The organism is Micromonospora sp. NPDC049301 (genome assembly GCF_040678715.1).
Lineage (GTDB): Bacteria > Actinomycetota > Actinomycetes > Mycobacteriales > Micromonosporaceae > Micromonospora.
On record NZ_JBFAQO010000005.1, the window covers coordinates 249,558 to 307,228 of the forward strand.

The following is a 57,671-nucleotide window of genomic DNA, read 5'->3' on the forward strand; positions in this document are numbered from 1 at the left end:
CAGTGAGCCGGGGTTGCGAGCCCCGCAGTCGCGAACAAGGGCGGAGCCGTGAGCGCGAGGAGTGAGCCGGGGTTGCGAGCCCCGCAGTCGCGAACAAGGGCGGAGCCGTGAGCGCGAGGAGTGAGCCGGGGTTGCGAGCCCCGCAGTCGCGAACAGAAGGCGGAGCCGTGAGCGCATCCCCGGTCTACCTGGACGCGGCGACCGCCGCGCCGATGCATCCGGTCGCCCGGCAGGCGCTGCTGGCCGCCCTCGACGACGGCTGGGCCGACCCGGGCAAGCTCTACACCCAGGCCCGCCGGGCCCGGCAACTGCTCGACGCCGCCCGCGAGGCCACCGCGCAGACGCTCGGCGTCCGCGCCGACGAACTGTCCTTCACCTCCAGCGGTACGACGGCCGCGCACGGCGCGGTGCTCGGTGGCCTGGCCGGGCGGCACCGGGTCGGGTCGACGCTGGTGCATTCGGCGATCGAGCACTCCGCGGTGCTGCACGCCGCGGGGCGGCATGTCGCGGCGGGTGGCGTCGCCGACCAGGTGCCGGTCGACCGGCTGGGCCGGCTGGACCTGACCGCCTGGTCCGACGCGGTCCGGGCCCCCGGGGTGGCGCTGGCCGCGTTGATCACCGCCAGCCATGAGGTGGGCACCGTGCAACCGGTCGCCGAGGCGGCCGCCGCCTGCGCCGACGCCGGAGTGCCGCTGTACGTCGACGCGGCGCAGTCGGTCGGGCGGGTGCCCCTGCCGGCGGGCTGGTCGGTGCTCACCGCCAGTGCGCACAAGTGGGGTGGCCCGCCCGGGGTGGGGCTGCTGGCGGTCCGCAAGGGCACCCGCTGGGAGTCACCCTGGCCGGCCGACGAGCGGGAGGGCAGACGTACCCCCGGCTCGGTGAACCTGCCGGCGGTGGTGGCGGCGGCGGCGAGCCTGCGCGCGGCGGCGGCCGACGCCGCGGCCGAGGAGACACGGCTGGCGCCGCTGGTGGACCGGATCCGGGCACGGGTCCCGGTGGAGGTGCCCGACGTGGAGGTGGTCGGTGACCCGGTGCTCCGGCTCCCCCACCTCGTCACCTTCTCCTGTCTGTACGTCGACGGCGAGGCGCTGCTGCACGCGCTGGACCGGCGCGGCTTCGCGGTGTCGTCCGGCTCGTCCTGCACCTCGTCCACGCTGCGCCCCTCGCACGTGTTGGAGGCGATGGGGGTGCTCTCACACGGCAACGTCCGTGTCAGCCTGCACCGGGAGACGACTGAGGCGGACGTCGAGCGGTTCCTCGCCGAGCTGCCCGGGATCGTCGCCGACCTGCGTGCCGAGGCCGGGGTGGTGGGGCTGTGACGATGCCCGACGAGGTGCTCGACTGCCGTGGTCAGCGGTGCCCGCTGCCGGTGATCGCGGCGGCCCGTCGGATGCCCCAGGTGCCGGTCGGCACGGTGGTCCGGGTGCTCGCCGACGACCCGGCCGCGGCGGTAGACATCCCCGCCTGGTGCCGGATGCGCGGCCAGGAGTTCGTCGGTGCCATCACCGGCCCCGACGGCCCCGCCTACGACGTCCGCCGCGCCCACTGACCCGGCGATCCCGCCATTTCTGCCCGGAACGGCGCGGGAAGCCACGAACCGGGGGACGATGGGCGAGATCGCCGAGGCGAGCGGGGTTACGGCAGGAGGTGCGGGCGGATCTCGTCGGCGGCGGTGTCGCCGTAGGACTCGGCGAGCCGCTTGACGAACAGGTCGCGGCGGACGTCGTACTCCTGGGTGCCGACGGTCTCCAGGACCAGCGTGGCCAGCAGCGAGCCGACCTGAGCGGCCCGCTCCAGGCCGAGGCCCCAGGACAGCGCGGTGAAGAAGCCGGCCCGGAAGCCGTCGCCCACCCCGGTCGGGTCGACCGCCCGGATCTCCCGCGCGATCGGCACGTGGATCGGGTCGATGCCGCGCCCGGCGATCTCCACACCGTGCTTGCCCAGCGTGGTCACGCGCACCTTGACCAGCTCCAGCAGCTGGTCGTCGCTCAGCCCCGCCTTGCTCTGCAGCAGCGACTTCTCGTAGTCGTTGGTCATCAGGTACTCGGCGCCCTCGATCAGCGCCACGACGTCCTCGCCCGGCATCCGGGCGAGCTGCTGGGAGGGGTCGGCGGCGAACGCGTACCCGCGGGTGCGGCACTCGGCGGAGTGGCGCAGCATGGCCTCGGGGTCGTTGGCGCTGACCAGCACCAGGTCCAGCCCGCCGAGCCGGTCGGCGACCGGGGCGAGCTCGATGTTGCGCGCCTCGCTCATCGCGCCGGCGTAGAACGACGCGATCTGGCACATGTCGGTGTCGGTGGTGCAGACGAAGCGGGCGGTGTGCGCCACCTCGCTGATGTGCACGGAGCCGCAGTCCACGCCGTGCCGCTCCAGCCACGACCGGTAGTCGGCGAAGTCGGCGCCGACCGCGCCCAGCAGCACCGGGCGCAGCCCGAGCTGGCCCATGCCGAAGGCGATGTTCGCCGCCACCCCGCCACGGCGGAGCACCAGGTCGTCCACCAGGAAGGAGAGCGAAACCTTGTGCAGCTGATCGGCGATGAGTTGGTCGGCGAAGCGACCAGGGAAGCTCATCAGGTGATCGGTGGCGATCGAGCCGGTCACGGCGATCTTCATGTCAACCCTCGGGGTCGGGAGCAGGGCGCGGTCAGACTACCGGCCCGGTAACCCGGTGGTGTCCGGTCGGTCGGACAACGGCAACCGGCCGGCAAACCGGCCGTTCAGGGCCGCCGCGGGCATGCACTCACACCGCACACCACGACGGGGCCGTCCCGAAGGACGGCCCCGTCGTGGTGGTGCGTGGTGCGACTCAGTTGAACGAGTCGCCGCAGGCGCAGGAGTTGCCCGCGTTGGGGTTGTCGATGGTGAAGCCCTGTGCGTCGATCCGGTCGGCGAAGTCGATCGTCGCGCCGGAAAGGTACGGGGCGCTCATCCGGTCGACGACGACCTCGACACCGCCGAAATCGGTGACAACGTCACCATCGAGCGAACGCTCGTCGAAGAACAGCTGGTACCGCAGGCCGGAGCAGCCGCCCGGCTGCACCGCGACACGGAGCCGCAGGTCGTCGCGGCCCTCCTGCTCGATCAGAGCCTTGACCTTCTGCGCCGCGACGTCGGTGAGGACGACGGAAGTAGGGGCCTTGGCCTCGGTCGACTCGGTCTGCGCTGGCGTGGTCACGTGGAAGTCTCCCTGCGCGGTATGGGTCCGGACGCACTGGCCAACGCCGCGCGCCGTCCAGTGATTCCCGGTGTGGTCCTTTTCCGATCGTACGCCGCCTCGGCCGGGCTCACCCGCGTGGCGTGACCCCCGCCGCAGGTCGAGCCGGTCGTGGTCGCGTACGACGACCCGGCCCGAGCGCTTCAGCGGCTCCACTGCCGGGCCAGCCGGGCACCCAGCTCGCGCAGCCCGTCCGCCGGGCGGCTCAACGCGGCGGCGAGCCCGCCGCCCGCCTCCCCACCGAAGTGCTCGACCAGGCTGTACGCGTCGGTCACCCCCGCCGACGCGGCCTCCCGCCGGCCGGTGCTCACCTGGCCGGCCACCACCACGCAGGGCACCCCGCGGTCCCGAGCGGCGCCGGCGACCCCGGCGACCACCTTGCCGCGCAGCGACTGGTGGTCGAAGGACCCCTCGCCGGTGATCACCAGGTCGACCGTGTCCAGCGCCGCGTCCAGCCCGGTGGCCCGGGTGACCAGGCCGATGCCCGACTCGCAGCCGCCGCCCAGGGCGAGGATGGCCGCGCCGATACCGCCGGCGGCCCCGCCGCCGGGCAGCGTGCCGAGCCCCGCCGGGCAGCCGGGCAGATCCCGCTCCAGCACCGCCGCGAAGCGCTCCAGTGCGGCGTCGAGCAGCAGCACGTCGGCCCGGTCGGCGCCCTTCTGCGGGCCGAACACGTTGCTCGCGCCGTGCAGACCGAGCAGCGGGTTGTCCACGTCGGTGGCCGCGACCAGCCGGACCCCGCGCAGCCGGGGAGCGCCGTCCAGCGCGACGGCCGCGGCCAGCGCCGCCCCGCCGTACGGCAGCGCGGCGCCGGCGGCGTCGAGCGGGGTCACGCCCAGCGCGGCCAGCATTCCTGCGCCGGCGTCGTTGGTGCCGGAGCCGCCCAGACCGATCACCACCGTCCGGGCCCCGCTCTCCACCGCGGCGGCGATCAGCAGCCCCAGGCCGTACGAGGTGGTGGCCTTCGGGTCACGCTCGGCGCTGGCGAGCAGGTGCAGCCCGCACGCCTGGGCGCTCTCCAGGTAGGCGGTCGCGCCGTCGGTGGTGAGCAGGATCTCACCGGCCACCGGCCGGCCGAGCGGGTCGACCGTCCGCACCGGCACCCGCCGGCCGCCGAGGGCCTCGGCGAGCACCTCCACGAAGCCCGGCCCGCCGTCGGCGAGTGGCCGGATCAGCAGGTCGTCACCCTCGGCGACGCCGCGCCAGCCGTCCGCGACCGCGGCGGCCACCTCGGGTGCGGTCAGGGTGCCGGCGAACTTGTCCGGGCAGAGCAGCACACGCATGCCGAGCAGTGTGGCAGCACACACCGACGGAAGCCGCTGCACGCCCGCGCTGTGGGACCATGGGTCACGTGACTTCGACCTGGGTGGAACCCTCCAACACGGCGACGGCTCTGCTGCTGCTCGGCCGGGGCAGCGACCCCGACACCGAGCGCGGCGTCGAGTGTCCGGGCGACCTTCCGGCGCCCAGCGATCCGGATCTGGTGGCCCGCGCCACGGCGGCGAAGGCGAAGCTGGGCAGCAAGGTCTTCGTGCTGGGGCACCACTACCAGCGCGACGAGGTGATCCAGTTCGCGGACGTGACCGGCGACTCGTTCAAGCTGGCCCGGGAGGCCGCGGCCCGCCCGGACGCCGAGTACATCCTGTTCTGCGGCGTGCACTTCATGGCCGAGAGCGCCGACATCCTCACCACCGACGCCCAGCGGGTGATCCTGCCCGACCTGGCGGCCGGGTGCTCGATGGCGGACATGGCCGTGCTGGGTCAGGTCGAGGCGGCCTGGGACACCCTCACCGAGCTGGGCATCGCCGGCGACACCGTGCCGGTGACGTACATGAACTCCTCGGCCGACATCAAGGGTTTCGTCGGCCGCAACGGCGGCGTGGTCTGCACCTCCTCCAACGCCAAGCGCGCCCTGGACTGGGCGTTCGAGCAGGGGTCGAAGGTGCTCTTCCTGCCCGACCAGCACCTGGGCCGCAACACGGCGGTGCTGGAGATGGGTCTCTCCCTCGACGACTGCGTGCTCTACGACCCGCACAAGCCGGGCGGCGGCCTCACCCCCGAGCAGCTGCGGGACGCCAAGATGATCCTCTGGCGCGGGCACTGTTCGGTGCACGGCCGGTTCACGCTGGACAGCGTCAACGACGTACGGGAGCGGGTGCCCGGGGTGAACGTCCTGGTCCACCCGGAGTGCCGGCACGAGGTGGTCACCGCCGCCGACCACGTCGGCTCGACCGAGTACATCATCAAGACCATCGAGGCGGCCCCGGCCGGCTCGGCGTGGGCGCTCGGCACCGAGTTGAACCTGGTCCGCCGGCTGGCGCTGGCGCACCCCGACAAGCAGGTCATGTTCCTGGACAAGGCGGTCTGCTACTGCTCGACGATGAACCGGATCGACCTGCCGCACCTGGTCTGGGCGCTGGAGGAACTGGTCGCCGGCCGGGTGGTCAACCAGATCACGGTGGACGCCGAGACCGCGCACCACGCCCGCGTGGCGCTGGACCAGATGCTCGCCCTGCCCGGCGCGGACACTCCGCCACCGGCCGCAGCCTGATCACGATCCGTAGCACCCTTGGTACGCAAAAGCACCGGATCACCGATTAATGCCACACACGCCGATGTGACCGAGTCCTTTTTCGTCACCGAGGGCTATGCTGCCGGAGCGACGACGCAAGCGGGCCGTTTCGATATGGCCGCATCCGGGGTAGCGAAGGAGTTCACGCTCCCCACCATCAACACGGCAGCACCGACGCGCTGGAGGTTGCGTTGACCGACGACGTCCTGGTCGTGCACGGAGGCACTCCGCTTGAAGGGCGGATCCGCGTGCGCGGCGCGAAGAACCTGGTTTCGAAGGCGATGGTCGCCGCGCTGCTCGGCGACAGCCCCAGCCGGCTGTTCGACGTGCCGAAGATCCGCGACGTCGAGGTGGTCCGGGGTCTGCTCGGTCTGCACGGCGTCAAGGTGACCGACGGCACCGAGGACGGCGAGCTCGTCTTCGACCCCGCCAACGTGGAGAGCGCCAGCACCGACCAGATCAACGTGCACGCCGGCTCCAGCCGGATCCCGATCCTGTTCTGCGGCCCGCTGCTGCACCGGCTCGGGCACGCGTTCATCCCGGACCTGGGCGGCTGCCACATCGGGCCGCGCCCGATCGACTTCCACCTTCAGGCGCTGCGGGAGTTCGGGGCCACGGTCGACAAGCGGCCCGAGGGTCTGCACCTGTCCGCGCCGAACGGCCTGCACGGCACCAAGTTCGCTCTGCCGTACCCGAGTGTCGGCGCCACCGAGCAGGTGCTGCTGACCGCGGTGATGGCCGAGGGCGTCACCGAGCTGCGCAACGCCGCGGTCGAGCCGGAGATCATCGACCTGATCTGCATCCTGCAGAAGATGGGCGCGATCATCAAGGTCCACACCGACCGGGTGATCGAGATCCAGGGCGTGCCGAAGCTGCACGGCTACACCCACCGGCCGATCCCGGACCGGATCGAGGCGGCGAGCTGGGCCGCCGCGGCGCTGGCCACCCGCGGTCACGTCGAGGTGCTCGGCGCGCAGCAGGCCGACATGATGACCTTCCTGAACATCTTCCGCTCCGTCGGCGGCGAGTACGAGGTCACCGACGCCCGGCCGCCGAAGCTGGGCGACCCGGGTCAGGAGGGTGGCATCCGGTTCTGGCACCCGGGCGGCGAGCTGAACGCCGTGGCGCTGGAGACCGACGTGCACCCGGGCTTCATGACCGACTGGCAGCAGCCGCTGGTCGTGGCGCTGACCCAGGCGCGCGGGCTGTCGATCGTCCACGAGACGGTCTACGAGCAGCGGCTGGGCTACACCGAGGCGCTGAACTCGATGGGCGCCAACATCCAGGTCTACCGGGACTGCCTCGGCGGCACCCCGTGCCGCTTCGGCCGGCGCAACTTCAAGCACTCGGCGGTGATCGCCGGGCCGAGCAAGCTGCACGCCGCCGACCTGGTCATCCCGGACCTGCGGGCCGGTTTCAGCCACCTGATCGCTGCGCTCGCGGCCGAGGGCACCTCCCGGGTGTACGGCGTCGACCTGATCAACCGGGGCTACGAGGACTTCGAGGCGAAACTCGCCGACCTGGGCGCGCACGCCGAGCGTCCGTAACCTCGACCACTCCCGTTCGCGCCCGGTGCACCGCGATGTGCACCGGGTGCGGACCGTTGGCTACCCTTGCCGCGTGCCGTCGCTCTTTCGCCGCAAGTCCACCGACCTCGTCGACGAGGCCGTCTCCTCGGTGACCCCCGAGGAGACCGCTGAGCGGTCCCGGGGCTACACCCCGGCCAAGGGTCGGGAGACGCCCAAGCGGCCGACCGCCGGCCGCCGCCCGACCGGCCCCACCCGCCCCCTCACCAAGGAGGAGGAGCGGGAACGGCGCCGCCAGCTGCGCGCCGAGGCGGCGTCGGAGTTCCGCCGTGAGGGCGGCCCCCGCGACCGCGGTCCGGAGCGACTGTTGGCGCGCAACGTGGTCGACTCCCGGCGCACCGTCGGCACCTGGTTCTTCGGTGGCGCGCTGATCGTGTTGATCGGGTCGAACGCGGCGATGCCGGCGTTGGTCCGACTGATCTCCAACGTGCTCTGGGGCGCGCTGGCACTGGGTGTGGTCGTCGACTCGGTGCTGATCTGCCGCAAGATCAGCAAGCTGGTCCGGGAGCGCTTCCCGAAGACCGACCAGCGGATGGGCTCGCTCTACCTGTACGCGATCATGCGCTCGATCACCTTCCGGCGGATGCGCGCTCCGGCCCCCCAGGTCAAGCTCGGCGACAAGGTCTGATCCCGCCTCACGGCAGGCCGAGCAGGCGCAGCACCGCGGTGGTGCCGGCCGCACCGACCACCACCAGCACGAACGGCACCCGCCGCCAGGCGAGCAGCACGCCGACCAGCACCCCGGCCGGACGGGCACAGCCGGCGAACCGGCCCGCCTCGGTCAGCGCCGCGGTGGCGGCAAGGGCGGCGAGCAGCGCGGCGGCGCACACCGGCAACAGCCGCTGGGACCACTCGGGCAGGTCCAACCGATCCCGCAGCAGCACACCGGCCAGCCGGAAGCCGTAGGTTCCGGCGGCCAGCGCCAGGATCACCGCGATCAGCACGTCCGCTCCCCCGCGCGCTCGGCGCCGACCGGTGTCGGCGGGGCGGGTCGGGCGCCGTCTCCCGGATTCGACCGGCGGTGCAGGGCGATGACGACCGGGCCGGCAAGCGCGAGCAGCACCGGCAGCCCGGCCGGCAGCACCGGGGTGGCGACGACCGCCAGCGCGGCCCCGGACAGCGCCGCGTGGCGGGTGTCCCGGTCCCGCAGGGACGGCAGCAGCAATGCGATCAACCCGGCCGGAAAGGCGGCGTCCAGGCCCAGCGCGGCCGGGTCGCCGACCGCGCCACCGGCGAGCACGCCGAGCAGGGTGCCCGCGTTCCAGGCCAGGAAGAGCAGCGTGCCAGCGAGCCAGAACGCCCGGCGTCGAGCGTCGCCGGCCGGTCGGGACAGGGTGAACGCGGTCGTCTCGTCGGTCAGCAGGTGACTGCCGAGCAGCCGGTGCCGGAGCCGGGGTCCGAGGCTGTCGCCGAGGGCGAGGCCGAACGGCAGGTGCCGGGCGTTGAGCAGCAGCCCGGCCAGCACGGCGGCCAGCGGGCTGCCGGCGGCCACCAGGCCGACCGCCATGAACTGCGCGCCGCCGGCGTAGAGGACCGCGGACATCATCAGGGCGGCCCAGACCGGCAGCCCGGCGGCGACCGCCACCGCTCCGAACGACGCACCCACCGCGATCATCGCCGCACCGAGGGCGAGCACGTCACGAAGCATCCGGGCGTCCGTTGTTCGTTGTACCGTACGCATGGTTCACCATGGTGAACACATCTGTGGTGTTCGTCAAACCGAACGTTGATCCAATGGAGCGAACGCATGCCTCCTGAACCGGCCGCCCCGCTCGCCACCATCGCCGCCGCCCTGCGCCGGGAACGGGAACGGGTCGGCATCTCGCTGACCGAACTCGCCCGCCGGGCCGGCATCGCCAAGTCCACCCTCTCCCAGCTGGAATCGGGGACCGGCAACCCGAGCGTGGAGACGCTGTGGGCCCTCGGTGTGGCGCTCGGCGTGCCGTTCAGCCGCCTGGTCGAGCCCGCCGACGACGGCGTACGGGTGATCCGGGCCGGGGAGGGGCCCCGGGTCCGGTCCGAGCGCGCCGACTTCACCGGGACGCTGCTCAGCGCCGGGGCGGCGCACCTGCGTCGGGACGTCTACCTGATCGAGTTGGAGCCGGGTGCGGTCCGGGCAGCAGACGCGCACACTCCCCGCAGCGTGGAGCACGTGGTGGTCGCCGCCGGCCGGCTGCGGGTAGGCCCCGAATCCGGCCCGGTCGACCTCGGCCCCGGCGACTACGCGACGTTTCCCGGCGACGCCCCGCACCGCTACGAGGCGCTGGTCCCCGGCACGTTCGCCGTCCTCATCATGGAGCACCCCTGACCGGCGACGGCGGTCCCGCGGCAACCCCCTCGCCGGCGGGTGGAGTATCGTCGAGGGCCAGATTCGGTTATCAGCCCAAATGTCCGAAACCATAGGATAACGTTTGAGCCCATGGCCGGTGCCACAGTGGCGGTGAGCGAGCCCACGCCGTTACCCTCCATCCGCAGCCACGCCCTGCCGAAACGGGCGACTTGACCGGCACGCGAGGCCCCAGCGCGACAATTTGCAACGAGGTGACAACGCCGTGAGCGAGCGGACGCGAGCCGGCCACCGGGGCGTGGCAGGCGGCGACCGGACGCCCCGCGGTCACCAGCGCGCGTACGCGGACTGCGCACCTCCGACCGGGATCGGCCAACTGGCCGGGTGTGGCGACGGGCTCGGCGGATGAACGGCCGCTACACCGACCGGTGGCGGGACCCGAACGAACCGTCCTGGGTGGTCGAACCGACCACCGAGTGGCATCCCCAGTTTCCCGGCCAGCGCTATCCCGGCGACATCGGCATGTCCCACCAGCCGCCCCCGCCGCCGCGCGGTCGGGCGACCGTCGTCGGCCGCACCGAGGTGCCACCGCTCGCACCCACCCGCCCGGACGGCACCTACCTCGGCCGGTCCTGGGCTGACGAGGAGCAGGCCGAGACGGCGCCCTACGGCCGGTCCTGGTCCGATGAGGAGCCGGCCGAGACGCACGGCAGGTCCCGGGGCGACGAGCGCCCGGTCGAGGCGTCCGGCTATGGCCGGCCGGACGGCGCCGACGCGCACCGTTACGACCATGAGCCGTACCGCCGGCCGCTGCCCGAGCCGCCCCGGCGCGACGAGCGTCGCTCCCCCGAGTCGGACCGGCGGACCGCCTGGTCCGACCGGCGCCCCAGCGAGGAGCGGGCACCGGCCCGCGAGGCAGCCTGGCACCGGGAGCAGCCCGCCGAGAGGTACGACAGCCGCCGACCCCGGCACGATCCGGCCGATCGGGAGCGGGGGTATCCGAGCGGGTCACCGGTATCCCCCGCACCACGGGTCGAACCCGGCTGGGTGCCGGAGCCGGACGAGACGCCGCGTCGGCGTGGCACCGCGGAACGCCCGGCGGCCGGATACGACCGGCACCCCGGCGACGGGTACGCCGCCCGGCCCAGCCGCGGGCACGAGGACCGCCCGGCCGAGGGGTGGGCCGCGGGCGGAGCCGGCCAGTGGGCACCGGTGGACGGCCGCTCGCGGTACCGCGCCGACGGGTACCCCGACCGGGTGGCCGACGACGCACGCCACCCGGACCGGGTGGCCGACGACGCACGCCGCCCGGACCGGGTGGCCGACGACGCACGCCGCCCGGACCGGGTGGCCGACGCACGGCGCCCGGAGCGGGTCGCCGACGACATCCGCCACCCGGAGCGGTTCGCCGACGATGCGCGGCCGGCGGCGCGGGCCCGGCCGGACGCGGGCGTCGGTGCGCCACCGGAGCGGCGGTACCGTCCGGACGAGACGGTCGTCGCACCCGACGGTGGACGACGGCACCGGCCCGATCCGGAGATGCCCGGACAGCCACGCCGGGATGACGAGCGGCGACGGCCCGCCGACCCGCATCGGCAGCAGCCCCGGGAGGCGGCGGCCCGCGCCGAGGTGTACCCGGACCGGCGCCCCCGCGAGGAGGCCCGGCCGGAGGCATACCGCGAGGAGGCGTACCGCGAGCCACGGCCGCAGCCCGGCAACCGCCCGGACGGCAGCCTGCCCTGGCCGCCGCCGGGTCCAGTGCGTCCGGACCGGACGCGGGAGCCGGGCCACCAGGGCGACCAACACCGCACCGCCGACCCGCACCGCGTTCCCACCGAGCCGGGCGTCCCGTCGCGGCCGGCCACCCGGCCCGAGAGGCCGCCGGCCGCGCCGTCGCGGTACGACGACGGATCGGTGCGTCCCGCCGCGGCGGCCCCGGCCACCTCCGGCCGGGCCACCCCGGTCCCGCCGGCACCCGTCTCCCCGGCCACACCGGGCACCGGCCGCGCGGCCCCGGCCACACCGGGTGCCGGCCGGCCAACTCCGGTCCCGCCGGTCTCCCCGGACCGACCGGTCTCACCGGCACCCGTCTCCCCCGCCGCACCCGGCCAGGACCGGCCGGTCTCGGCCGCCCCGATGTCCCCGGCCCCGGCGGGCCACGAGCGCCGACCGGCCGAGCACGTCCCACCCGGCCGCCCGGACCGGAACCGGCCGGTGTCGGCGGCCCCGGTCTCCCCGGCGGCGGACGTACCCGTCTCGGGTCCGCCGGCCGCCCGGCTCCGGCTGGAGTTCCTGCCCGCGCCGGTGGACCCGCCGCTGCCCGACGAGCACCCGGTGGACGCGCGCCCGCCGGTCGCGCCGCCGCCCACCTGGCAGGCGTCCGACGCCCCGGCCGCCCGGCCGGTACCGACACCCACCGCCCCGACACCCGCGGCGGACGCCGAGGCGGCACTTCCCCTGGCACCCGGCATGCCGCGCCGCTACGTACCCCCGCCGCCGTCGGAACCGCCGGTGGCGCCCGCTGCGGAGCCGGTGGAGGCTCCGGTCACCCGAGGTCCGGCCGCCTGGTTCAGCCCCGCCCAGGAGGGTGAGTCCGACCAGGAGGAACCGGAGACGGACCGCCGGCCAGCCGACGCGACCGACGACCGGTCGGCCGCCGGTGGCCCGGCCGGCACCGCCGCGCCGACCAGAGCGGAGCCGGACCCGTCCGGGCCGGCCGCCGAGCCGGTCGACGGTGGCCGGGCGACCGACACGCACCCGGCGGTCGAGCCGGATGTCGTGGCGCCGCCGGCCGCGGCCCGGGCCAGGCCGGTCTCCGCACCGCCCGCGCAGCCGATCTCCGCGCCGCCGACGCGACCGATCTCGGGACCGCCGGCCGAAACGGTCTCCGGTGACCGCGACCCCTGGGCCGACGACGTCGTCACCGATCGGGCGCCCGCAGTCGCGTCGACGCCGATCGAGGCACTCGGACCGGTCTCCGCACCACCGGCCCACCCCGTCTCCGCGCCGCCGGCCCATCCGGTGTCCGCGCCGCCTGCGTTCCCCGTCTCCGCGCCGCCGGCCTATCCGACGTCCGCGCCTCCGGCGTACCCCGTCTCCGCGCCCCCCGCGTACCCCGTCTCCGCGCCCCCCGCGTACCCCGTCTCCGCGCCCCCCGCGTACCCCGTCTCCGCGCCCCCCGCGAGTCCGGTGTCCGGGCCGTCGGGGCGCCCGGTCTCCGGCGCGCCGATCGACCCCGCAGCGGAGCACCAGCGCACGGACCGGGCGCCCGCCGAGGTCGAGGCCTCCGGATCCCCTGACCAGCCGCCGTACGACGACGCCTGGACGACGGATCACCTCGCCGACCCCGAGCCGCTGGACCGGCCGACATCGGCGCCTCCGTTGTCGGCCGACGCCCACCAGCCGGCGCCGCTGGACCGACCGGTCTCCGCACCACCCGCAGGCGACACCGACGCGGTGGACGAGGTGCGCTCCGCGCCGGCCGACCACGCCCCGGAGGAGCCGGTCCCGGCGGAGCCCGCACGGCCGGTCTCCGCCCCGCCCACGGCGCCGGTGTCCGCCGCACCCGTCTCGCCGGCACCCGTCTCCGCACCGCCGGTCTCGGCGGCGCCCGTGTCCTCCCCGCCCGTGTCCTCCCCACCGGTCTCCGCACCGCCGGCGTCGGCGGCGCCGGTCTCCGGGCCACCGGCCGCGGCCGTTCCCGGGCCCCGGGCCGGATCACCCGCGGAGAGCGTGCCGGTGTCCGCGCCGCCCGTGTCCGCGCCGCCGGCGACCCGGTCGCTGGCCGAGCAGGGTGACCCGGAGCAGGTCCTCGCGGCGTACCGGTGGCGACTGGACCCGGTCACCCTGCGTGAGGAACTGACGGAGCCGGACGACATGCGGGCGATCCGGCGGCGGCTGACCGAGAAGTTGGGCTCGGCCATCGACAACCGGGCCCGGGCCCGGCTGCTCAGCCTGCGGGCGGTGGCCTCCCGGATCCTCGGTGAGCTGGACGACGCGCTGGCCGACGGGCGGCTCGCCCTCACCTACGCCGAGGCCACCGGTGAGCTGCGCCGGACCGCGCTGGCGCAGGCCCGGCTGGCCCACGTGCTGCGCTGGCGCGGTGACTTCGCCGAGGCCGACCAGCTCTTCGCCAAGGCCAACTCGATCGAGCTGCCCGACCGCCTGCGGGCGGCGCTGCACGAGCACGCCGGCCGGTCCTGCTACGACCAGGGCCGTTTGATGGAGGCCTGCCACCACTTCGAGCAGGCCCTGAACCTGCGCGGCGCCGGCGACGCCGAACTGCTGGACCGGATCCGGGTCGCCCTCGACGCGGTCGCCACCCGGGCAGGGGCGGACGGCTTCGGGCCGTACCCCCGGAGTCGCGACGAGGTGCTCGACCGTGACCGCCCCCCGATGCCGGGCCGGGACGGGCCGCTGTGGGGGTACACCGACCCGGACGGCGAGCTGGTCATCCCCGCCCGCTACGCCGAGGCGCAGCCCTTCCACGACGGGTTGGCCTGGGTCCGCCGGCCGGACACCGACCGGTGGTCGCTGATCAACCTGCTCGGTACGACGGTGATCCCGCCGTCCTACCGCGCGGCGCGCCCGTTCAGTGACGGCCTCGCCTGGGTCGTCACCGACGGCGGCTGGACGGCGATCGACGCGACCGGCGCGGTGCAGGTCCCGCCCAACTTCGCCGAGGTACGGCCGTTCCGCCGCGGGCTGGCCGCGGTCCGGCGGGAGGGGTGGGGGGCGGTCGACCGGACCGGCCGGATCGTGGTGCCCACCCGCTACCACGGCTTCGCCACCGAGCTGGCCGATGGCCAGCACGTCGACGGCTTCACCGACGAGGGCCTCGCCGTGGTCGACGTGGGCGGGCGGCGTGGCGTCGTGGACCGCAACGGCACGCCGCTGGTGCCGCCGGCACACCCGATGCTGGTCATCCACCCGGTGGCGTTCCTGGTCGGCAGCGGCAGCGGGCGCTGGGGTGCGCTGGACCGGCGCGGCGAGCCGCTGATCGATCCGGTGCACCACGATCGCGCCGCGGTGCTGGAGGAGATCGACCGGCTGCTCACCGACGCGAACCCGGTGCTCTGACCGCCGCTCGCCGCTCTGATCCACCGGGGCTAGGGTCGAGGTATGGAATTCCGACACCTGGGCCGTTCCGGCCTGATGGTCAGCGAGATCTCGTACGGCAACTGGATCACCCACGGTTCGCAGGTCGAGGAGGACGCGGCGTTCGCCTGCGTCCGGGCCGCCCTCGACGCGGGGATCACCACCTTCGACACGGCCGACGTGTACGCCGGCACCCGGGCCGAGGACGTGCTCGGGCGGGCGCTGCAGAACGAGCGCCGCGAGGGCCTGGAGATCTTCACCAAGGTCTACTGGCCGACCGGTCCCGGCCGCAACGACCGTGGCCTGTCCCGCAAGCACATCATGGAGTCGATCAACGGCTCGCTGCGCCGGCTGCGCACCGACTACGTGGACCTCTACCAGGCCCACCGGTACGACCACAGCACGCCGCTGGAAGAGACGATGGAGGCGTTCGCCGACGTCGTGCACGCCGGCAAGGCGCACTACATCGGCGTCTCCGAGTGGACCGCCGCCCAGCTGCGCGCCGCCCACCCGCTCGCCCGGGAGCTGCACATCCCGCTGGTCTCCAACCAGCCGCAGTACTCGATGCTCTGGCGGGTCATCGAGGCCGAGGTCGTCCCGGCCAGCGAGGAGCTGGGCATCGGCCAGATCGTCTGGTCGCCGATGGCGCAGGGCGTGCTCTCCGGCAAGTACCTGCCGGGGCAGCCGCCGCCGGCCGGTTCCCGCGCCACCGACGAGAAGTCCGGCGCGGGCTTCATCTCCCGGTTCATGAACGACGACGTGCTGACCCGGGTTCAGCGGCTCAAGCCGCTGGCCGAGCAGGCCGGGCTGAGCATGGCCCAGCTCGCGGTGGCCTGGGTGCTGCAGAACCCGAACGTCTCGTCGGCGATCATCGGCGCGTCCCGCCCCGAGCAGGTGCACGACAACGTCAAGGCGGCCGGGGTGAAGCTCGACGCCGAACTGCTCAAGGCGATCGACGAGATCGTCGAGCCGGTCACCGAGCGGAACCCGGCGAAGACCGAGTCTCCCGCGCAGCGTCCCTGACGCCGGCCCCGGTCCGGTCGGCGCGGGTTCGCGCCGGCCGGACCGGGTCAGCTCGGGCACCGGCCCCGGGGTCGGTCAGCCCTGCCAGAACCGGATCAGGTCCAGGCCGGCGGCGTAGAGCCAGCTGGGCAGGCCGAGAGCGTCGCCGACCGCGAAGACGGCGTCGAAGAACCAGCCGCCGATACGCGGGTTCCACAGCAGCGCGAAGAGCAGCAGGAAGCCGTACGGGGCGAACAGGTCGTACATCCGGCGCCACTGCGGGTTGAGCCACGGCTGGATCATGTTGCCGCCGTCCAGGCCGGGGACCGGCAGCAGGTTCAGCACGCTGGCGGTGAGCTGGAGGAACGCCAGCAGCGCCACCCCGGCCCAGAACTCCACCGGGCCGCCCGCCTGGGTGCCGAACCGCACGGCCGCCACCAGCACCAGCGTGAACAGCACGTTGGTCGCCGGGCCGGCGAGGCTGACCAGGGTGTGCCGCAACCGGCCCGGGATGGCGTGCCGGTCCACCCACACCGCGCCGCCGGGCAGGCCGATGCCGCCGAGCAGCACCACCACCACCGGCAGCACGATCGACAGCAGCGGGTGGGTGTACTTCAGCGGGTTGAGCGTCAGGTAACCGCGGTGGGCGATGTCCCGGTCGCCGGCCCGGAAGGCCACCACCGCGTGCGCGTACTCGTGCAGGCAGAGCGAGACCAGCCACCCGGAGACCACGAACAGGAACACGTCGAACCGGACGCTGCCGTACCCGTTCCAGGCCAGCACCCCGCTGACCGCGAAGAGCGCGACCAGGCCGAGGAAGACCGGGCTGGGCCGGAACGCCGCCCTGGGCACGCCGAGCACCAGCCGCTCGCCGCCCGGCCGGTCGTAGCCCATCACTCGGCCGTGGGCAGCAGGCTCATCCGGTACTCCACGCGGTCGTCCTCGACGAGCGCGACCGAGGTGACGCCGGACGCCGCGAGCTCCCGCCAGGTCTGACCGATCCAGGATTCGGCGTCGGCCTGGCTGCCGAACGACTCCGCCGGTCCCTCGACCGCCTGGCCGTCCGTGCCCTCGTACCGCCAGCTCCACGCCATGCCGCGTCTCCCCTCGCCGCTGAAGTCCCCGTGGGACGAACCCCCGCCAGCGTAGTCGGCCCGACCCGGAACGGCCGCTCGCTCGCCCCGCCCGCGACGCATGGGCTGATCAACGCATCGGCGGCGGCCGGTACGGTGGCCCGGTGCTGACACGGGGAGTGCTGCTCGGTGACCGGTACCGCCTGGGCGAGCGAGTGGCGACGGGAGGGATGGGCGCGGTCTGGCGCGGCACCGACGTGCTGCTGGAACGCGAGGTGGCGGTGAAGGTGCTGCTGCCGTCGCTGGTCGCCGACCCGGAGTTCACCGCCCGGTTCCGGGCCGAGGCGCAGATGCTGGCGGCGCTGCGGCATCCCGGCGTGGTGGCGGTGCACGACGTCGGGCAGGCGACGCTCGCCGACGGCAGCCGGGTCGACTACCTGGTGATGGAGTACGTCGAGGGCGAGCCGTTGTCCGCCCGGGTACGCCAGGCGGGCCGGCTGGACCCGGCGACCACCATGTCGGTGCTGGCGCAGGCCGCGGACGCGCTGCACACCGCCCACCTCGCCGGCATCGTGCACCGGGACGTGAAGCCGGGCAACCTGCTGGTCAAGGCGGACGGCAGGGTGGTGCTGGTCGACTTCGGCATCGCCCGGTCCAGCAGCATGGCCGGGCTCACCGCCGCGAACATGGTGCTCGGCACCGCCTCGTACATGTCCCCGGAGCAGGCCACCGGGCAGCCGGTCTCGCCCGCCACCGACGTCTACGCGCTCGGCGCGGTGGCGTACTTCTGCCTGGCCGGGCAGCCGCCGTTCGACGGCGACAACCCGCTCGCGGTGGCGCTGCGGCACGCCCAGGACGAGCCGGCGCCGCTGCCGTCGGGCACTCCACCCGCGGTGGTGGCGGTCGTCACGCGGGCGCTGGCCAAGCGGCCGGCGGACCGGTTCGCGAGCGCCGCCGAGCTGGCCGGCGCCGCCGCCGACGCCCGCGACACCACCCTGGCCGCCATCCCGCCGGCCGCCCGCCCACCGTGGGCGGTGGCCGCACCGACACCGGCCGGCCCGGCCACGCTGAACCCGGCGCGCACCCCGGCCGCCCCCGTCCCCGTTCCCGCGGCGCCCGGTCCCGCAGCCGCCGCGCCGGGTCGCCCGGCCGCGTCGGCCGGCGTGGACGCGCCGGGCCAGCCGGGTTCGACCCGCGAGGATCCGCTGCGGCCGGGACCGGCTCGCCGCCGGGGTCTGCTCGTCGGCGCCGGAGCGGCCGTCGTCGTCGCGCTGGTCGTCACGGTGGCCGTGGCGGCACTGCGGCCCGGAGCGGACTCCGACGAAGGGGGGCAGCAGACCCTGACCGGCGAGTCGGCGGCGGCCGTCGCGACCGATCCCGGCCCGCAGCCCGGTGAACCCGTGGCCAGCGCGACGCCCCGGCCGGGCGGCACGCCGAGCGCCACCCGCACCGCGAGCGGCGGCCCGAGCGGTGGCGCCGTGACGGGCGGCCCCACGACGGGCGCACCCGCCGGCGGGGCGAGTGCCGCACCGACCGGCACCGCCAGCGCCAAGCCGACGCCGACCACCGGCGGCAGCCCGTCCAGCCGGCCCAACCCGTACACGGCGACGCAGGTGTGCGGCAGCGGCTACCAGGTGATCGACTCCGCGACGCTGACCGGCGGTGACGGTCGCCGGAAGGGCCGGGTCTACCTGCTGTACCACTCGGGCACCGGCACCAACTGCGTGGTCACCCTCAAGGACAGCGCGGTCGGCACGAAGTCGACGGCGTCGGCGTACCTGGAGGTGCAGGGGCGGGCCCGCAGCACCGACAGCGGGTCCTTCGACTACTACGCCGGGCCGGTGCGGGCCAGCGCCTCGGGCACCTGCGTGAAGTGGGGCGGCGCCACCGGCGGGGTCAGCTACGGCAGCGGATTCGAGCACTGCGACTGACCGGACCGCGACCGCCGGCCCGGCAGGCAGCGCGACCCCGGGCGGCCTTAAGGTACGGGCATGTCCGTTGACGGGTGGAACACGGTCCTGGTGCTCGGCGGTATCCGGTCCGGCAAGTCCGAGTTCGCCGAGTCCCTGGTCGCCGACGCGCCGGTGGTCCGCTACCTCGCCACCGCCCCGGAGGGCGACCCGGAGGACACCGAGTGGGCGACCCGGCTGGCCGCGCACCGCGTCCGCCGGCCGGGCAGCTGGAGCACCGAGGAGACCGCGGGCGACCCCCGGCGGCTGGCCGACGTGCTCGCGTCCGCGCAGCCCAACGAGACGCTGCTCGTGGACGACCTGGGCGGCTGGGTGACGGTGCTGCTCGACCCGGACCATCAGCCCGCCGACGACGTGGCGACCATCGCTGAGCTGGCCGAGGCCATCCGCGACTGCTCGGCGCGGGTGGTGCTGGTCAGCCCCGAGGTGGGGCTGTCGCTGGTGCCGACCACGCCGCTGGGCCGGGCGTTCACCGACGCGCTCGGCGCGGCCAACCGCGCGGTCGCCGACGCCTGCGACGCGGTGGTGCTGGTGGTCGCCGGCCAGCCGGCCTGGCTGAAGCCGGCCGTCCCGCCCGCGGCCGGTGCCGTGGCGGTGTCGCCCGAGGCCGCGACCGCGACCGCGCCGGTCGGCTCCGTGCCGGTCGACGCACACCCGGCCGACGTCGAGCCCACCCCCGAGGTGCAGCTGCCGGCCGTGCTGACCCACGCGCCGCCGGCCGCCCCCAACCAGGAGCCCGGCAACCCCTGGGCCGCGCCGACCATGGCGCTGCCGATGGTGGCCACCGGCCTGGTCATCCAGCCCGGCATGGAACTGCCGATGCCCGACGAGTACGCCGGCCCCCAGGCGGTGGACCGGCTGGCCACGTTGGACGTGCCCGGCGCCGGGCTGGGCGTGCTCGACCGCGTGGTCAGCTTCGCCGCCGCCACGCAGGGCACCGCGACCCCGGTCGCCTGGAGTTCCACGCGAGTGCTGCTGCTGCACGGTGACCACGCTGGCGGCGCGTCGGCCGGCACCGTCGCCGGCGAATCGGCGCGCCGGGCCCGGCAGGCCCGCGCCGGCCAGGGGGCGTTGGCCCGGCTGGCCGCCGAGGGTGGCGCCAGCCTCCAGGTGGTGGACGCTCCGGCCGCCGCACCCATGGAGGACCAGCCGGCGCTCACCCCCGAGCAGGTGGAGTCGGCGCTGCGCTACGGCTGGCGGTTGGCCGAGCAGGCCGCCGACGCCGGCGTACAGCTGCTGGTGCTGGCCGCGTGCGGCGCCGGCACGGAGGCGGCGGCCGCGGCGGTGCTGGCGGCCACCGCGGGCGCGGAGCCGCCGGCCGTGCTCGGCCGGGTGATCACCAATTCCGGCGAGATCGACGACGCGGCCTGGATGGTCCGCTGCGCGGCGGTACGCGACGCGCTGCACCGCACCCGCCGCTCGCCGCGGGGCGCCAAGGACGTGCTGGCCGAGTTGGGCGGCGGCGACGTGGCGGTGGCCACCGGCGTGCTGCTCGGCGCCACCGCCCGCCGGATCCCGGTGCTGCTGGACGGGCCGGTCGGGCTGGCCGCCGGCATGGTCAGCCGTGACCTGGCCGGGCAGGCGCGGCACTGGTGCCTGCTCGCCGACGACGGCGGGCACCCGGCGGTGCGGCTGGCCGCCGACGTGCTCGGCCTCACCCCGCTGCTGGACCTGCGGCTGGATCTGGGCGAGGGGGCCAACGCGCTGGTCGCGCTCCCGCTGCTGCGCTCGGTGCTGTCGCTGGCCGCCGCGCTGCCGGTCCACCCGTCGCTGGGCGGCGACGAGGAGCCGCGCCCGGGCACCGACGAGCCGGAGTACACCGAGCCGGAGGAGACCGAGCCGGACCTCGCCGAGCCGGAGTTCGCCGAGCCGGAGCCGGCCGGGCCGGGCCCGGCCACCACCGGGGCGGACGAGCAGCCGGCGTCGGGCTGGCGTGCCGGCTGAGTCGCGGCTCGCCGCGGGTGCCCGGCTGGCGCTCACCACGTTCAGCACGGTGCCGGTACGGGCCGGGCGGATCGACCGGCCGGTCGCCGGTACCGCCATGGCGCTCGCCCCGGCGGTCGGCGCCCTGCTCGGTGCGCTGCTGGCCGGCGTGCTGCTGCTGGCCGGCGCGTTCGCACCCCCGCTGTTGGCCGCCGGCGTGACGGTGGGTGCCGCCGCCCTGCTCACCCGGGGGCTGCACCTGGACGGGTTGGCGGACACCGTGGACGCCCTCGGCTCGTACCGGCGGGGCGCGGCCGCCCTGGAGATCATGAAGAAGCCGGACGTCGGCCCGTTCGGGGTCGTCGCCCTGGTGGTCGTCCTGCTGGTGCAGGCGGCCGCGCTGGCCGAGCTGGCCGGTCGGTCCTGGCCGGCATGCCTCGCGGCGGTGGTCGCGGCGACCGCCGCCGGCCGGCTGGGTGTGACGATGGCCTGCCGGCGGGGCGTGCCGGCGGCACGCCCGGAGGGGCTGGGCGCGCTGGTGGCCGGCACGGTCGGCCCGGTGGCGCTGGCCGTCGGCGCGGTCGCCGTCGTGCTGCTGGCGGTGCCCTCGGTGCCGGGCCGGCCGTGGCAGGGGCCGCTGGCCGTCGCCGTCGCGCTCGCCGTCGCGGCACTGCTGCTGACCCACGTGGTACGCCGGCTCGGCGGGATCACCGGCGACGTGCTCGGCGCGACCGTCGAGGTGGTCACCACGCTGGTCTACCTGGGTCTGGTGCTGTCGGGCTGAACCCGGCGAGGCGGGCCGGGTAGCGTTCGGCTCGACAGCGCCGGCGCGGCCACCGGGGGAACGAGAATGCTCATCACGGACGACTTTCTGCCCGTACCGGTCCCGGAGTCGCTCAGCGCGACCTACCTGGTGCCGATGGCCGGGCTGCCGAAGGTCAGCACGAAGACCGCGGTGGCGGCGCTGACCGGCCGGCTGGCCGAGCCGGTGTACGGGCTGGCACGACAGATGCTGGACAGCCCGCTGATGAGCGTGGACACCCGGCCGATCGCCGAGTTCCCCGAGCTGCCACCGGATCTGCTCACCGCGTTCGGCGCCACGGAGGCGCAGCTGGCACGGCTGGCCGCGGCGACCCACCTGGTGGTGGTGCAGGCCGAGTACCGGCCCGGCTGGCCGCCGGCACACGAGTGGGCGGCCCGGGCGGTGGCGGCGGCGGTCGCGGAGTCCGTCGACAGCGACGTGGTGGACGTCTTCGGCCTGCAGTTCCTCGACCCGGCGACCGCGCTGCGCTCGCTCCCCGACGAGCAGGGCCGGATCCGGCTGGTCGACTGGGTGCTGGTGCCGTACTCCTCGGACCGGGAGGGGTTGTGGTTCACCACCAAGGGGCTGCGCCGCTTCGGGCTGCTGGAGTTGCAGACCCAGGGCGTGCCCGACCACCTCACCCGGGCCTGGGGAGCGGTGATGACCGGGGCGGCGCGACGGCTGCTGCGGGACTGGACCGACGGGCTCTCCGGCGAGGAGGTGCCGGCGTTCGTGCAGCTGCCGGTGCTGGCCACGGTGACCGGGCACGACATCGCGGTGGCGTACGGCAACCCGGAGCAGCACGGTGCGACGGCCCCGGTGCTGTTGCGCCTGGAGCTGGACCCGGCGACCGACCCGGAGGCCGACTCGTTCCTCAGTCTGCGCCCGCCGGCCGGGCATCCGGGTCCGGACGGGCGCTACTACGCCGCCGCCTGCGCGACGCTGTTCTCCGGGATCCAGCCGGACGTGCGCTACGCCCGCTCCGGCGACGCGATGAGCCGGGCGGTCGCCACCGCCCGGGCCGCGCTGGGCGACGCCCGGGCCCGGTTCGTCGCCGGCAGCCTGCCGGCCGAGTCACAGCTCGTCGTCAAGTACGGCCTGCCCGGCGACGACGGTCCGGAGTACGTCTGGGCGGGCGTCACCTCGTGGGAGACCCCGGAGCGGATCGTCGGGGTGAGCGCCAGCGACGCCGCCACCGACCCGGGCGTACGGATCGGCGCCCCGGTCGTGATCGAGGCGACCGACGTCGTCGACTGGGCCGTGCTGGACGGCACCGGCGTGATCGAGGGCGGCTGGACCCAGGCCGTCCTCGACTCCGGCGAACCCCCCACCCCGTCCACCCCCTGACCAACCCCCGTGGGGGTCGTTACTTGACCGAGGGGTTGACGAACGGGGGACGCGTCACCTGCATGGGGGCTCGGCGGCCGCGGATCTCGATCTCGACGACGTCGCCGTCGGTGAGCTTGGCGTCGGTGTCCAGCAGGGCCAGCGCGATGCCCTGCTTGCGGGTCGGCGAGAAGGTGCCGCTGGTGACCATGCCGACCTGCACGTCGCCGACGTGCACGGTCATCCCGGGCCGCGGAATGGCCCGGTCGACGGCCGCCAGGCCGCGCAGCGTACGCCGGGCGCCGTCGGCCTTCTCGGCGCGCAGCGCGTCGCGGCCCCAGAACGCCGGCTTGTCCCAGCCCACCGCCCAGCCGGAGCGGGCCTGCACCGGGGTGATGTCCAGGGAGAGGTCCTGCCCGTGCAGCGGGTAGCCCATCTCGGTGCGCAGCGTGTCCCGGGCCGCCAGCCCGCAGGCGCGCAGCCCGAAAGCCTCGCCGGCGGCGAAGAGCGCGTCCCAGATCGTGACCGCGTGCTCCGCCGGCACGACCAGCTCGTAGCCCAGCTCCCCGGTGTAGCCGGTACGGCAGACGGTCAGCTCGACCTCGGCCAGGTCGGCGGCGGAGAAGCTCATGTAGCCGTGCTCGGTGGGCAGGCCGAGGGCGGCCAGCAGCTCGGCCGAGCGCGGGCCCTGCACGGCCAGCACCGCGTACGCCTCGTGCTCGTCGGTGACGCTGACCTGCTTCGGCGCGGCGGCGCGCAGCCGGCGGACCACCTCGGCGGTGTTCGCCGCGTTCGGGATGAGGAAGACGTGGTCCTCGGCGTACAGGTAGGCGATGATGTCGTCCACCACGCCGCCGGTGGCGTCGTCGCAGCAGAGGGTGTACTGCGCCCGGCCCGGCCCGATCCGGCCCAGGTCGTTGCTCAGGCAGGCGTTGACGAAGTCGGCGGCGCCGGGGCCGCTCACCCGGGCCTTGCCCAGGTGCGACACGTCGAAGACCCCCACCGCTTCGCGCACCGCCGTGTGCTCCTTGAGCACCCCGCCACCGGCGTACTCCAGCGGCATCTCCCAGCCCCCGAAGGGGGCGAACTTGGCGCCGGCGGCGGCGTGCCGCTCGTGCAGCGGGGAACGGCGCAGCCGGGTCGCGGCAGCGTCGGAGGTCACGTCGGTCATGGGTGGCAACTTACCGGGGGCAGCCCCGCTGGTTAGCATCGGCGGGACCCCGTCGGCGTGATCGACGGGACAGCCCTGACGTCCGGCGGGTAGGTTCCGCCGGAGACCTTCATCGCCGGTACGCGACGACGCGGCCGGCCCGGCCCGCCCGGAGTAGCTTCAGTGACATCGCCCCGCACCACCACCCTGAGCCTGGTCGACACCGACCCGGCGGAGCTCGCCGTCGACGCGATCGTGATCGGCGTGCACAGCCAGACCGGAGAGCAGGGCGCCACCAGCGGCCTCGCCGGCACCCTGCTGCTCGCCAGCGGCGCGGAGAGCATCGCCGCCGCGTTCGACGGCAAGCTGACCGCGACGCTGGCGCTGCTCGGCGCGACCGGTGGCCCGGGCGAGGTGATCAAGCTGGCCACGCTGGGCACGGTCACCGCGCCGCTGGTCGTCGCGGTGGGGCTCGGCCCGGAGCCGTCGGGCGCCGCCCCGGCCCCGGAGACGCTGCGCCGGGCGTCCGGCGCCGCGGTCCGCGCCCTGGCGGGTGCGCCGAAGGTGGCGCTGGCCCTGCCGCTGCCGGACGACGCGGACGCACCGGCCGCGCTGCGCGCGGTCGCGGAGGGCGCGCTGCTCGGCGGGTACCGGTTCGCCGGCTACAAGACCCGGCCGCAGCCGACCCGGCGGGAGCCGGTCGCCGAGGTGCTGGTCTCGGTGCCGGACGCCGGCGACGAGGGCGCCGTGGCGGAGATCAACCGGGCGCAGGCGGTGGCCGGCGCGGTCCGGCTCAGCCGGGACTGGGTGAACACCGCGCCGAACGAGCTGCGTCCGCCGTCGTTCGCCGACGCGGTGGCCGACGCCGCCCGTGCGGCGGGTCTCGGCGTCGAGGTGCTGGACGAGGCGGCGCTGGCCGCCGGCGGCTACGGCGGCATCGTGGCGGTCGGGCAGGGCTCGGAGGCCCCGCCGCGGCTGGTGAAGCTCACCTACACCCCGCAGGGTGGCGGCAACGGCAAGCGGGTCGCGCTGGTCGGCAAGGGGATCACCTTCGACACCGGCGGCATCTCGATCAAGCCGGCGCAGGGCATGTGGGAGATGAAGTCCGACATGGCCGGCGCCGCCGCGGTGGGTGCCGCCATGCTGGCGATCGCCGCCCTCAAGCCGGCGGTGGCGGTCAGCGCGTACCTGCCGATGGCGGAGAACATGCCGTCGGGCACCAGCTACCGGCCGGGCGACGTCATCAGCATGTACAGCGGCAAGAAGGTGGAGGTGCTCAACACCGACGCCGAGGGCCGGATGATCCTGGCCGACGCGATCGCCCGCGCCTGCGAGGACGGGACGGACTACCTGTTCGAGACCTCCACCCTGACCGGCGGCCAGGTGATCGCGCTGGGCAAGCGGGTGGCCGGCGTCATGGGCACCCCGGAGCTGTGCGAGCGGGTCCGCGTGGTCGGCGACTCCGTCGGCGAGCCGGCCTGGCCGATGCCGCTGCCGGACGACGTGCGCAAGGGCATGGACTCCGACGTGGCGGACATCTCGCAGGTCAACGCCGGGATGGACCGGGCCGGGCACATGTTGCAGGGCGGCGTGTTCCTGCGTGAGTTCGTGAGCGACGACGTGGCCTGGGCGCACATCGACATCGCCGGGCCGGGCTACCACTCGGGCGAGCCGACCGGCTACTGGACCAAGGGCGGCACCGGCGTTCCGGTCCGCACGCTGGTGCAGCTGGTCGAGGACGTCGCCGTCAACGGCTGACCCGCGCAGACGCCCGACGGCCGGGGCGCCCCCCGCGCGGGGGGCGCCCCGGCCGCGTTCAGTAGCGCTCGGGGCGGCGCTTGCGGCGTTCGTTGAAGTCGCGCATGCGCTGCGGGTAACCCATCAGCCGGACGTCGTACACCGGGATGCCCATCCGGTACGCGAAGCGGCGGGCGCCGTCCGGGCCGTCGATGCGCCGGCGGGTCCACTCCCCGTCGTCGGCGATCAGGATGACCGTGGTCTCGGTTACGGTCGTCCGGGGTTCGATGTACGCCTCGACGCCGCGCCGGCTCCGGATGAAGTTCTCGAGATGGTCCAGATCGCCACGATCCGCCGCGCGGTCGTGGCTGGGCACACGCGCCTGTCTGCGGCGCCGGAACAACCCCACCGGACCTCTCCCCCACGCTCCGTCATCGACAACGGTGCCAAGGGTACGTGTCGATGACGTGTCGTTGGGCACCTCGGTACGCACCCTGTGCCCAGTGGTGACAAGATGACCGAGGTGGGGTGTGTCCGTGTTACCCCGCCGTGACCCCCGATGCAGTGACGCGACCTGGGAGTTGGACGTGAGCGAGCCGAACGACGCAACCTTCGACATCGTCATCCTCGGAGGTGGCAGCGGCGGCTACGCGGCGGCGCTGCGCGCCGCCCAACTGGATCTCTCCGTCGCGCTGATCGAGAAGGGCAAGCTCGGCGGCACCTGCCTGCACAACGGCTGCATCCCGACGAAGGCCCTGCTGCACGCCGCGGAGATCGCCGACCAGACCCGCGAGTCGGAGCAGTTCGGTGTGAAGGCCGAGCTGGTCGGGATCGACATGGCCGGGGTCAACTCCTACAAGGACGGCGTGATCTCCCGCCTGTACAAGGGCCTGCAGGGCCTGGTGGGCGGCGCGAAGAACATCACCCTGGTGGCGGGCGCCGGCAAGCTGGTCGGCAAGAACGTGGTCGAGGTCGACGGCAAGCGCTACACCGGCCGCAACCTGATCCTGGCCTCCGGCTCGTACGCCAAGAGCCTGCCCGGCCTGGAGGTCGACGGCGAGCGGATCATCACCAGCGACCACGCGCTCACCCTGGACCGGGTCCCCTCGTCGGTGATCGTGCTCGGTGGCGGCGTGATCGGCGTCGAGTTCGCCAGCGTGTGGAAGTCCTTCGGCGTGGACGTGACGATCGTCGAGGCGCTGCCCCGGCTCGTCGCCGCCGAGGACGAGGAGTCGTCGAAGGCGCTGGAGCGGGCGTTCCGCAAGCGGAAGATCAACTTCAAGGTCGGCAAGCCGTTCGAGAAGGTCGAGAAGACCGAGAACGGCGTCAAGCTGACCATCCAGGGCGGCGAGACCGTGGAGGCCGAGCTGCTGCTGGTCGCCGTCGGTCGCGGCCCGAACACCGCCAACCTCGGGTACGAGGAGCAGGGCGTCAAGATGGACCGCGGCTACGTGCTGACCGACGAGCGGCTGCGCACCAGCGTGCCGAACGTCTACGCGGTCGGCGACATCGTGCCCGGCCTTCAGCTCGCGCACCGCGGCTTCCAGCAGGGCATCTTCGTCGCCGAGGAGATCGCCGGCCAGAACCCGGCCGTGATCGACGAGGTCGGCATCCCGCGCGTCACCTACTCCGACCCGGAGCTGGCGTCGGTCGGCCTGACCGAGGCGAAGGCCAAGGAGCAGTACGGTGCCGACAAGGTCACGACGTACAACTACAACCTGGGTGGCAACGGCAAGAGCCAGATCCTCAAGACGGCCGGCTTCGTGAAGCTGGTCCGGGTGGACGACGGCCCGGTGGTCGGCGTGCACATGGTCGGTGCCCGGGTGGGTGAGCTGGTCGGCGAGGCGCAGCTCATCTACAACTGGGAGGCCTACCCGGCCGAGGTCGCCCAGCTCGTGCACGCCCACCCGACCCAGACCGAGGCCCTGGGCGAGGCGCACCTGGCCCTCGCCGGCAAGCCGCTGCACGCACACGCCTGACCACGACAACCCGCGGCGTCCGGCGACGGGCGAAGATCCCACCAGGGGAATGAAGGAGTCTCAGAAAATGCCGGTATCGGTCACCATGCCCCGGCTCGGCGAGAGCGTCACCGAGGGCACCGTCACTCGCTGGCTCAAGCAGGAAGGCGACACCGTCGAGGTCGACGAGCCACTGCTTGAGGTCTCGACCGACAAGGTCGACACCGAGATCCCGTCGCCCGCGGCGGGCGTGCTGAGCCGGATCGTGGTCGGCGAGGACGAGACCGCGGAGGTCGGCAGCGAGCTGGCCGTCATCGCCGGTGAGGGCGAGTCGGCCGGTGGCGGCGAGGCCGCCCCGCAGGAGCAGGCCCCGGCCGAGGAGGTCGAGCCGGCCGCCGAGCCGACGGCCGCCGCCGAGGGCACCGCCGACGAGGTGGCCCAGGACGAGGCCCCGACCGAGGCGCCGGCTCCGGCCGCCGCCTCCTCGGGCGAGGGCACCGCGGTGAAGATGCCGGCCCTGGGTGAGAGCGTCACCGAGGGCACGGTCACCCGCTGGCTCAAGCAGGTCGGCGAGACCATCGAGGTGGACGAGCCGCTGCTGGAGGTCTCCACCGACAAGGTGGACACCGAGATCCCGTCGCCGGTCGCCGGCACGGTGCTGGAGATCAAGGTGGCGGAGGACGAGACCGCCGCGGTCGGCGCCGACCTGGCGATCATCGGCGTTGCCGGTGCCGCCCCCGCCCAGGCGAAGCCCGCGCCGAAGCCCGAGCCGAAGGCGGAGGCCGCGCCGGCCCCCAAGGCCGAGCCGAAGCCGGAGCCGAAGGTCGAGGAGCCCACCCCGGGCATGTCGTACAACGAGCCCGCCGCGGAGGCCGAGACCTCGGCACAGCCGGCGAAGGCCGAGCAGGCGGCGCAGCCGTCCGCGCCGACCCCGACGCCGCAGCGCCCGTCCGCCCCGGCGCAGGGTGGCGGCGAGGAGGCCGCCGGGTACGTCACTCCGCTGGTGCGCAAGCTGGCCAGCGAGCACGGCGTCGACCTGTCCTCGCTCAACGGCACCGGCGTGGGTGGCCGGATCCGCAAGCAGGACGTGCTGGAGGCGGCCGAGAAGGCGAAGGCGGCCAAGGCCGCTCCCGCCGCCGCGCCGTCGGCGGCGGCCCCGGCCAAGCCGGCCGCGAAGCCGCAGCCGAGCGGCAAGCGGGGCACCACCGAAAAGCTCCCCCGGATCCGCAAGGCCATCGCCAAGCGGTTGCACGAGTCGCTGCACGAGATGGCGCAGCTGACCACGGTGGTCGAGGTGGACGTCACCCGGATCGCCAAGCTGCGGGCGCAGGCGAAGGACTCCTTCGTGCAGCGGCACGGCGTGAAGCTGTCCTTCCTGCCGTTCTTCGCGCTCGCCGCCATCGAGGCGCTCCAGACGCACCCGATCATCCAGGCCAGCATGGACCTGGAAGGTGGCACCATCACCTACCCGGCGGCCGAGCACCTCGGCATCGCGGTGGACACCGAGCGGGGTCTGCTGACTCCGGTCATCCACAACGCCGGCGACCTCAACCTGGGCGGCATCGCCAAGCGGGTCGCCGACCTGGCCGAGCGGACCCGGACCAACAAGATCAGCCCGGACGAGCTGGCCGGGGCGACCTTCACGCTGACCAACACGGGCAGCCGGGGGGCGCTCTTCGACACCCCGATCGTGCCGTCGCCGCAGTCGGCGATGCTCGGCACCGGTGCCGTGGTCAAGCGGCCGGTCGTGGTCAACGACCCGGAGCTGGGCGAGGTCGTCGCGATCCGGTCGATGGTCTACCTGGCCATGTCCTACGACCACCGGCTGATCGACGGCGCCGACGCGGCCCGCTTCCTGACCACGGTCAAGGAGCGGCTGGAGGCCGGCAACTTCGAGTCGGAGCTGGGCCTGGCCTGATCTGACGCCAGTCGCAGGGGCGCCCCGGTCGTGACCGGGGCGCCCCTGCGCTGTTCAGGGGCCCGTCGACGGGCGAGCGCCGGTCGGGGCGGACCCCGGCCGGCGCTCGCGCGCTCAGCTCTTCAGCAGCGCGGTCGAGACCTGCCAGAGCCGTTCGGCGGCCTCCGGGTCCAGCGCGTACGGGGCGACGCCACGCCGGTCGCCCGGCGCTGCCGGTCCAGCCTCCTGGCAGTCCTCGAAGTACCGTCCGCCGGCCCCGTCGATCAGCGGTGAGGCGGCGGCCAGCACCGAGGTGGCGGCGCCCTGCTCGACGGTCTTCCAGGCCGCCGCGTTGCCCGCGCGCAGCCGGTTCAGCTCCTCCTCGCTGACGAAGCGCTGGAGGTTGGTCTGGATCGCCCCGGGCATCAGCGAGTTGGCCACGATGCCGTCGTCGGCCCAGAGCCGGGTCGCCTCCACGGCGAAGAGCACGTTCGCCGTCTTGGACTGCCCGTACGCCTGCCACGGCTCGTACGGCCGGCGCTCGTACTGGATGTCCTCGAAGACCACCGGCGAGCGCAGATGGGCGGCGGAGCTGACCGAGACGATCCGGGCCCCGTCGGCGGCGGACAGCGCCGGGCGCAGCCCGGTGGCGAGCGCGAAGTGCCCCAGGTGGTTGGTGGCGAACTGCATCTCCCAGCCCTGCGGGGTACGCATCTCGGGTGCGGCCATGATGCCGGCGTTGTTGACCAGCATGTGCAGCGGGCCGTCCCAGTTGGCCACGAAGTCGGCGACCGAGCCCTGGTCGGCGAGGTCCAGCGGTGCGACCAGGATGCGGTCGTTGCCGGTGCTGGCGGTGATGTCGTCGGCGGCGCGCTGCCCGGCGTCGGTGTTGCGGACGGCCAGGGTGACCTGCGCGCCGGCGCTGGCGAGGGCGCGGGCGGTCTCGACGCCGATGCCGGACGACCCGCCGGTGACGATCGCCCGCCGGCCGCCCAGGTCCACGCCCTGGATCACGTCCATGGCGGTGGAGTCATGGGTGAACGGTGTGGTGATCGGGGTACTCGTCGTCATGATCCATCCTTGTCGGGGTGGGGCGGGCCGACCGGCCCGCTACTACGATGGAAGCGGAGGACCCTCCGCTACGTTCGAGACTAACCGGAGAACCCTCCGGATACCACTTCCAGGGTGAGCCGTTGCCCGTACCAGCAGAGGAGGAGACGTGCCGGAGACCAGCCCCCGTCCGTTGCGGGCGGATGCGCTGCGCAACCGCGACCGGCTGCTGGAGGCCGCGGTCAAGGCGTTTTCCCGCCCCGGCCCGGAGGTAACGCTCGACGCCATCGCCCGGGCGGCCGGGGTGGGCATCGGCACGCTCTACCGTCACTTCCCCACCAGGGAGGCGCTGGTCGAGGCGGCGTACCGCAACGAGCTGGGCAAACTCTGCGACGCGGCACCGGACCTGCTCGACCAACTGCCGCCCGACCGGGCCCTGCGGGGCTGGATGTCCCGGTTCATCGACTACCTCGCCACCAAACGCGGCATGGCCGATGCCCTGCGCCTGGTCATCGCGTCCGGCACCAACCCGTACGCCCAGAGCCGGGACCGGCTGTTGGAGGCGCTCGGCCGGCTGCTGGCCGCCGGCGTCGCGGCCGGCACCGTACGGGCCGACGTCGACACCGCTGACGTGCTGGTCAGCCTGAGCGGGATCTCCCTCGCCGCCGCCGAGCGCGCCCAGGCCGACCGGTTGCTCGACCTGCTGATGGACGGTCTGCGGCACCGGGCCGGCTGACCCGTTCCCGTCTCGGGCCACCCCGGACGCTGCCAGAGTGGGACCGTGGGCGGCTACTGGCGGCATGGGCGACTGGGGCCCGCCGTCCCGATCGCCCCCGGCGCCCGGGTGGACAAGTTCGAGGTCTTCTTCGACCTGGTCTTCGTCTTCTCGTTCTTCATCATCACCCGGGCGACCGCCGCGAACATCTCCGGCCGGCAGCTCCTGCACGCCGGCCTGGTGCTCGCCGTGCTCTGGTGGTGCTGGGTGGTGCACAGCCTGGTCGCCACCCGGGTCCGGCTCGGCGAGGGCTACGTCCCGGTGCTCATGGTGATCGCGATGGCCGCCCTGTTCGCGTTCGCGCTGGCGCTGCCCCAGGCGTTCAACGACCCGAAGGGCGGCGCCGCCGGCCCGATGCTGGTCGCCGTCAGCTACGTCGTGGTCCGCGCCGTCCACATGATCCTCTATCAACACGTGGTGCGGGACAGCCCGCAGGAGCGCCGACAGCTGCGCCGCTTCGCCCCGGAGCTGGCGGCGAGCATCGTGCTGCTGCTGGCCGCCGCGCTGATCCCGCCGCAGATCGCCGACCCCGACCAGGCCGCGATGGTCCGGGACGGGCTGTGGATCATCGTGGTGCTGGTCCAGTACGCCACCGGTTTCATCGTCGGCACCTGGGGCTGGGGGGTGACCAGCGCCGAGCACTGGACGGAGCGCTACGACCTCATCCTGATCATCGCGCTGGGCGAGTCCGTGATCTCCGTGGGCGTCGGCGGCAACCTGCTGGTCGGCAAGCCGGTCACCTGGCCGGCGGTGGCCGCCGCCTCGCTCGGGATCTTCTTCACCGCCGCCCTGTGGTGGGCGCACTTCGACTTCATCGGCCCGGCCGCCCGGATCGCCCTGCACGCGGCGGAGGGCGCCCCCCGGGTGGCGATGGCCCGGGACGCGTACGCGTACCTCTACCTGCCGATGATCGCCGCGGTGATCCTCTTCTCCATCGGCAGCGAGGAGATCCTGCACGAGATCACCGACCCGGCCGGTGGGCCCGCCCAACGGATCGAGGGGCCGGCCGTGCCGATGCTCTTCGGCGGGGTGATCTGTTACCTCGCCGCGAACATGCTGTTCCAGCTGCGCACCCTGCACACCGTCACCTGGACCCGGGTCGGCGTGCTGGTGGTGCTGGCGGCTGCCCTCCCGATCGGACAGCACCTGCCGGCGTTGGGCGCGCTCGCCCTCCTCACCGCGATCTGCGTCGGGCTGGTGGCCGTCGAGGTGCAGGTGATGTCGGAGTCGCGGCACGCGCTGCGGGCCGCCGTCTTCCAGGAGCGGACCGTCCACGAGGCCCACGAGGCCGACTTCCGCGCCAGGTGGCACCTCAAGGAACCCGACGAGCCGACGACGCCGTGACCCCGCCGGGATAGGCTCCACCGCAGCGTCGCGGTGCACCCGGCACGAAGGCCGCCGTGGGCATGGAGGCGCGGGGACAGCATGGGATCAACGTGCACCCAACCGGTTCACCGGCCGGCCGGCTCGCCGCCGTCGGCAATCAGATGATCGAGATCCACCTCTGGCTCGGCGCGGAACTGGCCCGCATCCGGGCGAGCCTCGACGCCGACGAGCCCGGCCCGGCCCGCCCGTCGCGGGACCTGCGGGCCCACTGCCTGACCTTCTGCGCCGCGCTCGGCCGGCACCACACCGGCGAGGACGACGGTGCGTTCCGGCTGCTGGCCGAGGAGGTTCCCGAGCTGCGCCCGGTCCTCGCCAACCTGATCACCGACCACGAGGTGGTCGCGGGGATCCTGGGCCGGATCGAGGAGCTGCTGGGCGATCCCACGCCGCCGCCGGTGGCCCAGCTGCGCGCCGAGCTGGACGGGCTGGCCGCGCTGCTGGAGTCGCACTTCCGGTACGAGGAGAAGAGGCTGGTCGCCGCGCTGAACGCGCTCACCGGCCGGCCCGGGACAGCCGAGGACCTCCTCGGGCTGACCGCGCCGGAGCGGCCCGTCGGCTGACGGCTGTCTCCCCTCGGCAGAAACGACCCTTCCGCGCTGGCCACGAGGCCCGCCGGGAGGCAGGCTGGCCCCATGGTCATCTTTTCGGTTCAGGCGAGCCCGGCCGACGCCGCCAGCTGGTGCGAGCTGGCCCGCCGGGCCGAGTCGGCCGGCTACGACGCGCTGCTGGTCGGCGACCACCCCGGCGTGGTCGCCGCACCGTTCGTCGCGCTGGCCGCCGCCGCGTCGGTCACCTCGACCCTCGGGCTCGGCTCGTACGTCACCAACGCCGGCGTCCGGGAGCCGGCGCTGCTCGCCACCGACGTGGCCACCCTCGACCTGGTCTCCGGCGGACGGGCCCGGCTCGGCATCGGCGCCGGCCACACCCCGGTGGAGTGGCGGGCGGTGGGGCGGGAACGCCCGAACGTCGCCGGGCGGGTACGCCGTTGCATCGCCGTCGCCGAGGCGGTGCGGGCACTGCTGGCCGGCGAGGAGGTCACGGTCGACTCCGCCGACCTGGCGGTGCGCGGCGCGCGACTGGACCGGCCCCGACCGGTGCAGCCGCGGATCCCGCTGACCGTGGGCACGGCGAACACCGAGCTGCTGCGCTGGGCCGGGGCGCACGCCGACGTGGTCGGGCTCAGCGGTTTCGGTCGTACTCTCGCCGACGGCCACGGCCACGACGTGCGCTGGCGGGCCGCGGAGATCGATGCACAGCTGGCCGCGGTCGCGGCCGGCGCGGCCGGGCGGAACGACCCACCCGCGCTGGAGGCGCTGGTGCAGCGGGTGGTGGTGGGCGACGACGCGGCGGCCGCCGCCGAACAGACCGCCGAGGAGACCGGCCTGACCGTCGACGAGCTGCTGGCCACCCCGTTCGTGCTGATCGGCACCGCGGACGAGATCGTCGCGGCGGTGGCCGCGCACCGGCGGCGCTGGGGCGTGACCCGCTACGTGGTCCGGTCCGACGCGCTCGACCCACTGGCCCCGCTGCTGCCCCGGCTGGCCGCCATCGCCTGAGCGGCGTGTCTGCCCGCGCCGGGCGGCTACGGCGTCTGCGCGCCCTCCGACGCCGGGCCGGGTTGCCGCTCGTAGAAGCGGATCTTCTCCCGCAGGTGGTCGTACTGGCGCTGGAGCAGACGCATCTGCTCCTCGACCTGCACCGCGTGCCGTTCCAGCAGTTCCCGTCGCTGGTCGGCGGTGTGCCCGCCCTCCCGGGCGAGCTGCGCGTAGCGGCACATCTGGGCGATCGGCATCCCGGTGTCGCGCAGGCACCGGAACAGCACCAGCCAGCCGAGGTCGTCGTCGGTGAAGACCCGCCGACCGCCCGACGTCCGGCCGATGTCGGCGAGCAGGCCGATCTTCTCGTAGTACCGCAGGGTGTCCAGGCTGAAGCCGCTGCGCCGGGCGGCCTCCGCGGGGGCGTAACCGGTCATGCCCGAGATCGTAGTGCTTGACCTGGAGCGCACTCCAGGTTGGAGGCTGACCGCATGACGACGACACGGACGCTCGGACACAGCGGCATCGAGGTGAGCGCGATCGGAATGGGATGCTGGGCCATCGGCGGCCCGCTCTGGGGCGACGGCGGCCAGCCGTTCGGCTGGGGCGAGGTGGACGACGACGAGTCGATCCGCACCATCCACCGCGCGCTCGACCTCGGTGTGACCCTGTTCGACACCGCCAGCAACTACGGCGCCGGGCACAGCGAGCGGATCCTCGGCCGGGCCCTGGCCGGCCGCCGGGACGACGCGGTGATCGCCACCAAGTTCGGCAACGTCAGCGACGAGGCCACCCGTCGGGCGCTCGGCACCGACGCCAGCCCGGCCTTCGCGGTACGCAGCCTGGAGGATTCACTGCGCCGGCTCGGCACCGACCACGTCGACCTCTACCAGTTGCACATCAACGAACTTCCGGTGCCCGCCGCGCTCGACCTGGTCGACACCCTGGAGGACCTGGTCGGCCAGGGCAAGATCCGGGCGTACGGCTGGAGCACCGACAACCCGGCCTCGGCGGAGGCGTTCGCGGCGGCCGGTGCGCACTGCGCCGCCATCCAGCACGACGAGTCGGTGCTGCGGGACAACGCGGCGGTGCTGGCGGTCTGCGACAACTACGACCTGGCCAGCCTCAACCGTGGCCCGCTGGCGATGGGGCTGCTCACCGGGTCGACCCGGGCGGTCGGCGCGGACGACGTACGCGGCCGGGCACCCGAGTGGCTCCAGTGGTTCACCGACGGCCGGCCGACGCCGCGCTGGGCGGCCCGGGTCGACCAGGTCCGCGCGGCGCTCACCGCCGACGGGCGCACCCTGGCCCAGGGCGCGCTCGGCTGGCTGCTGGCCCGCAGCCCGCGTACGGTGCCGATCCCGGGTCTGCGCACCGTGGCGCAGGCGGAGGAGAACCTGGCCGCGCTGACGCTCGGCCCGCTGAGCGCCGAGGCGTACGCCGAGGTGGAGCGCCTGCTGGCCGACCTGCGTCCGGCCCAGGTGGCCTGAACCGGCCGGCCGCCCCGCGCGTCCACGGGCGGCGTTCTGGACGAAGATGTAGGTATGCGGATCCTTCTGGCCGGCGCGTCCGGCTTCCTCGGCACCCGGCTGGTCGACCGGCTCACGGCCGACGGGCACCAGATCTCCCGGCTGGTCCGTCGGCCGCCGCGCGATCCGCAGGAGCGGCGGTGGGACCCCGCCGCCGGGCAGCTCGACCCGGCCGCGGTCGCGGGAGCCGACGCGGTGGTCAACCTGGCCGGCGCCGGCGTCGGCGACAAACGGTGGAGCGACGGCTACCGGCGATTGATCAGGGCCAGCCGGGTGGACAGCACCGGCACGCTGGCGAGCACCATTGCCGGCCTACCAGCCGCGGACCGGCCGCGGGTGCTGCTCAACGCCTCGGCGGTGGGCTGGTACGGCAACACCGGCGACCGGGTGGTGGAGGAGGACGCGCCGGCCGGCGAGGGCTTCCTGGCCGACGTCTGCCGGGTCTGGGAGGCCGCGACCCGGCCGGCCGAGGACGCCGGGGTACGCGTGGTGCGGCTGCGCAGCGGCCTGCCGTTGCACCGCGACGGCGGGATGCTCAAGCCGCAGCTGCTGCCGATGCGGCTGGGCATCTCCGGCCCGCTGGGCGGTGGACGGCAGTGGTGGCCCTGGATCTCGATGGCCGACTGGCTGCGGGCGGCTCTCTTCCTGCTCGACCGGGACGACGTCGCCGGCCCGGTCAACATGGTCGGTCCGGCGCCCGCGACCAACGCGGAGTTCACCCGGGAGCTGGCCCGGCAGCTGCACCGCCCGGCGATCATGCCCGTCCCGGCGTTGGCGCTGAAGGTCGTGCTCGGCGGCTTCGCCCACGAGGTCCTCACCAGCTCCCGCGTCCTGCCGGCCGTGCTGACCCGGGCCGGCTTCACCTACCACCACCCCGATCTGCCCAGCGCCCTGCGCGCCGCGCTCAGCGACTGACCCCGCGCCGCGCTCAGCGACCGACGTGGAGAGGGCCCTTCCCGTCGGGTCGGGAAGGGCCCTCTCGCCGGGGGGTGGGGTCAGCAGCCGATGACCCAGTAGTTGGGGCCGGTCTGCTTGAGGGCGCTGGTGTAGAAGGTGTTGTAGAGGCCCATCCGCTGGTTGGAGCCGTTCGCGTAGGCGTAGCCGCCGGACTGGTACGCCCGACCGGCGCTGACGTGCGCGTAGTTGCTGGCGGTCACGCAGGTCGGCGGCGTGGTGGGGGTGGGCGTGGGGGTCGGCGTGGCCGTCGGCGTCGGGGTGGTGCCGCCACCGCCCAGCCCGAAGAAGACCGCGTCGCGGTACGTCGAGCAGATGGTGTCCAGGAAGTACGCGGCGGTGCTGCCGCACTGCTCGGCGCCGGAGCCCGGGTCGACCGGGGTGCCGTGCCCCATCCCGGAGACCCGGTAGAGCCGCACGTCGTCGTTGCCGTACACCTCCAGGCTCGTGCCGCCGGGCAGTGACGAGGTGCTGGTCGGGGTCTGCGAGACGCCCCGCACGTTGGTCCACTGGTCGCGGGACTCCGCGCCGTTGAGCGGGGCGACCGTGGTGTCCGAGGTGCCGTGCCAGATGGCCACCCGGGGTCGCCGGCCGCTGTAGCCGGGGTACGCGCCACGGACCAGGTCGCCCCAGGCGGCCGGGGTCTTGTCCGTGCCCGGGTTCATGCAGCTGAACGCGTTGACCATGCTGGTCGCGCAGCGGTACGGGATGCCGGCGATGATCGAGCCGGCGGCGAAGACGTCCGGGTACGTGGCGAGCATGACCGAACTCATCGCCCCGCCAGCGGAGAGGCCGCTGACGAAGACCCGGGCACCGTCCACCCCGAAGTTCGCCTTCGCGTGGTCGACCATCTGCTTGATCGACAGCGCCTCGCCCTGACCCCGGGCGGTGTCCCCCGTCTCAAACCAGTTGAAGCAGCTGTTGGCGTTGTTGCCGGAGGGTTGCTGGGGAACGATGAGGGCGAACTTCCACTGGTCGGCGTACTTCTGCCAGCCGGAGTTGGCGAAGTAGCCGGAGGCGTTCTGCGTGCACCCGTGCAGCAGCACCACGGCGGGGGCGTTGGCCGGCAGGTTGTCCGGCCGGTAGGCGTACATCGCCAGGTTGCCCGGGTTGGAGCCGAAGCCGGTGACCTGGGTCAGGCTGGCCGCCTGGGCGGGCGTGGCGAGGGCGACCGCGCCGGTCACGGCGAGGACGAGCCCGGCGACCGCACCGATCAGTCGGGTGAGGGGGGACGAGGAGCGGCGCACGGCGGCCTCCTGACGGACGGACTGTGAACTGGGTCACGGTCGAATTGCCGGAACGTTACGTCGATGTGTCGCCGCTATGACATGGCGCACACTCACACATTCACGACGGCCGCTGTGTACGCCGGACGTCGCGCCGTGCCGAAGGACCCCCTCCTCCGCCTCAGGCGATAACAGGAGTCCCCTCCTTGCATGTATGACCGGCCCGTCCAGGTCCGGTTGGTAACGTCCGCTGCGTGCCGTCCTCCCCGTCGCTGGCCACCGGGCCCGCACCCGCGTCACCGCCACGCGCCGCCCGGGATCGCCGGGCCGACCTGATCGTCGTGCTGGTGGCGCTCGCGCTCGCCGTCTGGGTGACCAGTGGGCTGTGGCGGGACCCGAACACGCGCACCATCACCGTCAACTCCAGCGACCAGGCGCTCTTCGAGTGGCTGCTCGCCTTCGGCGGGCACGCGGTCACCCACGGGGACAACCCGCTCTTCACGCACCTGATCAACGTCCCAGACGGGGTCAACCTCGCGGTCAACACCTCGATCACGGTGTACGCGGTGGTCTTCGCCCCGCTGACGTACCTGATCGGGCCACCGGCGACCTTCCTGGTGATCCTCACCCTCAACCTGCTCGCCACCGCGCTGGCCTGGTACTGGCTGCTCTCCCGGCAGCTGGTCCGCAGCCGACTGGCCGCCGGCGTCGGCGGCCTGTTCATCGCCTACTCCCCGGGCATGGTCTCGCACGCCAACGCCCATCTGAACTGGACCGCCGGTTGGCTGGTGCCGCTGCTGGTCTGGCGGCTGTTCGCGCTGCGCCGGCCCGGGCACTGGCTCCGGGACGGGCTGATCCTCGGCGCGCTGGTCGCGCTGGCCTTCTCGATCGCCGCCGAGGGCCTGTTCTTCACCGCGCTCGCGCTCGGCGTGTTCGTCGCCGTCTGGGCGGCGCACCCGGCGCACCGGGCCGAGGCCCGGGCCGCGCTGCCCACCTTCCTGCGTGGGCTCGGGGTGACCGCGGTGGTGGCCGGCGTGCTGCTGTCGTACCCGCTGTGGCTGCACTTCGCCGGCCCGCAGCGGTTCCACGGCACCGGCTTCGACCCGCTGGTCCACTCCGAGGACATCGCCGCGTTCGCCGCGTTCCCGCGCCGCTCGCTGGCCGGCGAGGCCGGACTGGGCACCGCCCTGGCGCCCAACCCGACCGAGGAGAACTCGTTCTTCGGCATCCCCCTGCTGGTGCTCACCGTGGTCTGCTTCGTCGCGCTCTGGCGGCGCGCCGACGCCGCCCGCCGGGCCACCCTCTGGGCGCTCGGCGCCACCGCGCTGATCTTCTCGGTGCTCTCTTTCGGGCCGCTGGCGAAGGTCGACGGGCGGCGCACCGACCTGCCGATGCCGTTCGACGTGCTCGGGCAGTTGCCGGTGATGAACGCCGCGCTCCCCGCCCGGCTTGCCCTGGTGGTCACGCCGGTGATCGGGGTGCTGCTGGCGTACGCCGTCGACCAGTTGCGGAACGATCCGCCCCGGCACCGCTCCGCGGAGCTCGCCTGGGCGCTCGGGTTCGTGGTGGCCCTGCTGCCGCTGGTGCCCACCCCGCTGCTGACCCACGAACGGGAGCCGGTCCCGCGGTTCATCACGGCCGGCACCTGGCGGGAGTACGTCTCCCCGGGCGGGGTGCTCACGCCGCTGCCGCTGGCCGTGGACATCTACCCGGACGGGCAGCGCTGGCAGGCGTACGCGCTGTCGCAGCGGCAGGGTGAGTTCGCCATTCCGGGCGGTTTCTTCCTCGGTCCCGGCGGCCCGGAGGGGCGGGGCCGGATCGGCCCGGTGCCGCGCACCCTGAGCGCGCTGATGGACCAGGCCGGCCGGACCGGGCTGGTGCCGGTCGTCACCGACGGCACCAGGCGGGAGGTCCGCTCGGATCTGCGGCACTGGCGGGTCGAGACGGTCGTCCTCCCCGATCGCGTGCACGGCGCGAAGTTCGACGTCGACGAGGAAGCCGTCCGACGCACCGCCACCGCCCTGTTCGGCGAACCGCAACGGGTCGACGACGTCTGGGTGTGGCGCATCCCGCCGGCCTGACCGTCTGCTCGCCGTCGCCCTGCCGGTCCTCCCCCGGCACACCCTGGTGAGGCGGCTCACCAGCGATCATTGCCGGTCGCGGGATTAGGCTGAGGGGCGTGACGACGACGACCTCCGGCCTGACGGCCGTCCGCGCCGGCCTGCTCGAGTACCAGGCCGCCTGGGACGAGCAGCGCCGGCTGCACGAGTCGGTGGTGGCCGGCGAGCGCGGCGACACCGTGCTGCTGCTGGAGCACCCGAGCGTCTACACCGCGGGCAAGCGCACCGAGCCGTGGGACCGGCCGGTGGACGGCACCCCGGTCGTCGACGTGGACCGCGGCGGCAAGATCACCTGGCACGGGCCGGGGCAGCTCGTCGGCTACCCGATCCTCCGGCTGCCCGACCCGGTGGACGTGGTCGCCTACGTTCGCCGGACGGAGGAGCTGCTGATCGACGTGTGCGCCGAGTTCGGGCTGACCGCCGGCCGGGTCGAGGGGCGCAGCGGGGTCTGGGTGCCCGAGGACGACCGGGGGCCGGCCCGCAAGGTGGCCGCCATCGGCATCCGGGTCGCCCGGGGCGTCACCCTGCACGGCTTCTCGATCAACTGCGACTGCGACCTGACGTACTTCGACCGGATCGTGCCGTGCGGCATCCGCGACGCCGGCGTCACCTCGCTCACCGCCGAGCTGGGTCGCCCGGTCACCGTCGCCGACGTGCTGCCGGTGGTCGAGCGCCGGCTGTCCACCCTGACCGAGGTCTGAGCGCACAGCCGGCGTCCTGTCTTACGGCGTGAGGCGGTGCAGGTCGCGCGGGAACGCGGTGACCTCCCGGATGTTCGCCGCGCCGACCAGGCGGGCCACGAAGCGCTCCAGGCCGATGGCGAAGCCCCCGTGCGGCGGCATGCCGTGCTGGAACGCGTCCAGAAAGCCGGCGTACGGCTCGACCGGCTCCCCCCGGGCCGCCAGCGCCGCCAGGTAGTCGGCGTGCCGGTGCAGGCGCTGCCCCCCGGTGACCAGCTCCAGGCCGCGGAAGAGCAGGTCGAAGCCGTTGGAGTGGGCCGGCCGGGCCGGGTCCGGGTGGGTGTAGAACGGCCGCTTCGCCATCGGATAGCCGGTGACGAAGAGGAAGTCCGACCCGTGCTCGCGGCGGGCCCACTCCCCCAGCGCCCGTTCGTGGGCGGGCGCGAGGTCCGGCTCGTCGGCGGGCGCGCCGGCGATCGTCAGCGCCTCCGTGAAGTGCACGGCCGGGATCTGCGCCGGCACGGCCGGCACGTCGACGCCGAGTGTGGCCAGCGCGCCCCCGGCCCGCTCGCCCACCGTGCCCAGCATCCCGGCCAGGGTGTCCCGCAGCACGGCCATCACGTCGCGGTGGTCGGTGACGAAGCCCAGCTCCACGTCGAGCGAGGTGTACTGCGCGAGGTGCCGGACGGTGTCGTGCGGCTCGGCCCGGAAGACCGGCCCCACTTCGTAGACGCGTTCGAAGACGCCGACCATCAGTTGCTTGTAGAACTGCGGCGACTGGGCCAGGTACGCGGGCCGGCCGAACCAGTCCAGCGCGAACACGTTCGCCCCGCTCTCCGTGGACGAGCTGACCACCTTCGGCGTGTGGATCTCCACGAAGTCGCGGGCGTCGAGGGCGGCCCGGAACCCGGCCACCGCCGCCGCCGAGACGCGCAGCGCGGCGGATCGGGTGGGGTGGCGCAGCGCGGTCGGCGCGTTGTCGAGCTGGGTGGGCAGGCTCGCGGTGAGCGTCGGCCGGTAGAGGTCGAACGGCGGCGGCACGGCGGGCGGGCCGAGCGGACGTACCGTCGGGTCGGTCACCTCCACCCCGGCGGGCGCCGTGGCGTTCGCGGTAGCCGTGCCGACCACCTCGACGACGGTCTCCTCGGTGAGTTTCTCCAGCTCGGCACGGGTTTCCGGGTCGGTGACGACGACCTGGGCCAGGCCGCCGGCGTCCCGCAGGATCAGGAAGGCCACCGACTTCAGGAGACGGCGGCGGTGCACCCAGCCGGCGATCCGTACGGTCGCGCCGACCCGGGCGGGCAGGTGGTCGGACAGGGTTCGTTGCATGGCGGGCTGCTCCTCGGTCGATCGCCACGCCGTCGCCGCCCTGGGGTGGCGAAAGCGTCGCATCAGCCCCAGGGAGGTGTGGGCGAGCGGGAACCTCGCGGTGCCACCACACCTTCGCCCCCGCCGGAGCGGGGGCCTCGTTCGTCGCCTGGTGACCGGGGCCAGCCGGGCGGGCTCTACTGGGCACGGGGTGACCCGCAACCGTTCTTCCCGCAGCTCGGGAGGGTCTTCGCGCACCGGCGCCAGACCGCCTCTCAGCACCGGCGGCTCTCTGCACTGGCGGGTCGGGCGCTACTCGGCTCCGTCATCGCTGTTGGCGGTGACGGTAACACCCGATCCCCGCGGATGTGACGCCGATTTCGAGCCGTCGGTGTCCGGCGTCACAACAACCACGGCGTGACGCCGGTCGCCCGACCCACATAGACGGTGGCCGTCGGGCGTAGGCTCGTTTTCGTGACGATCGAGCACTCCGCGCCGACGACCGGCCAGGCAGCGCGCACCGCAACGGCCGCCCCCGAGGGGCGGCGTCTGCTGCGGATCGAGGCGCGCAACGCCGAGACGCCGATCGAGCGCAAACCGCCATGGATCAAGGTCAAGGCCAAGATGGGCCCGGAGTACACCCAGCTGCGCGGGCTCGTCTCGCGCGAGGGGCTGCACACCGTCTGCCAGGAGGCCGGCTGCCCCAACATCTACGAGTGTTGGGAAGACCGCGAGGCCACCTTCCTGATCGGCGGCGACCAGTGCACCCGGCGCTGCGACTTCTGCCAGATCGACACCGGCAAGCCGGCCGAGTTCGACGCCGACGAGCCCCGCCGGGTCGCCGAGTCGGTGGTGTCGATGGGGCTGCGCTACGCCACCATCACCGGCGTCGCCCGTGACGACCTGCCCGACGGCGGTGCCTGGCTGTACGCCGAGACCGTTCGGCAGATCCACGCTCTGCAGCCGGGCTGCGGCGTCGAGCTGCTGATCCCCGACTTCAACGCCGTCCCCGAGCAGCTGGCCGAGGTCTTCGGCTCCCGCCCGGAGGTGCTGGCGCACAACGTGGAGACGGTGCCGCGCATCTTCAAGCGGATCCGGCCGGCGTTCCGCTACGACCGCTCGCTGGACGTGATCCGGCAGGCCCGCGCGGACGGCCTGGTCACCAAGAGCAACCTGATCCTGGGCATGGGCGAGGAGCGGGCCGAGGTTTCGCAGGCGCTGCGCGACCTGCACGAGGCCGGGTGCGAGCTGATCACCATCACCCAGTACCTGCGCCCCTCGCCCCGGCACCACCCGGTGACCCGCTGGGTCAAGCCGGAGGAGTTCGTGGAGCTGCGCGAGGAGGCCGAGGAGATCGGCTTCGCCGGGGTGATGAGCGGGCCGCTGGTGCGCTCGTCGTACCGGGCTGGCCGGCTCTACCAGCAGGCCCTCGACGCCCGCGCCGCCGCACCGGTCGGCACCGCCGGCTAAACCCGTACCGCCGGCTAACCCGCACCGACGGCGCTGACGCCCGGACCGTTCACGTCCGGGCTGACGGCGCCGACGCCCTCGCCGCGCCTGGTAGCGCCGGTACCCGCGTGCCGTGATCGGCTCACGGCTGCCGCCGCATATCGGAGGCCGCGCGCCAATTACCGCGCTTCGCCCGTTATGTACAGGTGCTGGTGTCTGTGCAACGGGTGTCGCCACCCGTCCGGCGGTCGCGGCTGCCCGAAATCCTCACCGTGCCCGCCCTCGTCGCGGGTGTCGGCTATCGCCTCGCACTACTGGGCCACGCGGCGCCGCCGACGAACAGCGACGAGGCCACCATGGGGTTGGCCGCGCTGCACATCGCCCGGGGTGAGGGCTTTCCGGTCTGGTTCTACGGCCAGCAGTACATGGGCACGCTGGAGGCGTACCTGGCCGCACCCGTGTTCGCCCTGACCGGCGGGCCGTCGCTGCTCGGCCTGCGGCTGCCCACACTGGCGCTGTACGCGGTGTTCCTGCTGCTGGCCTGGCGGTTGACATTGCGGCTGACCGGGGACCGCTGGTTCGGGCTGCTGGTGGTGGCGCTGCTCGCCCTCGGCTCCGATCGGGTGGTCAAGAACCAGCTGATCGCCGGCGGCGGCTATCCCGAGATGAACGCGGCCGGGGTGGCGCTCGCCCTGCTCGCCCTGGATCTGGCCACCGGACGGCCGGGTCGGCGGCTGGTGCGCTGGGCGGCGTGGGGGTTCCTGGCCGGCCTGATGCTCTGGGTCGACCCGCTGGTGCTGCCGTACGTCCTCGCCACCGGCGGAGTGCTGGTCGCGTTCTGCCGGCGGGAGCTGCGCGGAGCGGCCGGCGTGCTGCTCGGGGCCGCCACCGTGCTGGGCGCGGCCCCGCTGCTGGCGCACAGCCTGCTGACCGGGCGGATCCCCCTGAGCGCGATGCTCGCCGCCAGCGGCGCGGACGCCACCACGGGCTGGGCCGAGCGGCTGCACGGCGGGCTGCTGCTCGGCCCACCGCTGGGCATGGGCTTCTGCGCGCCGGGGCGGTGCGCCACCTGGCAGCTGTGGTGGGCGCTCGCCCTGCCGGTGCTGCTGGCCGTCGCCGCCGGGACCGCCTGGCGAGTGCTGCGCCGGTCGCCCACCGCTGGACCGTCGCCTCTGGCCTCGGCGGCGATGCGGCTGGCTCTGGTGCTGGCCGCGGTGGCCACCCTCGGCACGTACACCGTGAGCAGCGCCGCCGGGCTCACCCCGGTGGAGAGTTCCCGCTACCTGTCCTGCCTGCTCATCTCCCTGCCGGCACTGCTCTGGCCGGTGTGGACGGTGGCCCGGAACGGGGGCGGCTGGACCGTCGCCCGGCCGGTCGCGCTGGTCGTGCTCGCCGCCACGGTGGGCACCACCGCCCACGCCACCTGGCGGGTGGCGCAGACCGCCCCGGCGACCCGGGCCGTCGAGGCCCGGCACGCCGAGCTGGTGACCACGCTGCGCCATCTCGGCGTACGGCAGGTGCGCGCCGGCTACTGGACCTGCAACCGGCTCACCTTCGCCAGCGCGGAGGAGGTGGTCTGCGCGGTCGTCGACGACAGGCTGCGCCCCGGTCTCGACCGCTACCCCGCGTACCGGCGGGAGGTCGAGGGCGCGACGGCGCCGGCCTGGATCGCGCCGACCGGGTCGCCGATGGCGGCCCGGCTCGACGACCGGCTGCGCGCCGCCCCGGACAGCCTGGACGTGGTCACCCTCGACGGCTGGCGGATCTACCTGCCGCGCACCTGAGGGTGGGCCGACCGGCCCACGCGCTGGTCAGCGGGGTGCGGCGGGCTCGGCGAGCAGACCGAGGCGGTGGGCCAGGGCGGCGGCCTCCCCCCGGTTGGTCACGCCCAGCTTGGCGATGATCCGGGACACGTGGACGCTGGCCGTCTTCGGCGAGATGAACAGGCGCTCGGCGATCCGGCTGTTGCTGTGCCCCTCGGCGACCAGCCGCAGCACCTCCCGTTCCCGCGAGGTCAGCAGGTCGGCGCCGGGCCCCGCCTGGCCCGCCCCGCGCAGGCCGACCCGGCGGGCCAGGGTGGCGGCCGCCTCGGCCAGCGGCGGCGCGCCCAGCCGGCGGGCGATCTCGGTGGCCTCGGTGACCGCCTCCGCCACCTCGTCCCGCTCTCCCGCGGCGGCGGCCGCCTCGGCCAGCGCCAGCAACGCCCGACCCAGCGGGTACGGCTGCCCGTCGGCCCGCCACGCGTCCACCGCCGTTCGCCAGGCCGGCAGCACCCGCTCGGCGGTCGCGAGCAGGGCGGTGACCTGGGCGGCGTGCGCCCGCGCGGCCGGATGCCGAGCGGGCAGGTCGGCGGCGAGCGCCGCGACGGCGGCCGCCAGCTCCCGGTCCCCGACCCGGGCGGCGGTACGCGCGACGGCACTGAGCACCGGCCAGCCCTCGCGGGGCAGCTGTGGCAGGCTCTGATCGGCCAGCGCGACGCGGGCCGCCCGGACCGCCTCGACCTTGTCGTCGGCGGCCAGCGCGGCCTCGATCGCCAGCTCGTGCAGGGGCAGCCGGTGGTTCGGCCACAGGTACGGCCGGCCGAGGAAGGCCAGCGCCCGGCCGACCAGCTCGTCGGCGGCCGGGTGGGCACGGGCCAGCCGCAGCCCGGCGCCCAACTGGAGCCAGTGCAGCCCGGTGACGCCGGACAGGTCGATCCGGGCGGCCTCCGCGCACACCGCCTCCGCCTCGTCCCACCGGCCCAGCGCGATCAGCGCCTCGGCCCGGTTGCTCAGCAGGTACGCCCCGGTGGAACGGCTGATCCCCACCCGCCGCGCCTCGGCCACGCCGGCCTCGGCCGCCTGCGCGGACTCGGCATAGCGGCCCAGCTCGCAGAGCACGTCCGATCGGTACACCATGGCGATCACCAGGGCCGGCGAGTCCCCTGCCGCGCGGGCGACGGACTCGGCCTCGCGCAGCTCCGCAAGCCCCCGCTCCAGGTCGCGCTCGCCGTGGCAGAGCAGGGCGATCCGGGTGGGCAGCAGGGCCCGGGTCTCGCCGAGCGCCTCGGCGTCCGTGACGGCCTCGGCGGCGACCCGCGCCGCCTGCTGCGGGTCGATCTTGACGAGGTGGGCGGCGATGTCGGCGAGCAGTCGCACCCGCTCCACGCCGGTCGGGCCGCCCGCCGCCAGCCGGTACGCCTCACGCAGCTCGCTGTTGCCGTCGCTCTTGCCGAGCAGGGCCAGCAGTCGGCCCCGCTGGTCCAGCAGGCGGGCGGCACGCAGGGGCGCGGCGTCGGCGTCCACCTCGGCCAGCCCGGCCCGGGTCAGCGTGATCGCGCGGCTGAAGTCGCCCGCGGTGACCGCCGCGTCCAGGGTCTGCTCCAGCAGCGCCAGGTGGTCCATGCCCAGCCGGTCGGCGGCGTCGGGCACCAGCTCCCACAGCTCCAGCACCCGTTCCAGCAGCCGGCGCTGCTCCGCGTAGGCGTACCGGTCGGCGGCGGCGCAGGCGGCGGCCCGCGCGGCGACCAGCGCCCGGGGGTGGTCGTTGGCGGCGTACCAGTGATGGGCTACCTCGGCCGGGGCCCGGCCCTCCGCGACCAGGTGCGGGTGGGCCTCGATCGCGGCGGCGAACCGGGCGTGCAGCCGGGCGTGCTCTCCCGGCAGCAGCTCGTCGTGCACGGCCTCGCGCACCAGCGCGTGCCGGAACTCGTAGTCGGCGTCCCGGGCCACCACGAGCTGGGCGGCGACGGCGGCGCGCAGCGCGTCCTCCAGCTCCGCGTCGGGCAGCCCGGCGACCTCGGCGAGCAGGTCGTGGGCGAAGCGGGTGCCGCCCGCCGCGGCGATGCGCAGCACCCGCTGGGCCGGCTCGGGCAGCCGGTCCACCCGGGCCAACAGCAGGTCGCGCAGCGTCTCGGGTAGCGCGGCGCACCCGAGCGGGTCGCCCGCGACGGTCAGCTCCTCGATGAAGAAGGGGTTGCCCTGGGTGCGGTCGTGGATGTCGTCGACGGCCCGGGCGGCCGGCTCGGCACCGAGGAGGTCGGCGAGGATCGCGGCGGTGCCGTCGCGGTCCAGCCGGCCCAGCTCGACCCGCTCGACGCCACGGGCCCGGTCCAGCTCGGCGAGGAACGCGCGCAGCGGGTGCCCGCGCTGCAACTCGTCGGTGCGGTAGGTGTTGACCAGCAGCAGCCGGCCCGGCCGGGCGGCCCGGACCAGGAAACCGATCAGATCCCGGGTGGAGCGGTCCGCCCAGTGCAGGTCCTCGATCACCAGCACCAGCGGCCGGACGTCGGCCAGCCGCTGGAACAGCTCGGCGACCAGGTCGAACAGATAGCCGCGCGGAGCGTCGGTGAGCGGCACGGCGGCCGGCGCGGCCAGCCCGGCCGACACCCGGCCCAGCTCCGGCAGCAGCCGGGCGAACTCCGCCTCGTACCCGGCGAAGACATCCGCGCCGTCGGCGCGCAGCACCGCGCGCAGGGCGGCGGCGAACGGGGCGAACGGCAGACCGGCCTCGCCCAGCTCCAGGCACTGGCCGACCAGGACCCGGGCGCCGCCGTCGGTGGCCCAGCCCGCGAACTCCTCCAGCAGCCGGGTCTTGCCCACGCCCGCCTCGCCACCGACCAGCACGGTGCTCGGCTCCCCGGCCCGGGCCCGAGCCAGCGCGGACCGCAGTGCGGCGATCTCGCGCTGGCGGCCGACGAGGACGGAGCTGGCGGCACGTACGGTCACGGGGTCGAGCATGCCATGACGAGCCCGGCCGCCGGCCCCGCCGATCGGCTGGTGACCGAGCGGCGGGGCCGGCGGCTGGACGGGTGGGGCGGGGGCGCTCACCGGCGGTCGTCGCCGGTGCGGCGGACCTGCTGGCGCCGGCCCAACCAGCTGCGGCCGGCGGGGCGGGACACCGAACGGGCGAGTCGTTCGGCCGCCACCTCGGCGCGCAGCTCCGCGGCGTGACTGCGGTGCAGGGAGAGCAGGAATTCTGCGTCGTTGCCGAACATGTCGGGCTCCTTCGTGACGTCGTCATCTTCTGCTGATGACTCTTCGCGCGAAGGCCCCACCGGGGCATGGGCACACCGCCTCATCTTCCGCGGCGCCACCCTCCTTACCCGCCGGCCCGGGAGGCGTACGGCGACGTAAGGTACTCAGCCGGCCGGCACCCGGACGCGGATCAACGGGGCGGGCGGGGCCCACTAGACTCTGGGGCATGGCAAAGCCCCAGGAGAAGGTCTCGTTCGGCCAGCGGCTGAAGCAGATCGGGATGGTGTTCCAGTTCACCGCCAAGCAGGACCGGTGGTTCGCGCCGCTGGTGGCCGCCGCGGTGCTCCTCCCGCTCGCCCTCACCGTGGTCGCGGTCATCCTCTGGAGCTGGATCTGGCTGCCGCTGGGCATCCTGTTCGCCCTGCTCGCGGTGCTGATCGTGCTCAACCTGCGGTCCAACAAGGCGATGATGAACGCCGCCGAGGGGCAGCCCGGCGCGGCGGCGCAGATCATGGAGAACATGCGCGGCGACTGGCGGGTGACCCCGGCCGTCAGCTCCACCACCCAGATGGACATGGTCCACCTGGTGATCGGCCGGCCCGGCGTGATCCTGCTGGCCGAGGGCAACCCGCAGCGCGTCCGCGGTCTGCTCGGGCAGGAGAAGCGGCGGCTGGCGAAGGTGATCGGCTCCGCGCCGCTGCACGACTACGTGATCGGGCAGCAGGAGGGCGAGCTGCCGATCCGCAAGCTGCGCACGACGCTGCTGCGGCTGCCCCGGGCGCTCAGCGGCAAGGACGTCAACTCGCTGGACAAGCGGCTCAAGGCGCTCACGGCCCGGCCGCAGATGCCCAAGGGCGCGATCCCGAAGAACATGCGGCCGCCGGGCGGCTCGTTCCGCCAGTCGCGGCGCTGACCTCTGCGGCGTACCCCCGAAAGAGCCGGACCCGTGCGGGCCCGGCTCTTTCGTGTTCGGCGTGTGCGGTCAGCGCGGGGCGTCGACGATGACCGAGTCGGTGAGCCGGTCGTGCAGGCCGCGCCGGTGCTCGTCCATGATCAGCGCGGGGACGACGAGCGCGAGCAGCAGGCCCCGGGCCAGCCCCCGGAACAGTCCGATCCGGCCCCCGTCGCGCCAGTTCACGCAGCGGATCTTCGTGATGTACATGCCCGGCGTCTGGGCGAACAGGCCGAGGAAGAGGCCGTACTCGGCGATCAGCACCAGCACCGGGGCCCAGCCGTCGCGCACCGGGTCGGCGAAGATGTTGGCCACCAGCAGGCAGAGCACCCAGTCGATGATCAGTGCCCCGAACCTCCGACCCAGGCTCGGCGGAGTGAAGGTGGGGTCGGCGGCCGGCGCTGCCGGGGCGTGCGGGTTGGTCACAGCGGTCAAGGGTATCGGGGCCGGGTCGGAGGCTTCCGGGTGCCGCCTCCCGCTGCGTGCCGAATTGGGCCAATCGCATCAGATGTCATTACACTGGCACAGTCGGTACGCGTTCAGGGGCCGGCGGAGAACGGTGGCGGAGCCTGGCTGACGCTCCGCGAGGGACGTAACACGGCAGAAACACAGGAGACACGGCCGGGCAACCGCCTGGTCATAGCGTCGCCAGAAGCCCAGCCACCCCGTGGACGTGCCAGGAGGACGTGTGTTCGCCAATCCCGAGGAACTGCTGCGATACCTCAAGAACGAGGACGTGAAGTTCGTCGACGTACGTTTCTGTGACCTGCCCGGCGTGATGCAGCACTTCAACCTGCCGGTCGAGTCCGTCAACGACGACCTGTTCACCGACGGCCTCGCGTTCGACGGTTCGTCGATCCGCGGTTTCCAGGCGATCCACGAGTCGGACATGCTCCTGCTCCCGGACGTCGCCACCGCGTTCATCGACCCGTTCCGCGCGCAGAAGACCCTCGCGCTGAACTTCTTCATCCACGACCCGTTCACCCGCGAGGCCTACAGCCGCGACCCGCGCAACGTGGCGAAGAAGGCCGAGGCGTACCTGGCGGCGAGCGGCATCGCCGACACCGCCTACTTCGGCGCCGAGGCGGAGTTCTACATCTTCGACTCGATCCGCCACGAGACCTCGGCGCACCAGTCGTTCTACTACATCGACTCGATCGAGGGCGCCTGGAACACCGGCCGCGAGGAGCCGGGCGGCAACCGCGGCTACAAGACCGCCTACAAGGGTGGCTACTTCCCGGTTCCGCCGGTCGACCACTACGCCGACCTGCGTGACTCGATCGTGCGCCGGCTCGTCGACACCGGCTTCAACGTGGAGCGCTCGCACCACGAGGTGGGCACCGCCGGCCAGTCCGAGATCAACTACCGGTTCTCCACCCTGCTGCACGCCGGCGACCAGCTCCAGCTCTTCAAGTACATCGTGAAGAACGAGGCCTGGGCCAACGGCAAGACCGCGACCTTCATGCCCAAGCCGCTGTTCGGCGACAACGGTTCCGGCATGCACACCCACCAGAGCCTCTGGCTCAACGGCGAACCCCTGTTCTACGACGAGACCGGCTATGCCGGCCTGTCCGACATGGCCCGCTGGTACATCGGTGGCCTGTTGCACCACGCGCCGTCGCTGTTGGCCTTCACCAACCCGACGATCAACTCGTACCGCCGCCTGGTGCCGGGCTTCGAAGCGCCGGTCAACCTGGTCTACTCGCAGCGCAACCGCTCCGCCTGCACCCGCATCCCGGTGACCGGCAGCAACCCGAAGGCCAAGCGCGTCGAGTTCCGCGTCCCGGACCCGTCGGCAAACGTCTACCTGGCCTTCTCGGCCATGATGATGGCCGGCCTGGACGGCATCAAGAGCAAGATCGAGCCGCCGACGCCGATCGACAAGGACCTGTACGACCTCCCGCCGGAGGAGTGGGGCGACGTCAAGCAGGTGCCGGGCTCGCTGCCGGCCGTGCTCGACTCGCTCGAGGCCGACCACGACTACCTGCTCGACGGCGGCGTCTTCACCCCCGACCTGATCTCCACCTGGGTCGACTGGAAGCGGGCCAACGAGGTCGACCCGGTGCGCCTGCGCCCGACCCCGCACGAGTTCGCCATGTACTACGACTGCTGAGCAGTCGCTCGATCACCGGCCGGGCCGGCTCCGCGATCGCGGGGCCGGCCCGGCGGCTTTATAACGCCCCCCGCTATACCTTCGGATCCGATATATTACGGCCATGGATACACCGCTGCGGGAACCCACCTTCCTGATCCTCACCGCGCTTGCCGCCGAGCCGATGCATGGCTACGGGCTGATCCGCGAGGTCGCCGTCCTCTCCGACAATCGCGTGTCGCTCCGCCCCGGGACGCTGTACGGGGCGCTCGACCGGCTGGTCGACGCCGGTCTCGTCGAAGTCGACCGGGAGGAGGTGGTGGACAGCCGGCTGCGCCGCTACTACCGGCTCTCCCCTGCCGGTGACGCCACCCTGAGCGCCGAGACCGAGCGGCTACGTCGCAACGTCGAGGCGGCCACCACCCGGCTCGCCGACCGGGCTCGCGCCGCCCGACCGATCACCCCGCGAGTAGCCGGAGGGCTGGCATGACCGATCTTGAGCGTCGTTACCTGTGGCTGCTGCTCGCCTACCCCGCCGACTACCGGCGCTCGCGTGGTGCCGAGATCGTCGGCACGTACCTGGACCTGGCCGCGCCGGATCGCCGCTGGCCCTCGCCAGCGGACGCCGTGGACGTCCTGCGCGGCGGGCTCCGCCAGCGGGTTCGCGTCACCGGAGCGGCCGACCTGGTGCCGGGTGTACGCCTCGCGGCCGCCCTGGCCCTGGTCGCCGCCACCTCCCTGGCCGGGGTCTGGATGGTGCTGGAGCTACGCCCCGCGCCGGCCGGTTTCGGCGAGCCGACCGCCGGGCCGTTCGTCTCGCTCGGCATCGTGGCGTGGACCGGCTGGCTGCTCGCCGCCGTGGTGCATGCCCTGACACCCGGCCGGTGGTCCCGGCGCGCGGTCGCGGTCGCGCTGCTCCTCACGGTCGCACTCGTCCCGGCCGCCGCACTCACCGGTCTGCCGCGCCCGCCGCTGTTCGTGCTGCTGCCGCAGATCGGGTTGGGCCTGGTTGCGCTCGGCGCATCCGACGGACTGCCGGCGACGCTGCGGGCGGTGCCGCTGCTGGCCGCCAGCGGCACCGGCCTCATGGGGACGACTCTGCTGTCTCCGAGTGTGTTCGCGTCGAGCTACCACACCTGGACGGTTGTTCCGATCCTGCCGAGCGCCGCCGTGGCGGTGCTCGCCGTGGCGGTGCTGCTCGGCGCGGGGCTGGCACTGCGGAGCGACCTCCGGGGCGGCTGGGCCGTCCTGATCCTGCTCACCCCGGTGGGTCTGCTGGCCCTGCACCCGCTGGCGGGGGCGTTGGACAGCGTGCCGGCCACGGTCGTCCCGAGCTGGGCGGCGCTCGCCGCGACGGCTGTCCTGGTCGCGCTGGTCGGCCCCGCACTGCTGCCGCTGGCGCTCGCCATGCGCTCCCGGTGGACGCGGGCGGTCGGCGCATGACGGCCTCTCCTCGACCTGCCCGGCTCGCCGCTCGCGCCGGCGCAGCGACCACCTAGGGGCGGCGCAGGCGCAGCACACCCCGGACGGCCAACGCCAGCAACAGGGCGGTCATCGCCAGAGCGCCGGGGGCCTTGGCGAAGCGGGCCAGGTTGGTGCCGTCGGGCAGGGCGAGGAAGGCCGCCACCGCGACCGGCAGCACGAACCACGTCGTCCGTACGGCGGTGAGCGCCAGCAGCGCCAGCGGCCAGGTCGCGTACCAGGGGTGGAAGACCGGGGACAGGACAACGGTGGCGGCCAGGGCCAGGCCGGCACCGTGCAGCGCGACCCTGGGCCGGGCCGAGACCTGCCCAGCCCAGGGCTGCCGCCCGTGGTCCAACCGCCGCAGCTCCCGCCAGGCCCGCCACCAGAGGATCGCCAGCACGACCGCGAGCAGTAGCAGCGCCACCGCCCGGATCGCCGGTACCGCCTGCGGGTCCCGCCCGGCCAGCCCGCCGGCGTAGTCCACCACCAGGCCGACGGCGGTGGGCGGCGACGTCCACTGCTCGGAGTCTCCGCTGCGGGTCAGCCCACCCACCCAGCCGAACCCGAGACCGGGCAGCGCCGAGGTGACCAGCAGCGCGGCCACCAGCCCGGCGGCCAGCCGGCCGCCGTCGCGCAGCAGCGCCCGGACGGTGTACCGGCCGTGCACCGCGGCCAGCGCGGCGAACGGCACCACCACCACGGCGCTCGCCTTCACGGTCACGGCCAGTCCGAGCAGCGCCCCGGCGAGCAGCAGCGGCACCGGCCGGCCCGGCCGGCGGACCACGATCAGCAGCCCGCACAGCAGCAGACCCAGCATCAGCGCGTCGTTGTGCGCCCCGGCCACCAGGTGCACCCCGACCAGCGGTGCGGCCAACGTCAGCCAGGCGGCCCGTCGGGTCGGCACGCCCGCCGCGCGGGCCAGCCCGGGCAGGCAGAGCGCGGCCAGCAACAGCCCCGCCACCGCGATCACCCGCAGCAGCACGATCGCGCCGGTGAGCCCGCCGCCGAGGCCGACCGCGAGCGCCGCCAGCAGCACGAAGACCGGCCCGTACGGGGCGGGGGTGTCCCGCCAGATCGGTGCCACCGCGTCCAGCCACGGGCAGCCCGCCGCCGCCACCGGAGTCGCGTACGGGTCGAGGCCCTGCGCGTACGTCCAGCCCTGGCAGGCGTACGAGTAGACGTCCCGGCTGCCCAGCGGCGGCGCGACCAGCAGCGGTAGAACCCACAGCCCGGCGGTGACGTACGCCCAGCGGCCCGACGGCGCACCGGCGCGCAGTGACCACCAGGCCCCTACCAGCAGCGCCGTGCCGACCAGCCAGCAGGTCAGCGTCGCCTGGCCGCCCGGGGAGTGCCAGATCGACACCGGCGTCGCGCCCAGCGGGGAGTCGGGCAGCGCCCCGCCGAGATACCCGGCCACGGTGAGCAGGATCGCGCCGGCCAGGCCGGCGTAGCGGGCGACGCGCGGGCCGGGTGCGGCGGCGGATCGGGGTGGGGCGGGCACGGCGCCGGGATCGGTCACCGGCGCACCTTCCCTCAGTCGGCGGCGACCGGCTGACGGGCCGCCCGAGCCGACCGTACCAACCGGATGACCAGCACGATCACCAACAGCGTCATCAGCGGCGCCCCGACCGACTTGGTGAACCTGGGCAGCCCGGTGCCGTCCGGCAGCACCAGGAACGACGAGACCAGGGCCACCACGGTGAACCATCCGGTTCGCCGGGCGGTCGCCGCGAGCACGGCCAGCGGCCAGATCCAGTACCAGGGGTGGTACAGGGGCGCCAGGGCGACCGTGGCCGCCAGCGCCAGGGCGGCGTGCCACAGCGGCTCCCGGGTGCGGGCCCGCCACCAGAGCCAGACCAGCAGCAACGCCAGCACGGCCATGCCGATCCCCCGGGTCGCCGGCAGCGCGTCGACGTGCCCGCCGAAGGGCACCGCCAGGTAGCCGACGGTCTGCCCGACCGCCGTGGACGGCGAGGTCCAGGCGATCACGTCGCCGCCACGGGCCAGCCCACCGACCCAGCCGAAGTCCAGCCCGGCGGCGAAGGTCACCCCGACCACGACGGCCACCGCGCCGCCGACCACCCACCCGCCGTGCCGGATCAACGCCCGGATCGAGTACCCGCCGACGATCGCGGCGAGGGCGGCGAACGGCACCACGACCAGCGCGGTCACCTTGATCGCGGCGGCGAGCCCGAGCAGCACTCCACCGGCGAGCAGCGGGCCGGGGCGGCCCGGTCGGGAGGCGATCACCGCCAGCCCGGCGACCAGCAGGCCGACCATCAGGGCGTCGTTGTGCGCGCCGGAGACCAGGTGCACGGCGACCAGCGGGCAGGCCAGCGCCAACCAGATCGCCCGACCGGCCGGTACGCCGGCCCGCCGGGCCAGCACCGGCAGGCTGACCGCGGTGAGCGCCACCCCGGCCACCGCGATCAGCCGGAACGCCACGATCGCGCCGGTGAGCGACCCGGTCGCCGTGACCACCGCGCCGGAGAGCACCACGAACAGCGGGCCGTACGGTGCCGGGGTGTCCCGCCAGATGTAGGAGATGGTGTCCAGCCAGGGGCAGGGCAACGCGGAGACGCCCTGCTCGTACGGGTTGAGCCCGGCGGCGTAGCTGGCGCCCTGGCAGGCGTACGCGTAGACGTCCCGGCTGGCCAGCGGCGGCGCGATCAGCACCGGCAGCAGCCAGAGCCCGACGGTCACCAACGCCCAGCGGGTCGACGACACCTTCTCGCGCAGCGCCCACCAGGCACCGGCCATCAGCGCGGTGCCGACCAGCCAGAGGGCGATGACAAGCGGCCCGTTCGGCCCCTGCCAGATGCTGACCGGGGTGGGGCGCAGGGGTGAGCCGGGCAGGGCGCCGCCGAGGAACGCGGCGACGGCGAGCAGCGCCGATCCCGCCAGTCCGGTCCAACGCGCGAGGTGGTGAGGCACGCCCGACATGCTGCCAGTACGGTGGTCGCGGTACGGAGGTGGGCATGCGGCGCAGTCGGGTGGTGGCGGTGGCCACCGGTTCCGCCGCCGTGCTCGGCGCGCTCTGGCTGACCCTGCCGCTGATGGGGTCGGATCTCGCCGCGCAGGTGGCCCGGGCCGACTTCTTCGCCGCCCACGGTCCGACCCCGGTGGACCTGCGCTGGTACGGCGGGGTGCAGCAGTTTGGCTACAGTCTGCTGTCCCAGCCGGTGATGGCGCTGCTCGGCGTGCGGGTGACCGGCGCGCTGGCGCTGGTGGCGTCGGCCGCCGCGCTGGCGGCGCTGCTGGTGCGTGGCGAGGTGCCCCGACCCCTGCTGGGCAGCCTGGTTGGGGTGGTCACGCTGGCCGGCAACCTGGTCTCCGGCCGAGTCACCTACGCCCTCGGCGTGGCGTTCGGGCTGGCGTCCCTGCTCGCTCTCACTCGACGTGTACCCCCTGGCCGGCGGCGTTCGGCCTGGTGGCGGCTCGGGCTCGCCGCGGCCGGGGCGCTGCTGGCCTCGGCGACCAGCCCGGTGGCCGGCCTCTTCGTCGGCCTCGCCGGCGTCGCGCTGCTGCTCACCCGCCGGTACGCCGACGGCCTGGCACTCGGGGTCGCGGCGGCCGTACCGCTGGCCGCGACCGCCCTGCTTTTCGGTGACGGCGGCTGGATGAACATCAGCCGCACCGACGCGCTGCGCGCGGTGGTGACCAGTCTGGTGGTCGCCGCGCTGGTGGCGTACCGGCCGGTGCGGGTCGGCGCGTTGCTCGCCGCGGCCGGGGTGCTCGCCGCCGCCCTGGTGCATACTCCGGTGGGGTTGAACGCGACCCGGCTGGCGACGATGTTCGCGCTGCCGCTGCTGGCCGCCGCCGCCCGCCCACCGGCCCGGCTCCCCGCCCGGCTGACCCGCCGGTCCGCCCCGTCCGACGACGCGGTCCCGCGCACCGCGCGGCGGGCCCGGGTGCTGGGCGGCGTCGGCCTGACGGCGCTGCTGGTGGCGGTCTGCGTCTGGCAGCCGCCGGTGGTCCCCGCCGACCTGCGCAGCATCGGCGACCCGACCAGCGCGCCGGGTTACCACGCGCCGCTGCGCGCGTTCCTGGCCGGGCAGCGGCTGACCGGCCGGGTCGAGGTGCCACCGACCCGCAACTACTGGGAGGCGGCCCGCCTCGGCGAGGTGCCGCTGGCCCGGGGCTGGCTGCGGCAGGCCGACATCGACCGCAACCCGCTGTTCTTCACCACGGTGCCCGGAGCGGCCGGCACCGGCGTGCCGCTGACCGCGGCCAGCTACCGGGAGTGGCTGACCGAGAACGCCGTGCAGTACGTGGCGCTGCCGGACGCCCCGCTGTCCTGGGTGGGGCGGGCCGAGGCGGAGCTGGTCGAGGGCGGGTTGCCGTACCTGACGCCGGTCTGGTCCGGCCCGCACTGGCGGGTCTGGGCGGTGGCCGACCCCTCGCCACTGGTCGCCGCTCCGGCCGAACTGGTCCGCGCCGACGGCGCGACGGTGACCTTCCGCGCCCCGAGCGCCGGCCCGGTGGCCGTCCGCGTCCGGCACAGCCGGTGGCTGGCCGCGTCCGGCGGCGCCACGGTCATGGCCGCCGGGGAATGGACGACCGTCACCGTCCCCCGCCCCGGCGAGTACACGCTCGGCAGCT

General features: G+C 74.3%; 48 protein-coding genes (1 of these 48 only partly in view). 30 read left to right on the forward strand and 18 right to left on the reverse strand.

The features are described from left to right. Positions 1-167 precede the first annotated feature (167 nt). A complete protein-coding gene (locus AB0K07_RS16980) occupies positions 168-1,319 on the forward strand; it encodes an aminotransferase class V-fold PLP-dependent enzyme (protein ID WP_363756011.1) in 1,152 nt (383 codons plus the stop codon). After that, positions 1,316-1,549: a sulfurtransferase TusA family protein gene (locus AB0K07_RS16985; RefSeq protein ID WP_363756013.1), complete on the forward strand. Its 234-nt coding sequence runs from the start codon at positions 1,316-1,318 to the stop codon at positions 1,547-1,549. Before AB0K07_RS16980 ends, AB0K07_RS16985 begins: the two co-directional genes overlap by 4 nt. Positions 1,550-1,635: 86 nt before the next feature. On the opposite strand, the gene AB0K07_RS16990 is transcribed toward AB0K07_RS16985, so the two are convergent. From AB0K07_RS16990 to AB0K07_RS17000, 3 genes are all read right to left on the reverse strand, one after another. Continuing rightward, the gene (locus tag AB0K07_RS16990; RefSeq protein WP_363756015.1) at positions 1,636-2,613 is read right to left on the reverse strand and encodes a carbohydrate kinase family protein; all 978 of its coding nucleotides are present in this window, start codon (positions 2,611-2,613) and stop codon (positions 1,636-1,638) included. Positions 2,614-2,806: 193 nt separating this feature from the next. Beyond that, positions 2,807-3,175 (reverse strand): iron-sulfur cluster insertion protein ErpA, encoded by a 369-nt coding sequence (gene erpA / locus AB0K07_RS16995; RefSeq protein ID WP_074313193.1) that lies wholly within the window; start codon positions 3,173-3,175, stop codon positions 2,807-2,809. Positions 3,176-3,357: 182 nt separating this feature from the next. Beyond that, positions 3,358-4,497, reverse strand: coding sequence for a glycerate kinase (locus AB0K07_RS17000; protein ID WP_363756017.1), 1,140 nt, complete (start codon positions 4,495-4,497; stop codon positions 3,358-3,360). 68 nt (positions 4,498-4,565) lie between these two features. Between AB0K07_RS17000 and nadA the strand changes: the two genes are divergently transcribed. The 3 genes from nadA to AB0K07_RS17015 all read left to right on the forward strand — a co-directional run bounded on the left by nadA (position 4,566) and on the right by AB0K07_RS17015 (position 8,000). Beyond that, positions 4,566-5,765, forward strand: coding sequence for a quinolinate synthase NadA (gene nadA / locus AB0K07_RS17005; protein WP_363756019.1), 1,200 nt, complete (start codon positions 4,566-4,568; stop codon positions 5,763-5,765). A 212-nt stretch (positions 5,766-5,977) separates the two neighbouring features. After that, positions 5,978-7,333 (forward strand): UDP-N-acetylglucosamine 1-carboxyvinyltransferase, encoded by a 1,356-nt coding sequence (murA, locus tag AB0K07_RS17010; RefSeq protein WP_074313195.1) that lies wholly within the window; start codon positions 5,978-5,980, stop codon positions 7,331-7,333. A gap of 73 nt (positions 7,334-7,406) precedes the next feature. Next, positions 7,407-8,000 (forward strand): DUF3043 domain-containing protein, encoded by a 594-nt coding sequence (locus AB0K07_RS17015; RefSeq protein WP_363756021.1) that lies wholly within the window; start codon positions 7,407-7,409, stop codon positions 7,998-8,000. Between the two features lie 7 nt (positions 8,001-8,007). Here AB0K07_RS17015 and AB0K07_RS17020 read toward each other — a convergent pair whose 3' ends face one another. Both AB0K07_RS17020 and AB0K07_RS17025 read right to left on the reverse strand, forming a co-directional pair. Beyond that, positions 8,008-8,316, reverse strand: coding sequence for an AzlD domain-containing protein (locus tag AB0K07_RS17020; protein WP_363756023.1), 309 nt, complete (start codon positions 8,314-8,316; stop codon positions 8,008-8,010). Continuing rightward, positions 8,310-9,020 carry an AzlC family ABC transporter permease gene (locus AB0K07_RS17025; RefSeq protein WP_363756025.1) on the reverse strand — a complete coding sequence of 237 codons (711 nt, stop codon included), beginning with the start codon at positions 9,018-9,020 and terminating at the stop codon, positions 8,310-8,312. The genes AB0K07_RS17020 and AB0K07_RS17025 overlap by 7 nt, the downstream gene beginning before the upstream one ends. 99 nt (positions 9,021-9,119) lie before the next feature. Between AB0K07_RS17025 and AB0K07_RS17030 the strand changes: the two genes are divergently transcribed. From AB0K07_RS17030 to AB0K07_RS17040, 3 genes are all read left to right on the forward strand, one after another. After that, complete coding sequence (locus AB0K07_RS17030; protein WP_363756027.1) at positions 9,120-9,680, forward strand: XRE family transcriptional regulator; 561 nt, start codon at positions 9,120-9,122, stop codon at positions 9,678-9,680. A 384-nt stretch (positions 9,681-10,064) separates the two neighbouring features. Next, on the forward strand, positions 10,065-14,738 hold the full coding sequence (locus AB0K07_RS17035; protein ID WP_363756029.1) for a WG repeat-containing protein: 4,674 nt from the start codon (positions 10,065-10,067) through the stop codon (positions 14,736-14,738). 42 nt (positions 14,739-14,780) lie between these two features. Next, the gene (locus tag AB0K07_RS17040; RefSeq protein ID WP_363756031.1) at positions 14,781-15,779 is read left to right on the forward strand and encodes an aldo/keto reductase family protein; all 999 of its coding nucleotides are present in this window, start codon (positions 14,781-14,783) and stop codon (positions 15,777-15,779) included. Positions 15,780-15,854: 75 nt separating this feature from the next. Here AB0K07_RS17040 and AB0K07_RS17045 read toward each other — a convergent pair whose 3' ends face one another. Together AB0K07_RS17045 and AB0K07_RS17050 are read right to left on the reverse strand one after the other, a co-directional pair. Continuing rightward, positions 15,855-16,652, reverse strand: coding sequence for a site-2 protease family protein (locus tag AB0K07_RS17045; protein ID WP_363756033.1), 798 nt, complete (start codon positions 16,650-16,652; stop codon positions 15,855-15,857). Next, a complete protein-coding gene (locus tag AB0K07_RS17050) occupies positions 16,652-16,852 on the reverse strand; it encodes a hypothetical protein (RefSeq protein WP_278148362.1) in 201 nt (66 codons plus the stop codon). Before AB0K07_RS17050 ends, AB0K07_RS17045 begins: the two co-directional genes overlap by 1 nt. A gap of 143 nt (positions 16,853-16,995) precedes the next feature. Between AB0K07_RS17050 and AB0K07_RS17055 the strand changes: the two genes are divergently transcribed. From AB0K07_RS17055 to AB0K07_RS17070, 4 genes are all read left to right on the forward strand, one after another. Next, on the forward strand, positions 16,996-18,762 hold the full coding sequence (locus AB0K07_RS17055; protein WP_363756035.1) for a serine/threonine-protein kinase: 1,767 nt from the start codon (positions 16,996-16,998) through the stop codon (positions 18,760-18,762). A gap of 60 nt (positions 18,763-18,822) precedes the next feature. Continuing rightward, entirely contained in the window at positions 18,823-20,745 is a 1,923-nt protein-coding gene (locus AB0K07_RS17060; protein WP_363756037.1) for a bifunctional adenosylcobinamide kinase/adenosylcobinamide-phosphate guanylyltransferase, read from the forward strand. Further along, entirely contained in the window at positions 20,735-21,508 is a 774-nt protein-coding gene (locus AB0K07_RS17065; RefSeq protein WP_363756039.1) for an adenosylcobinamide-GDP ribazoletransferase, read from the forward strand. Before AB0K07_RS17060 ends, AB0K07_RS17065 begins: the two co-directional genes overlap by 11 nt. A 66-nt stretch (positions 21,509-21,574) precedes the next feature. Continuing rightward, complete coding sequence (locus AB0K07_RS17070) at positions 21,575-22,873, forward strand: DUF2314 domain-containing protein (protein ID WP_363756040.1); 1,299 nt, start codon at positions 21,575-21,577, stop codon at positions 22,871-22,873. A 19-nt stretch (positions 22,874-22,892) separates the two neighbouring features. On the opposite strand, the gene gcvT is transcribed toward AB0K07_RS17070, so the two are convergent. Then, a complete protein-coding gene (gene gcvT / locus AB0K07_RS17075; RefSeq protein ID WP_363756042.1) occupies positions 22,893-24,023 on the reverse strand; it encodes a glycine cleavage system aminomethyltransferase GcvT in 1,131 nt (376 codons plus the stop codon). Positions 24,024-24,185: 162 nt separating this feature from the next. Here gcvT and AB0K07_RS17080 point away from each other — a divergent pair, with 162 nt between their 5' ends. Then, positions 24,186-25,760 (forward strand): leucyl aminopeptidase, encoded by a 1,575-nt coding sequence (locus AB0K07_RS17080; RefSeq protein ID WP_363756044.1) that lies wholly within the window; start codon positions 24,186-24,188, stop codon positions 25,758-25,760. Between the two features lie 58 nt (positions 25,761-25,818). On the opposite strand, the gene AB0K07_RS17085 is transcribed toward AB0K07_RS17080, so the two are convergent. Next, the gene (locus AB0K07_RS17085; protein ID WP_363756632.1) at positions 25,819-26,148 is read right to left on the reverse strand and encodes a hypothetical protein; all 330 of its coding nucleotides are present in this window, start codon (positions 26,146-26,148) and stop codon (positions 25,819-25,821) included. Positions 26,149-26,326: 178 nt separating this feature from the next. Between AB0K07_RS17085 and lpdA the strand changes: the two genes are divergently transcribed. Beyond that, positions 26,327-27,718, forward strand: coding sequence for a dihydrolipoyl dehydrogenase (gene lpdA, locus AB0K07_RS17090; protein WP_363756046.1), 1,392 nt, complete (start codon positions 26,327-26,329; stop codon positions 27,716-27,718). Between the two features lie 67 nt (positions 27,719-27,785). Then, positions 27,786-29,615, forward strand: a complete 1,830-nt coding sequence (sucB, locus tag AB0K07_RS17095; protein WP_363756048.1) for a 2-oxoglutarate dehydrogenase, E2 component, dihydrolipoamide succinyltransferase — start codon at positions 27,786-27,788, stop codon at positions 29,613-29,615. A gap of 114 nt (positions 29,616-29,729) precedes the next feature. Here the strand turns inward: sucB and AB0K07_RS17100 are convergent, their stop codons facing one another. After that, positions 29,730-30,665, reverse strand: a complete 936-nt coding sequence (locus AB0K07_RS17100; protein WP_363756050.1) for an SDR family NAD(P)-dependent oxidoreductase — start codon at positions 30,663-30,665, stop codon at positions 29,730-29,732. A gap of 148 nt (positions 30,666-30,813) precedes the next feature. On the opposite strand from AB0K07_RS17100, the gene AB0K07_RS17105 reads away from it, so the two are divergent. The 4 genes from AB0K07_RS17105 (at position 30,814) to AB0K07_RS17120 (ending at position 34,361) form a co-directional block, all read left to right on the forward strand. Next, complete coding sequence (locus AB0K07_RS17105; RefSeq protein ID WP_363756052.1) at positions 30,814-31,380, forward strand: TetR family transcriptional regulator; 567 nt, start codon at positions 30,814-30,816, stop codon at positions 31,378-31,380. 45 nt (positions 31,381-31,425) lie between these two features. Next, a complete protein-coding gene (locus AB0K07_RS17110; protein WP_363756054.1) occupies positions 31,426-32,763 on the forward strand; it encodes a low temperature requirement protein A in 1,338 nt (445 codons plus the stop codon). A 92-nt stretch (positions 32,764-32,855) separates the two neighbouring features. Next, positions 32,856-33,365, forward strand: a complete 510-nt coding sequence (locus AB0K07_RS17115) for a hemerythrin domain-containing protein (RefSeq protein ID WP_363756056.1) — start codon at positions 32,856-32,858, stop codon at positions 33,363-33,365. Positions 33,366-33,437: 72 nt separating this feature from the next. Beyond that, positions 33,438-34,361, forward strand: coding sequence for a TIGR03621 family F420-dependent LLM class oxidoreductase (locus AB0K07_RS17120; protein WP_363756058.1), 924 nt, complete (start codon positions 33,438-33,440; stop codon positions 34,359-34,361). A gap of 26 nt (positions 34,362-34,387) precedes the next feature. Here AB0K07_RS17120 and AB0K07_RS17125 read toward each other — a convergent pair whose 3' ends face one another. Further along, positions 34,388-34,777 carry a MerR family transcriptional regulator gene (locus AB0K07_RS17125; protein ID WP_363756060.1) on the reverse strand — a complete coding sequence of 130 codons (390 nt, stop codon included), beginning with the start codon at positions 34,775-34,777 and terminating at the stop codon, positions 34,388-34,390. 54 nt (positions 34,778-34,831) lie between these two features. Here AB0K07_RS17125 and AB0K07_RS17130 point away from each other — a divergent pair, with 54 nt between their 5' ends. Together AB0K07_RS17130 and AB0K07_RS17135 are read left to right on the forward strand one after the other, a co-directional pair. Next, positions 34,832-35,830, forward strand: coding sequence for an aldo/keto reductase (locus AB0K07_RS17130; protein ID WP_363756062.1), 999 nt, complete (start codon positions 34,832-34,834; stop codon positions 35,828-35,830). Positions 35,831-35,884: 54 nt separating this feature from the next. Beyond that, a complete protein-coding gene (locus AB0K07_RS17135; protein WP_363756064.1) occupies positions 35,885-36,784 on the forward strand; it encodes a TIGR01777 family oxidoreductase in 900 nt (299 codons plus the stop codon). Between the two features lie 80 nt (positions 36,785-36,864). Here the strand turns inward: AB0K07_RS17135 and AB0K07_RS17140 are convergent, their stop codons facing one another. Further along, complete coding sequence (locus AB0K07_RS17140) at positions 36,865-38,070, reverse strand: PHB depolymerase family esterase (RefSeq protein ID WP_363756066.1); 1,206 nt, start codon at positions 38,068-38,070, stop codon at positions 36,865-36,867. 233 nt (positions 38,071-38,303) lie between these two features. Here AB0K07_RS17140 and AB0K07_RS17145 point away from each other — a divergent pair, with 233 nt between their 5' ends. Next, on the forward strand, positions 38,304-40,130 hold the full coding sequence (locus AB0K07_RS17145; protein ID WP_363756068.1) for a DUF2079 domain-containing protein: 1,827 nt from the start codon (positions 38,304-38,306) through the stop codon (positions 40,128-40,130). Between the two features lie 98 nt (positions 40,131-40,228). Continuing rightward, entirely contained in the window at positions 40,229-40,870 is a 642-nt protein-coding gene (gene lipB / locus AB0K07_RS17150) for a lipoyl(octanoyl) transferase LipB (protein WP_363756070.1), read from the forward strand. 21 nt (positions 40,871-40,891) lie between these two features. On the opposite strand, the gene aspS is transcribed toward lipB, so the two are convergent. Beyond that, positions 40,892-42,178: an aspartate--tRNA(Asn) ligase gene (aspS, locus tag AB0K07_RS17155; RefSeq protein ID WP_363756072.1), complete on the reverse strand. Its 1,287-nt coding sequence runs from the start codon at positions 42,176-42,178 to the stop codon at positions 40,892-40,894. Positions 42,179-42,604: 426 nt separating this feature from the next. Here aspS and lipA point away from each other — a divergent pair, with 426 nt between their 5' ends. Then, complete coding sequence (gene lipA, locus AB0K07_RS17160) at positions 42,605-43,627, forward strand: lipoyl synthase (RefSeq protein ID WP_363756074.1); 1,023 nt, start codon at positions 42,605-42,607, stop codon at positions 43,625-43,627. Positions 43,628-43,812: 185 nt separating this feature from the next. Continuing rightward, positions 43,813-45,390, forward strand: a complete 1,578-nt coding sequence (locus AB0K07_RS17165; RefSeq protein ID WP_363756076.1) for a hypothetical protein — start codon at positions 43,813-43,815, stop codon at positions 45,388-45,390. Between the two features lie 27 nt (positions 45,391-45,417). On the opposite strand, the gene AB0K07_RS17170 is transcribed toward AB0K07_RS17165, so the two are convergent. After that, entirely contained in the window at positions 45,418-48,312 is a 2,895-nt protein-coding gene (locus AB0K07_RS17170) for an AAA family ATPase (protein ID WP_363756078.1), read from the reverse strand. 98 nt (positions 48,313-48,410) lie between these two features. Beyond that, the gene (locus AB0K07_RS17175; protein ID WP_363756080.1) at positions 48,411-48,581 is read right to left on the reverse strand and encodes a hypothetical protein; all 171 of its coding nucleotides are present in this window, start codon (positions 48,579-48,581) and stop codon (positions 48,411-48,413) included. 206 nt (positions 48,582-48,787) lie between these two features. Here AB0K07_RS17175 and AB0K07_RS17180 point away from each other — a divergent pair, with 206 nt between their 5' ends. Then, complete coding sequence (locus AB0K07_RS17180) at positions 48,788-49,474, forward strand: DUF4191 domain-containing protein (protein WP_363756082.1); 687 nt, start codon at positions 48,788-48,790, stop codon at positions 49,472-49,474. Between the two features lie 69 nt (positions 49,475-49,543). Here AB0K07_RS17180 and AB0K07_RS17185 read toward each other — a convergent pair whose 3' ends face one another. Continuing rightward, a complete protein-coding gene (locus AB0K07_RS17185) occupies positions 49,544-49,939 on the reverse strand; it encodes an RDD family protein (RefSeq protein WP_363756084.1) in 396 nt (131 codons plus the stop codon). Between the two features lie 262 nt (positions 49,940-50,201). On the opposite strand from AB0K07_RS17185, the gene glnA reads away from it, so the two are divergent. From glnA to AB0K07_RS17200, 3 genes are all read left to right on the forward strand, one after another. Next, the gene (glnA, locus tag AB0K07_RS17190; protein WP_363756086.1) at positions 50,202-51,626 is read left to right on the forward strand and encodes a type I glutamate--ammonia ligase; all 1,425 of its coding nucleotides are present in this window, start codon (positions 50,202-50,204) and stop codon (positions 51,624-51,626) included. Positions 51,627-51,729: 103 nt separating this feature from the next. Then, the gene (locus AB0K07_RS17195; protein ID WP_363756088.1) at positions 51,730-52,095 is read left to right on the forward strand and encodes a helix-turn-helix transcriptional regulator; all 366 of its coding nucleotides are present in this window, start codon (positions 51,730-51,732) and stop codon (positions 52,093-52,095) included. Next, on the forward strand, positions 52,092-53,048 hold the full coding sequence (locus tag AB0K07_RS17200) for a hypothetical protein (RefSeq protein WP_363756090.1): 957 nt from the start codon (positions 52,092-52,094) through the stop codon (positions 53,046-53,048). Before AB0K07_RS17195 ends, AB0K07_RS17200 begins: the two co-directional genes overlap by 4 nt. Before the next feature lie 52 nt (positions 53,049-53,100). Here the strand turns inward: AB0K07_RS17200 and mptB (AB0K07_RS17205) are convergent, their stop codons facing one another. Next, on the reverse strand, positions 53,101-54,570 hold the full coding sequence (gene mptB / locus AB0K07_RS17205; RefSeq protein ID WP_363756634.1) for a polyprenol phosphomannose-dependent alpha 1,6 mannosyltransferase MptB: 1,470 nt from the start codon (positions 54,568-54,570) through the stop codon (positions 53,101-53,103). A gap of 32 nt (positions 54,571-54,602) precedes the next feature. Continuing rightward, positions 54,603-56,003 carry a polyprenol phosphomannose-dependent alpha 1,6 mannosyltransferase MptB gene (gene mptB, locus AB0K07_RS17210; protein WP_363756092.1) on the reverse strand — a complete coding sequence of 467 codons (1,401 nt, stop codon included), beginning with the start codon at positions 56,001-56,003 and terminating at the stop codon, positions 54,603-54,605. Positions 56,004-56,047: 44 nt separating this feature from the next. On the opposite strand from mptB (AB0K07_RS17210), the gene AB0K07_RS17215 reads away from it, so the two are divergent. Continuing rightward, a protein-coding gene (locus AB0K07_RS17215) for a hypothetical protein (protein ID WP_363756094.1) crosses the window boundary here: on the forward strand, positions 56,048-57,671 show its 5' portion. It continues 2 nt past the right edge of the window; 1,624 of the gene's 1,626 nt are visible here — the first part of the coding sequence; it begins with the start codon at positions 56,048-56,050; the stop codon is cut by the window's right edge — 1 of its three bases falls inside, at position 57,671.

Excerpts from the sequence above, each read along its gene's own strand:
- AB0K07_RS17130 (WP_363756062.1), top strand. The coding sequence starts at position 34,832 with ATGACGACGACACGGACGCTCGGACACAGCGGCATCGAGGTGAGCGCG.
- AB0K07_RS17050 (WP_278148362.1), bottom strand. The coding sequence starts at position 16,852 with ATGGCGTGGAGCTGGCGGTACGAGGGCACGGACGGCCAGGCGGTCGAG.
- aspS (WP_363756072.1), bottom strand. The coding sequence starts at position 42,178 with ATGCAACGAACCCTGTCCGACCACCTGCCCGCCCGGGTCGGCGCGACC.
- AB0K07_RS17025 (WP_363756025.1), bottom strand. The coding sequence starts at position 9,020 with ATGCTTCGTGACGTGCTCGCCCTCGGTGCGGCGATGATCGCGGTGGGT.
- AB0K07_RS17180 (WP_363756082.1), top strand. The coding sequence starts at position 48,788 with ATGGCAAAGCCCCAGGAGAAGGTCTCGTTCGGCCAGCGGCTGAAGCAG.
- AB0K07_RS17135 (WP_363756064.1), top strand. The coding sequence starts at position 35,885 with ATGCGGATCCTTCTGGCCGGCGCGTCCGGCTTCCTCGGCACCCGGCTG.
- AB0K07_RS16990 (WP_363756015.1), bottom strand. The coding sequence starts at position 2,613 with ATGAAGATCGCCGTGACCGGCTCGATCGCCACCGATCACCTGATGAGC.
- AB0K07_RS17125 (WP_363756060.1), bottom strand. The coding sequence starts at position 34,777 with ATGACCGGTTACGCCCCCGCGGAGGCCGCCCGGCGCAGCGGCTTCAGC.
- AB0K07_RS17035 (WP_363756029.1), top strand. The coding sequence starts at position 10,065 with ATGAACGGCCGCTACACCGACCGGTGGCGGGACCCGAACGAACCGTCC.
- AB0K07_RS17200 (WP_363756090.1), top strand. The coding sequence starts at position 52,092 with ATGACCGATCTTGAGCGTCGTTACCTGTGGCTGCTGCTCGCCTACCCC.
- AB0K07_RS17195 (WP_363756088.1), top strand. The coding sequence starts at position 51,730 with ATGGATACACCGCTGCGGGAACCCACCTTCCTGATCCTCACCGCGCTT.
- AB0K07_RS17030 (WP_363756027.1), top strand. The coding sequence starts at position 9,120 with ATGCCTCCTGAACCGGCCGCCCCGCTCGCCACCATCGCCGCCGCCCTG.
- AB0K07_RS17040 (WP_363756031.1), top strand. The coding sequence starts at position 14,781 with ATGGAATTCCGACACCTGGGCCGTTCCGGCCTGATGGTCAGCGAGATC.
- AB0K07_RS17060 (WP_363756037.1), top strand. The coding sequence starts at position 18,823 with ATGTCCGTTGACGGGTGGAACACGGTCCTGGTGCTCGGCGGTATCCGG.
- AB0K07_RS17070 (WP_363756040.1), top strand. The coding sequence starts at position 21,575 with ATGCTCATCACGGACGACTTTCTGCCCGTACCGGTCCCGGAGTCGCTC.
- AB0K07_RS17000 (WP_363756017.1), bottom strand. The coding sequence starts at position 4,497 with ATGCGTGTGCTGCTCTGCCCGGACAAGTTCGCCGGCACCCTGACCGCA.
- AB0K07_RS17120 (WP_363756058.1), top strand. The coding sequence starts at position 33,438 with ATGGTCATCTTTTCGGTTCAGGCGAGCCCGGCCGACGCCGCCAGCTGG.
- AB0K07_RS17175 (WP_363756080.1), bottom strand. The coding sequence starts at position 48,581 with ATGTTCGGCAACGACGCAGAATTCCTGCTCTCCCTGCACCGCAGTCAC.
- sucB (WP_363756048.1), top strand. The coding sequence starts at position 27,786 with ATGCCGGTATCGGTCACCATGCCCCGGCTCGGCGAGAGCGTCACCGAG.
- AB0K07_RS17100 (WP_363756050.1), bottom strand. The coding sequence starts at position 30,665 with ATGACGACGAGTACCCCGATCACCACACCGTTCACCCATGACTCCACC.
- gcvT (WP_363756042.1), bottom strand. The coding sequence starts at position 24,023 with ATGACCGACGTGACCTCCGACGCTGCCGCGACCCGGCTGCGCCGTTCC.
- AB0K07_RS17045 (WP_363756033.1), bottom strand. The coding sequence starts at position 16,652 with ATGGGCTACGACCGGCCGGGCGGCGAGCGGCTGGTGCTCGGCGTGCCC.